At 70.7% G+C, this 57,671-nt stretch carries 48 protein-coding genes and 1 pseudogene (1 of these 49 running past the window's edge); 37 read left to right on the top strand and 12 right to left on the bottom strand.

The features are described from left to right. The 16 genes from HMPREF3159_RS09525 to HMPREF3159_RS09450 all read left to right on the top strand — a co-directional run. A protein-coding gene (locus HMPREF3159_RS09525) for a hemolysin family protein (RefSeq protein ID WP_070500813.1) crosses the window boundary here: on the top strand, positions 1-424 show its 3' end. The gene continues 914 nt to the left of window position 1, outside the view; 424 of the gene's 1,338 nt are visible here — the last part of the coding sequence; the start codon falls outside the window, past its left edge; it ends in the stop codon at positions 422-424. A gap of 173 nt (positions 425-597) precedes the next feature. Next, positions 598-2,349 carry a pyruvate dehydrogenase gene (locus HMPREF3159_RS09520; protein ID WP_070500812.1) on the top strand — a complete coding sequence of 584 codons (1,752 nt, stop codon included), beginning with the start codon at positions 598-600 and terminating at the stop codon, positions 2,347-2,349. A gap of 351 nt (positions 2,350-2,700) precedes the next feature. Beyond that, positions 2,701-2,946, top strand: coding sequence for a hypothetical protein (locus HMPREF3159_RS09515; protein ID WP_070500811.1), 246 nt, complete (start codon positions 2,701-2,703; stop codon positions 2,944-2,946). Positions 2,947-3,813: 867 nt separating this feature from the next. After that, entirely contained in the window at positions 3,814-5,424 is a 1,611-nt protein-coding gene (locus HMPREF3159_RS09510; RefSeq protein ID WP_070500810.1) for a tyrosine-protein kinase domain-containing protein, read from the top strand. Next, positions 5,424-6,401 carry a glycosyltransferase family 2 protein gene (locus tag HMPREF3159_RS09505; RefSeq protein ID WP_070500809.1) on the top strand — a complete coding sequence of 326 codons (978 nt, stop codon included), beginning with the start codon at positions 5,424-5,426 and terminating at the stop codon, positions 6,399-6,401. Before HMPREF3159_RS09510 ends, HMPREF3159_RS09505 begins: the two co-directional genes overlap by 1 nt. Beyond that, positions 6,398-7,426 carry a CgeB family protein gene (locus HMPREF3159_RS09500; protein ID WP_070500808.1) on the top strand — a complete coding sequence of 343 codons (1,029 nt, stop codon included), beginning with the start codon at positions 6,398-6,400 and terminating at the stop codon, positions 7,424-7,426. The genes HMPREF3159_RS09505 and HMPREF3159_RS09500 overlap by 4 nt, the downstream gene beginning before the upstream one ends. Beyond that, positions 7,414-8,502, top strand: coding sequence for a hypothetical protein (locus tag HMPREF3159_RS09495; protein ID WP_070500807.1), 1,089 nt, complete (start codon positions 7,414-7,416; stop codon positions 8,500-8,502). Before HMPREF3159_RS09500 ends, HMPREF3159_RS09495 begins: the two co-directional genes overlap by 13 nt. Then, positions 8,499-9,206: an acylneuraminate cytidylyltransferase family protein gene (locus HMPREF3159_RS09490; protein WP_070500806.1), complete on the top strand. Its 708-nt coding sequence runs from the start codon at positions 8,499-8,501 to the stop codon at positions 9,204-9,206. The genes HMPREF3159_RS09495 and HMPREF3159_RS09490 overlap by 4 nt, the downstream gene beginning before the upstream one ends. Further along, positions 9,191-11,452: an N-acetylneuraminate synthase family protein gene (locus tag HMPREF3159_RS09485; RefSeq protein ID WP_210388862.1), complete on the top strand. Its 2,262-nt coding sequence runs from the start codon at positions 9,191-9,193 to the stop codon at positions 11,450-11,452. The genes HMPREF3159_RS09490 and HMPREF3159_RS09485 overlap by 16 nt, the downstream gene beginning before the upstream one ends. Further along, complete coding sequence (locus HMPREF3159_RS09480; protein ID WP_070500805.1) at positions 11,443-12,546, top strand: glycosyltransferase family 4 protein; 1,104 nt, start codon at positions 11,443-11,445, stop codon at positions 12,544-12,546. Before HMPREF3159_RS09485 ends, HMPREF3159_RS09480 begins: the two co-directional genes overlap by 10 nt. Continuing rightward, complete coding sequence (locus tag HMPREF3159_RS09475; protein WP_070500804.1) at positions 12,543-13,775, top strand: hypothetical protein; 1,233 nt, start codon at positions 12,543-12,545, stop codon at positions 13,773-13,775. Before HMPREF3159_RS09480 ends, HMPREF3159_RS09475 begins: the two co-directional genes overlap by 4 nt. Next, positions 13,772-14,845, top strand: coding sequence for a glycosyltransferase family 4 protein (locus tag HMPREF3159_RS09470; RefSeq protein WP_083305897.1), 1,074 nt, complete (start codon positions 13,772-13,774; stop codon positions 14,843-14,845). The genes HMPREF3159_RS09475 and HMPREF3159_RS09470 overlap by 4 nt, the downstream gene beginning before the upstream one ends. Next, positions 14,838-15,689, top strand: a complete 852-nt coding sequence (locus HMPREF3159_RS09465) for a glycosyltransferase family protein (protein ID WP_070500803.1) — start codon at positions 14,838-14,840, stop codon at positions 15,687-15,689. The genes HMPREF3159_RS09470 and HMPREF3159_RS09465 overlap by 8 nt, the downstream gene beginning before the upstream one ends. A 5-nt stretch (positions 15,690-15,694) precedes the next feature. Beyond that, positions 15,695-16,630 (top strand): glycosyltransferase family 2 protein, encoded by a 936-nt coding sequence (locus HMPREF3159_RS09460; protein WP_070500816.1) that lies wholly within the window; start codon positions 15,695-15,697, stop codon positions 16,628-16,630. Beyond that, on the top strand, positions 16,630-17,769 hold the full coding sequence (locus HMPREF3159_RS09455) for a glycosyltransferase (RefSeq protein WP_070500802.1): 1,140 nt from the start codon (positions 16,630-16,632) through the stop codon (positions 17,767-17,769). The genes HMPREF3159_RS09460 and HMPREF3159_RS09455 overlap by 1 nt, the downstream gene beginning before the upstream one ends. After that, positions 17,766-19,634 carry an ABC transporter ATP-binding protein gene (locus HMPREF3159_RS09450; protein WP_070500801.1) on the top strand — a complete coding sequence of 623 codons (1,869 nt, stop codon included), beginning with the start codon at positions 17,766-17,768 and terminating at the stop codon, positions 19,632-19,634. Before HMPREF3159_RS09455 ends, HMPREF3159_RS09450 begins: the two co-directional genes overlap by 4 nt. Here the strand turns inward: HMPREF3159_RS09450 and HMPREF3159_RS16710 are convergent. The 7 genes from HMPREF3159_RS16710 to HMPREF3159_RS09415 are packed head-to-tail and all read right to left on the bottom strand — an operon-like array spanning position 19,628 to position 25,872. Next, a complete protein-coding gene (locus tag HMPREF3159_RS16710) occupies positions 19,628-20,554 on the bottom strand; it encodes a glycosyltransferase (RefSeq protein WP_083305896.1) in 927 nt (308 codons plus the stop codon). The genes HMPREF3159_RS09450 and HMPREF3159_RS16710 overlap by 7 nt on opposite strands. Next, positions 20,551-21,570 carry a glycosyltransferase family 2 protein gene (locus HMPREF3159_RS09440; protein ID WP_070500799.1) on the bottom strand — a complete coding sequence of 340 codons (1,020 nt, stop codon included), beginning with the start codon at positions 21,568-21,570 and terminating at the stop codon, positions 20,551-20,553. Before HMPREF3159_RS09440 ends, HMPREF3159_RS16710 begins: the two co-directional genes overlap by 4 nt. Next, entirely contained in the window at positions 21,567-22,418 is an 852-nt protein-coding gene (locus HMPREF3159_RS09435; RefSeq protein WP_083305895.1) for an alpha-1,2-fucosyltransferase, read from the bottom strand. The genes HMPREF3159_RS09440 and HMPREF3159_RS09435 overlap by 4 nt, the downstream gene beginning before the upstream one ends. Further along, positions 22,415-23,419, bottom strand: a complete 1,005-nt coding sequence (locus HMPREF3159_RS09430; RefSeq protein WP_070500797.1) for a hypothetical protein — start codon at positions 23,417-23,419, stop codon at positions 22,415-22,417. The genes HMPREF3159_RS09435 and HMPREF3159_RS09430 overlap by 4 nt, the downstream gene beginning before the upstream one ends. After that, positions 23,419-24,372: a glycosyltransferase family 2 protein gene (locus HMPREF3159_RS09425; protein ID WP_070500796.1), complete on the bottom strand. Its 954-nt coding sequence runs from the start codon at positions 24,370-24,372 to the stop codon at positions 23,419-23,421. The genes HMPREF3159_RS09430 and HMPREF3159_RS09425 overlap by 1 nt, the downstream gene beginning before the upstream one ends. Before the next feature lies 1 nt (position 24,373). Further along, complete coding sequence (locus HMPREF3159_RS09420) at positions 24,374-24,898, bottom strand: acyltransferase (RefSeq protein ID WP_070500795.1); 525 nt, start codon at positions 24,896-24,898, stop codon at positions 24,374-24,376. After that, a complete protein-coding gene (locus tag HMPREF3159_RS09415) occupies positions 24,895-25,872 on the bottom strand; it encodes a glycosyltransferase family 2 protein (RefSeq protein WP_168165407.1) in 978 nt (325 codons plus the stop codon). The genes HMPREF3159_RS09420 and HMPREF3159_RS09415 overlap by 4 nt, the downstream gene beginning before the upstream one ends. 511 nt (positions 25,873-26,383) lie before the next feature. Here HMPREF3159_RS09415 and HMPREF3159_RS09410 point away from each other — a divergent pair. The 3 genes from HMPREF3159_RS09410 (at position 26,384) to HMPREF3159_RS09400 (ending at position 29,685) form a co-directional block, all read left to right on the top strand. Further along, on the top strand, positions 26,384-27,358 hold the full coding sequence (locus HMPREF3159_RS09410; RefSeq protein ID WP_141748160.1) for a hypothetical protein: 975 nt from the start codon (positions 26,384-26,386) through the stop codon (positions 27,356-27,358). Positions 27,359-27,586: 228 nt separating this feature from the next. After that, positions 27,587-29,071 carry a sugar transferase gene (locus tag HMPREF3159_RS09405; protein ID WP_083305893.1) on the top strand — a complete coding sequence of 495 codons (1,485 nt, stop codon included), beginning with the start codon at positions 27,587-27,589 and terminating at the stop codon, positions 29,069-29,071. Between the two features lie 2 nt (positions 29,072-29,073). Beyond that, positions 29,074-29,685, top strand: a complete 612-nt coding sequence (locus HMPREF3159_RS09400; protein ID WP_070500792.1) for a VanZ family protein — start codon at positions 29,074-29,076, stop codon at positions 29,683-29,685. Here the strand turns inward: HMPREF3159_RS09400 and HMPREF3159_RS09395 are convergent. Continuing rightward, a complete protein-coding gene (locus HMPREF3159_RS09395; protein WP_246821589.1) occupies positions 29,585-30,418 on the bottom strand; it encodes a nucleotidyltransferase family protein in 834 nt (277 codons plus the stop codon). The genes HMPREF3159_RS09400 and HMPREF3159_RS09395 overlap by 101 nt on opposite strands. A 121-nt stretch (positions 30,419-30,539) precedes the next feature. Here HMPREF3159_RS09395 and manA point away from each other — a divergent pair, with 121 nt between their 5' ends. Genes manA through HMPREF3159_RS09380 form a run of 3 tightly spaced genes read left to right on the top strand, consistent with a single transcriptional unit; the run spans position 30,540 to position 33,180 of the window. Then, positions 30,540-31,754: a mannose-6-phosphate isomerase, class I gene (gene manA, locus HMPREF3159_RS09390; RefSeq protein ID WP_070500790.1), complete on the top strand. Its 1,215-nt coding sequence runs from the start codon at positions 30,540-30,542 to the stop codon at positions 31,752-31,754. Continuing rightward, positions 31,751-32,038 (top strand): PqqD family peptide modification chaperone, encoded by a 288-nt coding sequence (locus tag HMPREF3159_RS09385; RefSeq protein WP_070500789.1) that lies wholly within the window; start codon positions 31,751-31,753, stop codon positions 32,036-32,038. Before manA ends, HMPREF3159_RS09385 begins: the two co-directional genes overlap by 4 nt. Further along, positions 32,035-33,180: a P-loop NTPase family protein gene (locus HMPREF3159_RS09380; RefSeq protein WP_070500788.1), complete on the top strand. Its 1,146-nt coding sequence runs from the start codon at positions 32,035-32,037 to the stop codon at positions 33,178-33,180. Before HMPREF3159_RS09385 ends, HMPREF3159_RS09380 begins: the two co-directional genes overlap by 4 nt. On the opposite strand, the gene HMPREF3159_RS09375 is transcribed toward HMPREF3159_RS09380, so the two are convergent. Then, positions 33,181-33,744 carry an arsenate reductase/protein-tyrosine-phosphatase family protein gene (locus HMPREF3159_RS09375; protein WP_083305892.1) on the bottom strand — a complete coding sequence of 188 codons (564 nt, stop codon included), beginning with the start codon at positions 33,742-33,744 and terminating at the stop codon, positions 33,181-33,183. A gap of 304 nt (positions 33,745-34,048) precedes the next feature. Beyond that, entirely contained in the window at positions 34,049-35,086 is a 1,038-nt protein-coding gene (locus HMPREF3159_RS09370) for a MauE/DoxX family redox-associated membrane protein (RefSeq protein ID WP_070500786.1), read from the bottom strand. Positions 35,087-35,223: 137 nt separating this feature from the next. On the opposite strand from HMPREF3159_RS09370, the gene HMPREF3159_RS09365 reads away from it, so the two are divergent. From HMPREF3159_RS09365 to HMPREF3159_RS18120, 6 genes are all read left to right on the top strand, one after another. After that, positions 35,224-36,654 carry an aldehyde dehydrogenase family protein gene (locus HMPREF3159_RS09365; RefSeq protein ID WP_070500785.1) on the top strand — a complete coding sequence of 477 codons (1,431 nt, stop codon included), beginning with the start codon at positions 35,224-35,226 and terminating at the stop codon, positions 36,652-36,654. A 225-nt stretch (positions 36,655-36,879) separates the two neighbouring features. Continuing rightward, positions 36,880-38,244 (top strand): M48 family metallopeptidase, encoded by a 1,365-nt coding sequence (locus HMPREF3159_RS09360; RefSeq protein ID WP_246821588.1) that lies wholly within the window; start codon positions 36,880-36,882, stop codon positions 38,242-38,244. Positions 38,245-38,350: 106 nt separating this feature from the next. Beyond that, positions 38,351-39,781, top strand: coding sequence for an MFS transporter (locus tag HMPREF3159_RS09355; RefSeq protein WP_070500784.1), 1,431 nt, complete (start codon positions 38,351-38,353; stop codon positions 39,779-39,781). Continuing rightward, positions 39,778-40,068 (top strand): hypothetical protein, encoded by a 291-nt coding sequence (locus HMPREF3159_RS09350; RefSeq protein ID WP_070500783.1) that lies wholly within the window; start codon positions 39,778-39,780, stop codon positions 40,066-40,068. The genes HMPREF3159_RS09355 and HMPREF3159_RS09350 overlap by 4 nt, the downstream gene beginning before the upstream one ends. Positions 40,069-40,515: 447 nt before the next feature. Beyond that, positions 40,516-41,469: a hypothetical protein gene (locus HMPREF3159_RS09345; protein WP_070500782.1), complete on the top strand. Its 954-nt coding sequence runs from the start codon at positions 40,516-40,518 to the stop codon at positions 41,467-41,469. 419 nt (positions 41,470-41,888) lie between these two features. After that, entirely contained in the window at positions 41,889-42,641 is a 753-nt protein-coding gene (locus HMPREF3159_RS18120) for a transglycosylase family protein (protein ID WP_070500781.1), read from the top strand. Between the two features lie 99 nt (positions 42,642-42,740). Here HMPREF3159_RS18120 and HMPREF3159_RS09335 read toward each other — a convergent pair whose 3' ends face one another. After that, a complete protein-coding gene (locus HMPREF3159_RS09335) occupies positions 42,741-44,051 on the bottom strand; it encodes a type III PLP-dependent enzyme domain-containing protein (RefSeq protein WP_070500780.1) in 1,311 nt (436 codons plus the stop codon). 258 nt (positions 44,052-44,309) lie between these two features. Between HMPREF3159_RS09335 and HMPREF3159_RS09330 the strand changes: the two genes are divergently transcribed. From HMPREF3159_RS09330 to HMPREF3159_RS09290, 9 genes and pseudogenes are all read left to right on the top strand, one after another. Further along, positions 44,310-45,353 (top strand): ATP-grasp domain-containing protein, encoded by a 1,044-nt coding sequence (locus HMPREF3159_RS09330; protein WP_070500779.1) that lies wholly within the window; start codon positions 44,310-44,312, stop codon positions 45,351-45,353. Positions 45,354-46,948: 1,595 nt separating this feature from the next. Beyond that, positions 46,949-48,925, top strand: a complete 1,977-nt coding sequence (locus HMPREF3159_RS09325; protein WP_070500778.1) for a polysaccharide biosynthesis protein — start codon at positions 46,949-46,951, stop codon at positions 48,923-48,925. A gap of 3 nt (positions 48,926-48,928) precedes the next feature. Then, entirely contained in the window at positions 48,929-50,092 is a 1,164-nt protein-coding gene (locus tag HMPREF3159_RS09320) for a DegT/DnrJ/EryC1/StrS family aminotransferase (protein WP_070500777.1), read from the top strand. Beyond that, positions 50,089-51,249 carry a sugar transferase gene (locus HMPREF3159_RS17655; protein ID WP_070500776.1) on the top strand — a complete coding sequence of 387 codons (1,161 nt, stop codon included), beginning with the start codon at positions 50,089-50,091 and terminating at the stop codon, positions 51,247-51,249. The genes HMPREF3159_RS09320 and HMPREF3159_RS17655 overlap by 4 nt, the downstream gene beginning before the upstream one ends. Continuing rightward, positions 51,246-52,433 (top strand): GNAT family N-acetyltransferase, encoded by a 1,188-nt coding sequence (locus HMPREF3159_RS09310; protein WP_070500775.1) that lies wholly within the window; start codon positions 51,246-51,248, stop codon positions 52,431-52,433. Before HMPREF3159_RS17655 ends, HMPREF3159_RS09310 begins: the two co-directional genes overlap by 4 nt. A 12-nt stretch (positions 52,434-52,445) precedes the next feature. Beyond that, a pseudogene (locus HMPREF3159_RS18200) lies at positions 52,446-53,429 on the top strand (sugar transferase); the annotation flags it as partial. Between the two features lie 37 nt (positions 53,430-53,466). Continuing rightward, entirely contained in the window at positions 53,467-53,988 is a 522-nt protein-coding gene (locus tag HMPREF3159_RS09300) for a hypothetical protein (protein ID WP_070500773.1), read from the top strand. 270 nt (positions 53,989-54,258) lie between these two features. After that, positions 54,259-55,311 carry a glycosyltransferase gene (locus HMPREF3159_RS09295; protein ID WP_070500772.1) on the top strand — a complete coding sequence of 351 codons (1,053 nt, stop codon included), beginning with the start codon at positions 54,259-54,261 and terminating at the stop codon, positions 55,309-55,311. A gap of 55 nt (positions 55,312-55,366) precedes the next feature. Next, complete coding sequence (locus tag HMPREF3159_RS09290) at positions 55,367-56,644, top strand: EpsG family protein (protein ID WP_070500771.1); 1,278 nt, start codon at positions 55,367-55,369, stop codon at positions 56,642-56,644. A gap of 283 nt (positions 56,645-56,927) precedes the next feature. Here HMPREF3159_RS09290 and HMPREF3159_RS09285 read toward each other — a convergent pair whose 3' ends face one another. After that, a complete protein-coding gene (locus HMPREF3159_RS09285) occupies positions 56,928-57,503 on the bottom strand; it encodes an arsenate reductase/protein-tyrosine-phosphatase family protein (protein ID WP_070500770.1) in 576 nt (191 codons plus the stop codon). Between the last annotated feature and the right edge of the window lie 168 nt (positions 57,504-57,671).

Genomic DNA, 57,671 nt, shown 5'->3' with positions numbered 1-57,671 from the left:
CGACCAGATCGCCGTGGTCGTGGACGAGTACGGCGGCACCGACGGGATCGTCACCCTCGAGGACCTGCTCGAGGAGCTCGTGGGCGAGATCTACGACGAGTTCGATGCGAAGACCTGGCCCGCCCCCGGCGGCCTGGACAGCATCCTCGCGGCCGACGGCACCTTCGAGGGCGGCCTGATCCTGCAGGAGTTCGAGGCCGCGACCGACATCTCCCTGCCGGACACCGGCGGCTACGAGACGGTCGGCGGCTTCCTCATGGCGCAGCTGGGACGCATCCCCGAGGCCGGGGACACGGTCGCGATCGACGGGGGCACCCTCGAGGTCGCCGAGGTCGACGAGCGCCGGGTGAAGACGGTGCGCTTCATCCCGGGGACGCCCGCCGAGGGCGAGGAGCAGGCCGACGAGGAGACTCCCTCCGTCTGAGGGGGCGGGCCCCGCCCCCGCCGCGCCGCGCCTCCGCTGCCGCGCCGCGCCGTTCCCGAGCCGATCGGTCGGGGCTCAGCCCTGCCATCGGGGCGTCTCGCGAGTAGGGTCGAGGACATGCACTCCGTTCCGGGACCGTGCTCCCGGGAACCCACATCTCGGGAGGACCTCTCATGGCTCGCAGCACCTTCGCCCAGCTTCTCGTCACCCAGCTCCGCGACCTCGGCGTGGAGCGCATCTACGGGGTGGTCGGCGACTCGCTGAACCCCGTGGTCGACGCCGTCCGCACCACCGAGGGCATCGAGTGGGTGCACGTGCGCAACGAGGAGGCCGGCGCCTTCGCCGCGGGAGCCGAGGCCCGACTGACCGGGAAGCTCGCCGTGTGCGCCGGCTCCTGCGGCCCCGGCAACACCCATATGATCCAGGGCCTGTACGACGCGCACCGCGACAACGCGCCGGTCCTCGCGATCGCCTCCCACATCCCCTCGGAGAAGATCGGCACCGGCTTCTTCCAGGAGACCCACCCCGAGCGGCTGTTCCAGGAGTGCTCCCACTTCTGCGAGATGGTCAACTCCGGCCCGCACGGCGCGACCATGCTGCACATCGCGATCCAGACCGCGATCGCGAAGAGCGGCGTCTCCGTGCTGGTGCTGCCCGGCGACGTCGCCGACCAGGGGGTCGACGCCCCGCTCACCCGGGATCTCGCCACCGAGCTCGGCGCGGTCCAGCCCGCCGCAGGCCCCGTCGGCCGCCTTGCCGAGCTGATCGACGAGGCGGACACCGTGATGCTGTTCGCCGGCGCCGGGGTGCGCGGCGCCCGCGAGGAGGTGCTCGCGCTCGCCGAACGGGTCAAGGCGCCGATCGGCCACGCCTTCGGCGGCAAGGAGTGGATGCAGTACGACAACCCCTACGACGTGGGCATGAGCGGTCTGCTCGGCTACGGCGCCTGCTACGAGGCGATGCACGAGGCGGATCTCGTGATCCTGCTGGGCACCGACTTCCCCTACAGCGAGTTCCTGCCGCGCGAGAACGGCAAGGGGGCGCCGCGGATCGTGCAGATCGACGCCGACGCGTCCCGGCTGGGCCGCCGCGTGGGCCTCGACCTCGCCGTGCACGGCGACGTCGCGCTCACCCTCCAGGCGGTGCTGCCGCTGCTGACGTCCACCAAGGGGCACCGCTACCTGCACCGTCAGCTGAAGGCACACCACAAGGCGCTCTCCGGTGTGGTCGCCGCGTACACGAAGAACGTCGAGCGGATGACGCCCATCCACCCCGAGTTCGTCGCCGCGACGCTCGACGAGCTCGCCGACGACGACGCGGTGTTCACCGTGGACACTGGCATGTGCAACGTCTGGGGCGCCCGCTACATCACCCCCAACGGGAAGCGACGCGTGTTCGGCTCCTGGCACCACGGCACCATGGCCAACGCCCTCCCCCAGGCGATCGGCGCCTCGAAGGCGTTCCCCGGCCGGCAGGTGATCTCGATGAGCGGCGACGGCGGGCTCGGCATGCTGATGGGCGAGCTGCTGACCGTGAAGCTGCATGAGCTGGACACGAAGATCCTGGTGTTCAACAACTCGAGCCTGGGGATGGTGAAGCTCGAGATGCTGGTCGAGGGCCTGCCCGACCACGGCACCGACCACGAGGCCGTGGACTACGCCGCGATCGCCGAGGGCGTGGGCATCGGCGCGGTGCGCATCACAGAGCCGAAGAAGCTGAAGAAGCAGCTCGCCGCCGCGCTCGCGACCCCCGGCCCGGTGCTCATCGACGTGGTCACCGATCCCGACGCCCTCTCGATGCCCCCGAAGATCACCGCGCAGCAGATCCGCGGCTTCGCGACCGCCTCGACGAAGGTCGTGCTCGGCGGCGGGGTGGGGAGGATGGTCGACATGGCCGCGAGCAACCTGCGGAACATGCCGCGGTGACAGCGGCTCTCCCGCCGCGCTCGGAGCGGAGCGGGCGCCTGCTCCACGCCGGGTCGCCGGCATCGTGCGCCGGTCGAGGGAGGCGGAGGTCCGTCCGCGCGGCAGGTCGTGCCGGATGACACAGCCCTCCCGACTTTCCTTCGGTGGACTGCGGGTTCTCCTCGAGTCTCGCCGCGCCTCCGGGGACGCGGACAGCTGACGCGGGTGCTTCGACAGCACCGCTTCGCGCACCGCTTACTCTTTTCCCGCGCGGTGCACCGGGTGCCGCATGTGCCCTCACCGGAGGAACCCGCGTCATGGACCGGCTGGGACAGCTCCTCTCCATGGAGGCGCTCTGGGAAGAGGTGGTCGATGGGCCGCGGGACCAGGGCCGACGGGGGTCGGCCTCGCCGCGCCCTCGCGCGCGGCGCGGCCTGGACCGCCGCCGAGCGGCCGTCCGCGGTGCCCGCACCGGCCATCGCCCTGAGCTGCTCCGCCCAGGCGCTCACTCTGGTCGAGGGCGACCGCCCAGACACGATCCGCCAGGAGGACACAGTCCCGCAGGAGCCGATGAACTATCGCTGCGCGATCCGCTCGGCGAGGACGTGGGGACGGTGAGCGTCGCCGCGGAGGGCGCTCCGCTGCTCGAGGCCGAGGGGCCGGGCTCGCCCTCGCCCTGCGGTCGCCGGGATGGCGGATCGAGGTCGCCCTCGACCGGCCCGCGCTGCGCCTCGCCCTGCGGATCCACGGCGTCGACCTCGTCCTGCCGGGCGGGACGGGCACTGGTCGCGGCGATGCGGTCACGGTCGCTGTCGACGGCGGGAGCGCCTCGATCATCGGCGAGCCGGTGCCGAACGCAGCCCGTGCCGCCGCCGGGGAAGGTCGAGGGCCGTGGCCGGCCATCCGACTGACCCTCACGGGAGCGGTCACCGCGTTCTCGCTGCAGGACCCGCCCGCTTCTGCCTCGGTCGGCGGCGAGGGCACGCTCCGCATCACCGCCCTGGAGGCCTGCTTCTGAGAGGCCAGAGGGCGCCGCACGATCCGCCCCGCGGATTCCACCGAACGGTGACGACGACGGCGCAGCTGCCGGCCGGGCCTGCCCCTCGGGCCGCCGCTCGGCCCGCCGTCAGCACCAGGGCGGCGAGCATCAGCAGCGCCGTCATGGAGAAATCATCTCGCCGTGAGACCTGGAACACGATAAGCCGCATGTCGGGCATTCCATCCAAAGAGATCAGATCGGACGGATCGGTCATCCGCATCGGCGACGCGAAGACATCCCGAGATGCCGCAGTGCATGCCTGACCCGGCATGAGGTGAACCCGGCCGCTCGGTCGGTGCTGGTTCGGCGACCGGCAGGTGAACATCGGCGCAGTCTCCGGCGAAGCGTCAGTTCGTGACGTGGTCGTGACGACATTCCGGGCGGTTGTGCACCGGTTTCACCTAGTATGACAAGGCCCCTCGAACGGTCTCAGAAGAAGAGTTACGGTGACGATCGAAGACTTCCTCAGGCTGCTGCTGCGCAACCTCCTTCTCCTCGTCGCCGGCCTCGTGCTCGGTGCCGCCACCGGCTACGGCCTCTCCTTCACGCAGAGCACCACCTACTCCGCGAGCGCGCTCGGCTACGTCTCCGCCAGCGCGCAATCCGACGAGAACGGCGACCCGATCCAGCAGGCCAGCGGGAACATGGAGTTCCAGTACTCGAAGGCGCAGTCGTACCTGCCGCTGTTCAACACCCGCGCGGTGGGCCAGCGGATCGTGGACGAGCTGGGCCTCGAGGCGAGCCCCGACGAGGTCGCCGGTTCCCTGCAGACCACCCTGGACCCCAACGCCCCGATCATCACCGTCGAGGCCGTCGCGCCCACCGCGGAGGAGGCCTCCGCGATCGCGAACGCCGCCGTCGAGGCGACCGCCGCCGAGGCCCGCGAGCTCGAGACCGGCGGGAACGAGAACGCCGCCGTCGGCGTGCAGCTGACCAACTACCAGAACGCGGTCGTGCCCGGCGCCCCCGTCTCCCCGGACCGCGAGAAGTTCCTGCTCGCCGGCGCCGCCTTCGGGCTGCTGGTCGCGCTGGGCCTCGCCTGGCTGCGGGACCGCAATGACAGCCGCCTGCGCACCGCCGACGACGTCACCGACGTGGTGGGCCTGCCCACCCTCGGCGCGCTCCCGGACGCGAAGGAGCTCGCCCGCGGCAAGGACGGTGTGCTGCCTGAGCCCACGTCCTTCCCGAGCCGGGAGGCGCTGCGCAAGCTGCGCACGAATCTGCGCTACATCGACGTGGACAACCCGCCCCGCTCGATCGTGGTGACCTCCTCTGCCCCCGGCGAGGGCAAGTCCACCGTCGCCGCGAACCTCGCGCGCGTCATGGCCCGCGCCGGCCAGCCCACGCTGCTGGTGGATGCGGACCTGCGCCGCCCGATGATCGCCCAGCAGTTCTCCGTGGACGGCGAGGTGGGCCTGTCCCAGCTGCTCGCCGCCTCGGTGAGCCTCGAGGACGTCGCCGAGCCGACGACCGTCCCGCTGCTGACCCTGCTCCCGGCCGGGCAGATCCCGCCGAACCCCTCCGAGCTGCTCGGCTCGCGCCGCATGCAGGAGCTGATCGAGGAGCTGTCGCGGCAGTACTTCGTGATCATCGATGCGCCGCCGGTGCTCGCGGTCACCGATGCGCAGCTGCTCACCCGCCACTCCGACGGCGCGATCCTCGTGGCCGTCCCCGGCCAGACCCGCACCGCCGCGATGCAGAAGGCGGTCGAGGCGATCCGCGCCGTGAACGGCACCGTCTACGGCGCAGTGCTCAACCGCGCCTCGACCGGCCGCCTGAACCGACTCGCCTACGGCGACGCCGTCTACGGCTACAGCGCCTACGGCAAGTACGGCTACGGCGCGCTCGGCGGCTACGACGAGTCCGCCGTGGTGCCGGATGCCGAGGAGGTCGACGTCGAGCAGGCCGGCGGTCCCGCCGAGCCCGGCCCTGCCTCCGCGCCCGCCGAGCCCGGCCCGGTCGTCGAGCCCGACGGGCACGAGCCCGAGGGGGACTCCGCGGCCGCCGCGCGCACCTCCCCGCGCGGGCGCCGCGCCGCCTCCACCTGGGGTCGGTGATGAGCCTCCGCGGGCTCGGGGCGATCATCCCCGTCCACGGAGCGCTCGCTCCCGTGCTGCCGCTGCTCGAGTCGCTGTGCGGCGAGGCCGTGCCCGCCGCGCAGCGCCCCGCCCGCGTGGTCCTGGTCGACGACGCGAGCCCCGTCCCCGTCCCCGCCGGTGAGCTGCCGGCCGGGGTGGAGCTGGTGCGCCGGCCCGTCAACGGCGGGTTCGGCGCCGCCGTGAACACCGGACTGGACGCGCTCGCCGCACCGGTCGTCGATGCGGCCGACGCCGCGGGCGGGCCCGCGATCGAGCACGCGCTGGTGCTGAACTCCGACCTGCAGATCCCGCCCGGCTTCTGCGAGGACCTGCTCGCGCACGCCCTGCCCTGGATGCCCGCCGTGGTGGGCTGCCGGAACGTCGGCGAGGACGGCGGCTCCAGCTACGCCGCGCGGTACTTCCCCACGATCTCCCACCAGGTGGTGGAGTGGCTGGTGCCGCTCGCCTCGCAGCGCCACCGCGACGTGCTGCACCGCGCCGTCGGCCACGACCTCGACGCCGAGCGCGGCAGCGGGATGGTGCCGGTGGACTGGGTCTCCGGGGCGGTGCTGCTGCTGCCGCTCGCGGAGGTGCGTGAGGCCGGCGGCGTCGACGAGGGGTACTTCATGTACACCGAGGAGGTGGACCTCCAGCTGCGCCTGCGCCGCGCGGGGATCCCCGCCCTGCTCGATGCGGACCTCGAGGTGCGCCACGTGGGCGGCGGCTCCTCCGGCGGCGAGGCCCGCCGGCGCCGCTGGCTCGTCGGCGCCCGCATGCGCTACGCCCGCAAGCACGGCAACGTGCACCTGCTGCGCGGCGCGATGACGCTGGCCACCGCCGCGAACCTGCTGTGGAACAGCGCTCGCCGCGCCGCCGGACGGGACGTGGCCCCGCTGGCCGTGGCCCGCGAAGAGCTCGACCTGATCCACCGCGCCGGAAGGACCCTCCCGCGATGAGCCCTGCCCCCTCCACCCCGGAGCGGCTCCTGCTGATCTCCCCGGCCTTCCACGGCTACTGGCGCAGCATCGGCGACGCCCTCGCCCGCCGCGGCTACGATGTCCACACCGCCCGCTACGACGCCTACGACACCGTGGGCGACAAGCTGCGGCTGAAGGCGACCGTCGAGCTGCCCGACCGCCTCCACCTGCCCGGCGACCGCCGCACCGCCGAGCGCGCCCGCCTCACCGACCGCGTGATCGCGCGGATGCGGGAGGTGCAGCCGCACCGCGTCGTCGTCATCAAGGGCGACGGGCTGGATCAGCGGTTCTGGGACGCGCTCGGGGACACCCCGCGGATCCTGTGGCTCTACGACGACCTCCACCGCCACGACTACACCGACGAGTTCCTGCGCCAGGTCGGCCCCGTGGTGGACTACGCCCGCTCCGAGACGGACATGCTCCGCGCCCGTGGGGTCGATGCGCACTTCGTGCCCAACGCCTTCGACCCGCACCGCAGCGAGCCCACCAGCCGCCGCACCGACGAGATCGTGTTCATCGGCTCCGGCTACGCCAACCGCAAGGAGCTGCTCACCCACCTCGCCGAGCACGACCTGCCCGTGCACGCCTGGGGCCGGGACTTCTCCCGCCACCCGTTCGACCGCGCCCGCACCTTCTCCTGGTCACGTCCCCCGATCGCCGCCTCCCGCGAGGTGCCGCTCGAGCGCGCCTACCAGATCCACGCCGAGGGCGCGGCGGCCGTCGCGATCCACGGCCTGCAGAACGGGCACGCGATGCGCACCTTCGAGATCCCCGGCATGGGCGGCGTGCAGCTCGTGGACCGCGACGACGTGGACCAGTTCTACGAGGTCGGCACCGAGGTCGCCGTGTGGCACGATCGCGAGGAGCTCCTCGATCTCGCGCGGCGCGCCCTGCAGGACCGGGCCTGGGGGGAGAGGATGCGAGAAGCCGGCAGGCGCCGCACCCTCGCCGAGCACACCTTCGATCATCGCCTCGAGGAGGTCGATTCGCTGTGGCAGGACTGATCCACCCCAGCTCCCTGGAGCGCTGGCAGGAATGGCAGAACACGCGGAACCGAGCCCGCCAGGTCAAGCACGCCGTCACGAGCGCGGTGCGCTCGCGTCGCGGCACCCAGCAGCTGCCCGGCCTGGTCCTCCACTCCCGAGAGGGAGAGGGTGACACCCGCCTGCTGATCGGCCTGGACTCCGCCTCCCCGACCTCCCGCGCGAGCCTGCTGACCTCCCTGCCCTACCTGCGCATCGGCGTGGACGTGCTCAGCCCCGCCGGCCTTGACCTGCCCGAGCTCGCCGGCGACGAGTGGACCCATCAGCGGATCGAACCCGCCACCACCGAGGACGAGCAGCGCCGCCGCCTCGCCGTCGTGCTGGACAGGCGCGGGATCGGCGCCGTGCTCACCCTCGGCCAGCACCTCGCCGCGGGCCGCGCCGCCCACGAGTGGGCGCTCGCCACCGACACCGCCTCCGCCGTGGTCCAGCACGGGGCCCTGACCCCGTACGCCCCGCCGCTGCCGCCCCGCACCACCCTGCTGGCCTGGAGCGACGCCGACGCGGAGTTCTACCGCTCCGGCCGCGACGACGTGGAGGTGCGCACCGTCGGCTCCCAGCTGCTGTGGCAGGCCGGCAAGGAGAGCGAGGGCGAGGTCGACGTGACCGGGCAGAAGCCCGTGTTCCTCGGCCAGATGCACGGCGCCGAGCTGCCGCGCCGCCTCACCGCCGGGATCGCGATGTCCTTCTGCCGCGCCGAGGGCGCGCTGTACCGCCCGCACCCCTCCGAGACGGACGTCCTCTCCCGCGCCGCGCACAAGCTGATGATGCGCCGCGGCGTCGAGTTCCAGGACACCTCGATCCCGCTGCACGAGGTGGGCGCCCCGGTGGTCGGGATCTTCTCCACCGGCGTGCTCGAGGCCGCCGCCCGCGGGATCCCCTCCTGGGTCGCCGGCGAGAAGGTGCCCGCCTGGGTGCGCGAGTTCTGGGACCGCTACGACATGCGCCGCTGGGGCGGGGAGCCCACCCCCGCACTCCCCACCGGGGCCGACGAGCCCTCCCGCCTCATCGCCCAGATCCTCGAGGGCGCCGGATGACGGCACTGGTCGTGATCCCCGCGCGGGGCGGCTCCAAGGGCATCCCGCGCAAGAACCTGCTGAGCGTGGGCGGGCGGCCGCTGATCGCCTGGACGATCGCGCAGGCGCTCGAGGCGCAGGAAGGCGATGACGTGATCGTCGCCGTCTCCACGGAGGACGCCGAGATCGCGGAGGTCGCCGCCGCGCACGGCGCCCGCGTGATCCAGCGCCCCGCCGAGCTCGCGACCGACGACGCCCCCACCGAGCCGACGGTCCTGCACGCCATGGACGTGGTCGAGGCCGAGGGCACGGCGCTGGACGCCGTGGTGCTGCTGCAGGCCACCTCGCCCGTGCGCCGTGCGGACACGATCCGCCGGGCGCTCGCCATGTTCCGCGAGAAGGGCGTCGATGCCCTCGTGGGCGTGGTGCCGGAGTCGCCGTTCTTCTGGCGCCTGCCGGAGGCGCCCGGGCAGAGCGCCCGCGCCGCCTACGACGTGGACGCCCGGCCCCGCCGCCAGGAGCTCACCGCGCAGCAGATGCACTACTTCGAGAACGGCAGCCTCTACGTGACGGCGCCGCACATCTACCGCACCAAGAGCAACCGCATCGGCGGACGCACGGACCTGTTCGTGCTGGACGAGGTGGAGGGCGTGGACATCGACACCCTCACCGACGTCGCCGCCGCCGAGAGCATGCTCGCCCGACTCGGATGGAGGACCTCGTGATCCTGGACCGCACCACCGCCCCCTACACGGTCGACGTCACCGCGACCGTGCTCGAGGCGCTGCGGCGCATCAGCGCGAACAAGTCGCGGGTCGCCTTCGTTCTGGACGAGCACGGCACGGTGCGCGGCACCCTCAGCGACGGCGACATCCGCCGCTGGCTCGTGGAGCACACCGCCCCCGACCTCGCCGCCCCCGCGGTCGACGCCGCGAACCCGCGCTTCGTCTCGGTCCCCGAGGGCACCCCGGTCGCCGACATCGTCCCGCTGTTCCGCGACGGCGTGGACCGCATCCCCGTGCTCGACGAGCGCGGTCGCCTCGTCGCCGTCGCCACCCCCGGCACGCGCACCCTCACCATCGGCCGCCGCACCGTGGGCGAGGACCACCCCGCGCTGATCATCGGCGAGATCGGCAACAACCACCAGGGCGACGTCGAGCTCGCCAAGACCCTCGTGGACCACTGCGTGGCGGCCGACGTGGACGTGGTGAAGTTCCAGCTGCGCGACATGGCGGCGCTGTACCGCTCCGGCGGCGCCGCGAGCGCCGGCGAGGACCTCGGCCCGCAGTACACGATGAACCTGCTGGCCAAGTACTCCCTGTCCGTGGAGGACATGTACCGCGTGTTCGACCACTGCGCCGCGCGCGAGGTCGACGTGATCTGCACGCCCTGGGACCTGCCTTCGGCCGACGCCCTGCATCGCTACGGCGTGCCCGGATTCAAGATCGCCTCCGCGGACCTCACCAACCACGACCTGCTCGCGCATGTCGCCGGCTTCGGCGCGCCGATGATCGTCTCGACCGGGATGAGCACCGAGCAGGAGATCACCGGCGCCGTCGAGGTGCTGCGCGGCCAGGGCGCGCCGTTCGCGCTGCTGCAGACCCAGTCCACCTATCCCGCGCCCTACAAGGACGTGAACCTGCGGTACATGGACCGTCTCGCGGAGCTGGGCGACGGCCTGGTGGGTTACTCCGGGCACGAGCGGGGCTGGCACGTCCCGGTCGCGGCCGTGGCCCGCGGCGCGCACATCATCGAGAAGCACGTCACCGTGGACAAGACCCTCGAGGGCAACGACCACAAGGTCTCCCTGCTGCCCGACGAGCTGGGGCAGATGGTCCGCCAGATCCGCGACGTCGAGGAGGCGCTGGGCACCGACGGCCCGCGCGAGCTCTCCACCGGCGAGCTGATGAACCGCGTGAACCTCGCCAAGTCGCTGGTCGCCGCCCGCGACCTGCGCTCCGGTGACGTGGTCACCGCCGCGGACGTGGACGTCAAGAGCCCCGGCCGCGGCCTGCAGCCCAATCAGCGCGAGGCGCTGCTGGGCACGACTCTGCACCGCGACGTGCACGCCGGGGACTTCTTCTACCCCGGTGACCTCGCCGGTCGGCCCCGGCAGCGCAGCGGCTTTAGCTTCCGCCGCCCCTGGGGACTGCCGGTGCGCTTCCACGACTTCCGCGCCCTGCTGGAGGTCTCCGAGCCGGACTTCCTCGAGTTCCACCAGAGCGCGAAGGACATGGACCTCGACCTCTCCGAGTTCTTCGCCCCGGGGGAGAAGCTCGAGCAGTTCTTCACCGTGCACGCCCCGGACCTGTACCCGGGCGACTTCCTGATCGACCTCGCCTCCCCGGACGAGGCGATCTGGGAGCGGTCGATCCACGAGGTGCAGCGCGTGGTGGACCTGACCCGCGACCTGCGCGAGCACTTCACCTGCGAGCAGGACCCGGTCGTGATCGTGACGATGGGCGGCTTCCTGCCGGACCGCCACCTGCGCCCCGAGGAGCGCTACCCGCTGTACGAGCGGGTGCAGCAGGGCCTGGAGCGGGTGGACGAGGCGGGGGTGCGCCTGACCGCGCAGACCCTCCCGCCCTTCCCGTGGCTGATGGGCGGCCAGCAGCACCACAACCTGTTCATGGAGCCCGAGGACACGGTGTGGTTCTGCGAGACGTACGGTCGCCGCCTCACCTTCGACGTGTCCCACTCGAAGCTCGCCGCGAACTTCTACCAGCGCCCCTTCAGCGAGTACATCGACGCGATGGGCCCGTACACCGAGCACCTGCACATCGTGGACTCCGTGGGCGTGGACGGCGAGGGCGTGCAGGTGGGCGAGGGCGAGGTCGACTTCAAGGACCTCGCCGAGCGCATGGACCGCCTCGCCCCGGACGCGCCGTTCATCCCAGAGATCTGGATGGGGCACGTCAACACCGGAGAGGGCTTCTTCGTGGCCCTGGATCGGCTGCAGGAATGGTTCTGAACGACGGGCTCGTCGGGGAGGGGCTCGCACTCTGGTGCGTCCCCGTCCCCGACCTCGGTGGCGTGGCCCGCCACGTGCTCGACGCCGCCCGTGCCGGGATCCCCGGCTGGCGGGTGGTGGTGCTGTGCCCCGAGGGGCCGCTCGCCGAGGCACTGCGCGCTCAGGGCACGCCCGTGGTGACCGGGCCGGTCTCCCCGGCCGACGGCACCGCCGCCGCGGTGCGCACGATCCGCCGCACCCTGCAGCGCCTGCGCCCCGACCTGCTGCACACCCACCTCGCCTTCGCGGACCTCGCCGGTGTCGCAGCCGTAGCCGGGCTGCGCTCCGGCCGCGGTGAACGGATCCGCCTGGTCTCGACCGAGCACGGGATCTCCGGGGTGCGCGGCTACTACCAGTCCGGCGACCTGCAGGCCTGGGTGAAGGCCGGTGCGCATCGCGCCCGCCTGCTGCGCACCGACCGGGTGATCGCCGTCAGCGACTCCACCGCCGCGCAGGTCGCGGCGCAGTGGGGGAGCGGGCAGAAGCTCACCGTGATCCGCAACGGCGTCGACGCCCCCCAGCCCGCCCCGCAGCCCCGCGCGGGCCTGCGCGTGCTGTCCCTCGCACGCCTCGCCCTGGAGAAGAACATCGACCAGCTGATGCAGGCCTTCGACCTTGTCGCCCGCGAGCACCCCGAGGCCCGACTCACGATCGCCGGCCGCGGCCCGGAGGAGGGCGCCCTGCGCACCCTCGCCGACTCCCTCCACCTCGAGGACCGGATCGACTTCCCCGGCCACGCGGACGCGAGCGAGGCACTTCGCGCCCACGACGTGGTCGTCCAGCTCTCCGCCTGGGAGAACCTCTCCTACACGCTGCTGGACGCCGTGGCCCACGGCCTCGGCGCGGTCACGACCGACGTGGGCGGCAACGGCGAGATCGTGCCCGAGCGGTGCCTGGTCACGGCCGAGGAGGCGCGCTCGCCGGAGTTCGTCGCCGAGAGGATCATCGAGCAGGGGAACGACCTCGCGGAGCGGCCCGGGCCTGCGGAGCCCGGGCTCACCGTCGCGGGGATGACCGCGGCGATCGCGGACGTGTACCGGGAGATCGCAGCATGAGCGCCCGCACCTCTTCGTCCGAGGTGACGATCGATCGCACCGCCACCGCGATCGGCCCCCGTCTGCGCTCTGAGACCGAGGGTGTGCGCGATGCGATCGGGAAGCTGCGCATCCCGGAACTCGTACTGTTCTTCGGTCTGATCTTCGAGGGATCGATGTTCGGCCTGCCGCTGCCGTTCAACCAGGTGGTGATGGTCGGGATCATCCTGCTCGCGATCACCCGTCGGCCGCAGGTCGCGCTGGGCCGACTTCAGCTGGTCGTCCCGCTGCTGGTGATCGGCTTGTTCTACATCGGGCTGATCTCGATGTTCGCGGATCCCTCCGAGTTCGCGTTCGATTGGAAGCGACGGTTGATCAGACTGGCTCTGACGGCGGTGCTGCTCATGGTCCTCGCCTCGGGCCGCATCGACTTCCGTTCCGGTCTGGCAGGTCTCGGCGTGGGGATGCTGTTCAACGCCTTCGCGTTCTACGGCGGGTTCGCGCCGGACAACTACGGGGGGTACCTCTCGGGCTTCTTCGAGGACAAGAACGTGGCGGGCATGGCCTATGCCGTCTTCGGGGTGCTGATGCTCGCTGTGGTGGAGCGTCGCTGGGCGAGGGTGCTGCTGGTCCTCCTCATCGGAGTCCTCGTCTGGGAGACCGGCTCTCGCACGTCGATCGCCGCTCTCGCGGCGGGGGTGGGATGGATCGTCCTGGCGTCGAAGCTGTCGGTCCTCGGACGGTGGCTACTGGGGATCGTGATCGTGATCGGCGTGTCCCAGGTCGCCGAAGATTACTCCCAGATCGGGGTCTTCTCGGATCGAGAGGGATCGGATCTGCTGCGCAGTCGGATCGACGCGGCCTCCGAGGTCAAGGTGCACGACGCCGGCTTCTTCGGCTCGGGACTCGGCGAGGCCTACGTGGTGTTCGACGATGACCCGGGCAAGGTCTGGCTGTTCCACAACTCGTACTCGACGGCACTGGTCGAGGGCGGGTGGCCGTGGCTGCTCATCGTTCTCGGAGTGACCGCGGTGTTCGCCCTGCGCCCGTTCACTCGCGAGCTGAGCCGTCAGCAGATCGTCGCCCAGGCAGCGACCGTGACCACGCTGATCTGCGCCTGGCGTCTCGGCGAGGTGCTGTTCACCCTCCAGTGGGCCCTCGTCATCGCCATCGCGCTGTATGCACATGCGCGTGCACGAGACAGATATGTGGCGGAAGTGAACACTTCACCTGAGGCGGAGACTCGGTGAGCACTCCGAGGATCGCGATCGCCACGAACAATGGCGACATAGGCGGCGGTGAGGTCATGCTGCTCAACATCGCAGCCGCACTGCGCTCGATGCACATCGACGTGACGGTCCTGGCGCCCACGACACCGGGTGAGGTGCTCGAGGAGGCACGGTCTCGTGGCTTCGACGTGGTGTCGCTTAAGGCATCGAATCGCCCCGGCTACGTGGCCGCACTCGCCACCTGGCGAGTGAGGAACCGTGCAGTGCCGCTGTGGTGCAACGGTTTGGTGCCGACGGTCGCGACGACGGGAATGGGCCCGCGCATCGCGCACCTCCACATCTTTCCCACCGGGCTCAACGCTCTGGCGGCGCGGATCGGCCGACTCGGTGCCACGACGGTCCTGGTCCCCTCTCGCTTCATGGCCTCCCGGATCCCCGACACTCGCGTGCTCGAGAACTGGACGGAGGGCATCACCTTCCAGCCCCGCGAACCTCGTCCGGACGGGCCGCTCCGCGTGGGATTCCTCGGCCGGCTCACCAAGGACAAGGGCGTGCACGTGCTCGCTCGTGCGATGGTCGAGGTGATCGCTCGGTCGGAGCGCGAGGTGCGCCTGGTCCTCGCCGGGGAGAACAGGTTCGGGGACTCGGCAGATGATCGGGAGATCCAGGGCGCTCTCGAGCCCCTTGCGGGGAGCGTGGATCATCTGGGCTGGGTGCGCCGGGAAGAGTTCTTCGACCAGGTGGACCTGGCAGTGTTCCCCTCCGTCTGGGAGGAGCCCTTCGGGCTCGTCGCTGCCGAGGCGATGGCGCGAGGGGCGCCGTTCGTGATCTCGGATGCAGGCGCACTTCCAGAAGTGGCGGGTGAGCACTTCCCGTGGGTTGCTCGACGCGGTAACGCTGCAGACCTCACCGACATCATCCGCGAGGCACTCGCTTCTCTGAGCACATCCGGGCGAACTCTCGAGAACAGCCGCGCACGCTGGGAGACGTGCTACTCCCCGCGGGCAGGATCCCGCAGAGTTGCCGAGCTGCTCGGGTCGATGGGAGGACGGTTCGACGTACCGACTGCAGGGGGAGGACGAAATGCGTGATCAGAGAGTCTGCCTGGTCTCAGGAGGCGATGAGGTTCGGCTCCGCTCCTATGTGAACCACCAGATCTACGCCCAGGAGCATGGGCTGGACTACCGCCTGGAGATCGGTCTCGGCGAGGGGGTGACGAACAAGTTCTTCTACAAGACGACGATCCTCCGCAGGATCCTCCCCAGATATGACTGGATCGCATGGATCGATGATGATGCGTTCTTCACCGACTTCACCCGGAACACGATCGGCGAGCTGGTCGATGCTGCCGAGTCCGAGGACAAGTTCCTCGTCATCGCGGAAGGGCCGAAGGAGCCCAACGGGTTCTGGTCACGCATCAACACCGGAGTCATCCTCCTGAAGAACGACAGCCGAGGCGAGCAGCTGCTGGACCGCATGTGGAACGCGGACCTCGGCGTTGTGAGGGCCTGGTGGGATGACACGCGGGATGGCATCTTCACCGGCGGTGATCAGGACCAAATGTGGTGGGTGCTGCAGGAGACCGGCCTTATCTTGGACACGACGGTCGTCGGTCACCGCGAGCTGAATTCGCGGGGCCATTACTATGAAAGCTCTTTGGGCGACGCTGCAGTCATGCACTTCTGTGGGCATCGGGACAAACCTCTCGGCATCGCAAGGTTTGCCGAACGATTCCACGTAGGGCATGAACTCGTACCCGAGGAACTTCTGGACAAGTACAGCGTCACTGTCAGGTCCCCCATGAGTGGGACGGAGCGGTCAGTGAGGGCGTTGCGTCAGGAAGCGATAGGTCGGGCCAAGCCGTATCTGAAACCGCTAGTCGTCCGCTGGCGAGACTACTCACGAGCGAGAGCGGGAAAGGGCGGCGCACGGTGACGCAGATGCGAGAGATCGGCGCAACCGTCATCGTCCCGACGTACCGAGGAGTGGATAGGCTGCCGCGGCTGCTGGACAGCCTGGCAGCCCAGCAGGACGGCACGCCGTCCTTCGAGGTCATCGTCGTCGTGGACGGCGTCGACGACGGCTCGGTGGCGCTGCTCGAGAACGAGTCGAGGCTCGACGTGCGCAGCATCGTCTTCCCGGAGAACCGCGGGCGGGTCGCCGCGCTGAACGCGGGATTCGAGGTGGCCCGCGGGGATGTAATGATCCGCTGCGACGACGATCTTGTGCCGGCCGTCGACTACGTCGCGGCGCACGTGTCTGCGCACCGGGATGGTCCGGGCGGCGTGATCGGTCTTTACCTCAACGAGTATTCAGCCACCTCTTACGCCGAGGTGTACGGCAAGGACGCTGACCAGAGGTTCCGGCGCGATGCCTACAGCTCCGCACCGGCGACGGTGTGGCGCTACTGGGCAGGGAACTGTTCGATTACCCGGGAAGTTTGGGAAGCAATCGGGCCGTACGACCCCGAGTACCGCCTGTACGGATGGGAGGACGTGGACTACGGCTATCGCATCCACGAGGCTGGCTTCGAGGTCCGCCTCGCTCAGGAGCTCGAGACTCCACATCGGGTCGCAGCCGTGACTACCGCTGTTCGGGCCCGACGCGCATCGCACTCGGGCGCTGCTCGCCGACTGTTCGAGCGGAAGCACCCGCAGGCAGGACTCCCGAACGCGGTCCCTGGGTGGAGCCTGTGGAACGCGCTGGTCCGCGGGCTCTCCCGAATCCCGCTGAATCCTGCGCGTCTCGGGAGTGGTGTGGACTTCATGCTGCGGTTCCTCCCGCGCGGTTTGGGACGCAAGCTCGTGGCCCTCAGCGTCGAATCTGCTGCACTCGGCGGCTACCGGAGCCCACACACGGCGAAGGAGAAGTTCTGATGGCACCGAGTATCGCGATCGCTCACGATTACCTGACGCAGCGTGGGGGAGCCGAGCGAGTGGTGCTCTCACTCGCCAAGGCGTTCCCCGAGGCGGAGATCCACACGCTGTTCTACGAGCCCGAGCAGACCTACCCGGAGTTCCGGGAGATGCTGATCCGCACAAGCGGTCTGAACCGCGTCGGCGCGTTCCGGCGGGACCCGCGGATCGCCTTGCCTCTCCTCGCCTCGGCCTCGTCGCGAATGGGTATCGACGCGGACGTCGTGATCGCCTCGTCCTCCGGCTGGGCGCACGCCTTCCCGACAAAGGGGAAGAAGATCGTGTACTGCCACTCGCCCGCTCGCTGGCTCTATCTGCCCGACGACTACCTCGGCGAGGCAGGCCCACTCGATCTGAAGCGGTTGGCGCTCAAGGTGCTCACCCCGTTCCTTACCCGCTGGGATCAGCGCGTTGTGCAGACGGCGGACCAGTACCTTGCGAACTCGTCCGTCGTGCGTGAACGGATCCGCCGTGTCTACGGGATCGACGCCCCTACGCTGTTCCCTCCGTTCAGCCCCACCGTCGCCGAAGGCGGGCAGGAGCCGATCGGTGAGCTCGCAGGATGGGCCGGGGAAGACGGGACCGAAGGAGGCCACTACCTCGTTGTCTCGCGGCTCCAGCCGTACAAGCACGTCGATGCTGTGATCGAGGCGTTCGCCGGGATGCCGGAGCGACGCCTGCTCGTGATCGGTCGAGGGCCTGAGAAGCGGCGCCTGCTGGACATGGCGCCGGAGAACGTGCGCCTGGTCGAGGGGCTCTCCGACGCACAGATGCGGTGGGCGTACGGCCACGCTGCGGCGCTGATCGCCGCGAGCCACGAGGACTTCGGATTGACGCCGCTCGAGGCAGGAGCGCATGGGGTCCCGACGATCGCGCTGCGTGCGGGCGGGTACCTCGATACGGTGCAAGAGTGCATGAACGGGGCGTTCTTCGACACTCCGAAGGCCAGCACGATTCGTCGTGCCATCGAAAATCACTCCCGGGGTGTCACCCCGGACCCCCAGGCAATCCGCGCGAGAGCGGAGCAGTTCTCCGAAGAGCGCTTCCACGCCGAGCTGCGCACGATCATCGATGACCTCAGAAGGAGCACTACCCCGTGACAGTTCAGCTGGGCCCGGAAACACCCGAGCCGCGGGATAAGCGGACGACCGGGACGCTTCGCCTCCTGCTGCGGCTGCTCGACCGACCGACACGGTGGCGGCTCGTGATCGCCGCGGCACTTTCGGGCGCCCTGGCCCTCCTGGAGACCGTCGCGATCGTGACCGTGCTCCCGCTGGTCCAGATCGCCACCGGGGCACCGCTCGATGACGGGGCGACCGGAATGGTGTGGAATCTGCTGGGCCAGCCTGGACGGGGAACGTTCGGCATGGTCCTCGTCGGCGTCGTGGTGGGGCTCTTCATCCTGAAGGACGTCCTGGCGATGGCTTTCGTCTGGTGGCAGTCGGGGTTCGTGATGGACAAACGGGTCGAGATGTCCACCAGGCTCTTCCAGGGGTTTCTTCATGAACCAATGGCGGAGTTCCGTCGCCGCAACATCGGTGAGGCCATCCGCACCATGAACGCGGCGGTCGGGCAGGTGTTCAATACCGTGAGCTCCACGATCACGATCGTCTCGTCCGGGCTCACCGTCACCGCGATCCTGGTCGCCCTGCTGGTGACCACCCCAGTGCAGGCGATGCTCGCCCTGATCTACTTCGGCATCGCTGCTCTTGCCTATCTTCGAGTCGTCCGCCCGAGGATCGCGCAGGTCGGCGACGACATCATGGAGGGCTCGAAGGTCGCAACGATCGCAGGCCTCCAGGGGTTGCAGGGCTTCAAGGAGGTCAAGGTTCGCAGGTCCGCGCACTTCTTCATCGGACGATTCAAGAAAGGTCTCCTGCTGAACGAGCGAGCTGCACGTGAAGGGAACTTCTTCAGCTCGATCACCAAGTATCTCCTCGAGATCCTGTTCATCCTCGGGGTCGGAGTCCTCCTCGCGGTCAGCTTCCTCTCCGGGGCTGAGAACCGGGCCGTGGGATCACTTGCACTTTTCGTCGCGGCCGGGTTCCGGCTCCTACCGAACATCTCCTCTCTGGTAGGCGCTGTGAATGGATTCCGCATTGGGCGGGCGTCCGTCCTCCTGGTCGAAGAAGAGCTTCGCGATGCCACAGAGCGCGCGGGAACGCCTGCATCAGGGGATCGCATCCCGATGACGCTCTCGAAATCGCTTCGGATCGAAGACGTGCGTTACCGCTACCCCGGAGCCGAGCACGAAGTACTGCGGGGCATCGACCTCGACATCCCTGCGGGAAGCTCCGTCGCCGTCGTCGGTTCGTCCGGGGCAGGGAAGACGACTCTCGTGGACCTGGTGCTCGGCCTGCTGAGCCCGACAAGCGGGAGCGTGAGGGTCGACGGCAAAGACATTGCCGAGGGAATCGACAGCTGGCAGCGCATCTGCGGTGTCGTCGCCCAGGACGTCTTCATCGCCGAGGACACCGTGCGGAAGAACATCCTCTTCGATGTGCCGGTCGAGGAAGCCGACGAGCAGCGCCTGCGGCAAGCCGTTAAGATGGCGCAGCTGGAGGACGTCGTCGAGGCGCTCCCCGGTGGCCTGGATGGTGACGTCGGCGACTGGGGGAGTCGACTCTCCGGGGGCCAGCGGCAGAGACTGGGCATCGCGCGCGCCCTCTACCGTTCCCCGCAGCTTCTCGTGCTCGATGAAGCAACTTCTGCTCTCGACAACGAGACCGAGCGCAGGGTCACCGAGACTGTCAACGCGCTGCACGGCGACATGACGGTCATCGTCGTCGCGCACCGGCTCTCGACGGTGAAAAATGTGGACACCGTCGTCTACATGGAAGACGGCTTGATCTCCGGGATGGGAACGTTCGATGAGCTCAGGCAGAACAATGCCGGCTTCGCTCACCTCGTCCAGCTCGGTGACCTCTCTGCGCCGAACAAGGATGATTCCGCTGGGGGTCAGTAGTACTCAGACGAGAGGTCGAACGTAATGCTGGGCAGCGTCTCGATGTGGGTGGCGTGCTTGAGGCACAGAGGGGCGAGGACCTCTGCGAGAAGGGCGTACCAGGGGACCGGATAGTTCTCCTCGATCCCCCGAGGGGTCTTAGCGGGATATTCCTCGAGAAGGTCAGTGAAGTAGTCCAGGCGACGCTCGACCTCTCGAAACCACTCCACCACCAATGGAGTGCCAGGCCTGCATGCGAGCAACGCTTGCTGGAGGATGCGGTCGAAGTGGACACGTTCATCTCTTCCGAGTGGTCCGAAGGGATTGCTCGCCAGATTGTCGGGTCCGATCTCCTGGGCACCGACTGCCCAGAGTGAGTTGTCGGACGTGAGACGCAGGAGCAGGTCCTGCGGCCGTCCGGTGACCGGCTTGAGGTCCATATAGATTCCTCCATGATGTCGTAGGAGGTAGGCGCGCAGGTAGTCGGAACGGTGCACAAGGCTGAGGTGCTCGTACGCCCGGTGCAGCGGATACCCTGACAGCACGTAATCGCCGATCGTGCGCGGTGTCACCAGGTGTACTGGAATCCCGTCGGCTATCTCTCGGAGCTGGGTGAGTGCACGGGTGCGATTCTCCGACATCGGATTGTCACCGGTCCAGGCCACGAAGATCTGTGCAGGCACGTCTGCCGGTGAATGCTCGTGTTTAGCAGCTGAGGGGTGCAGGAGATGGTCCACGCCGAAGGTCGAGGCTCGAGGTACGTAGAGCGTGCCCCCGGGGTCCAGGTAGAGCTTGTGGCGTTCTGCATCGTAGCTGTAGCTCTCCCGCCTGTGCAGGGCGCGTTCGGTAGCGAATGCTATCCGACGTGAGGTCTGCCGCCAGCGTGCGCGATAGTGGCTGAGACGGCCGGCGATGCGGTGACCAAGTGATCGGGAGTTCATGGCCAGTTTCCACTTTCGCCGCGCGGGGGATTGTCTGCTTGCAAGGCCGCTTCACGCGCTGCCTCTACTCCCTGCCACCGAAGTGTCCCGGCGAGAGAAAACGGCACTGTCACCGCGCTGGGCTGCCAGGCGTTCTCGGGGATCTTCTCGCCAGAGAGCATCCGGCGCCAAGCGGTGCGCAGGCCGCTCTCGTCCATCGATCCGAGACGGCGCCAGTGCCAGCCCGCATCCGAGTTCAACTCTGCCGCCGCAAGTACCCGTGAGCCGTGCTCCACCTTGGCCCGGAACTGCTCGAAGCTGCGCCAGGGGAGATGGACGATGCCGAGTCCAGGGACGATGTCCCCGGGGCGCATCACACGATGGTTCCCCATGCCGATCACGGTTCCACGCATCGGGCGGAAGGCGATCTTCGGGTCGTGGTGGGCAAATGGATCCAGTCGCCACGCCCCGTCCTGAGCCGGGTCGGGAAAGGCGTTCACAAGTTCGGCGACGACGATGGGCGCTGCGGTGCCGCGCAGCACGTCGGCGATGGAGCCGTCCTTTCCCATCCAGCGCTCGTCGGCGTCGAAGGGCAGCACCCAGGTGGCGCCCGCTCGCCGTGCGGCGTCGGCAAGGACAGTCATCTTCGCGGACTGCTCGAACGCAGTCCAGGAGTCATCGCCGACGATCACTGGGAGGTCTCGCGCGGCGGAAGCGAGCACATCTCGTGTGGCGTCGGTCGACCCGTTGTCCACACACAGCACGCGATCCACTCCCTGTGAAGCCATCTGCGCGAGCGTGTCCTCCAGGACGTCAGCCTCGTTCCGGACCATGGCGATGCCCCAGATCTCGCCCCGGCCTGCAGTCGGCAGTGGGGGAAGCGTGATCCCCTCCGCGGCACGTCGAAGTGCATCACGACGGCGAACTCTAAAGGCGACGGCGTCAGAGGCTGCAGCCGCGCTCCGGCGAGCGACGAAGAGGCGGTGCTTGACGGCTCGCGCGGTCGCCAGTGGATCGAATGACGGCAGCGCGCTCATCCAGTTGCTCCTCGGAGCGGTGAGTACTCGGTGCGGGGCCAGGAGGGGTCGAACATCGGGGCGATGAGGTTGCCGCCGGGTGCGATCTCGTGGTGGGACGGCGCGATCGCGAGATGTTCGCCGTCGAACGAGGAGGCCAGATGGCTACCCCAGTAGGAGAACGTCGAGTTCGCGAGTATCAGTGTGGTGGCTGAGGACAGGGAGGCGAGGTCGTCGAACGGTGAGGACCTGCCCTCGAGCGTCCGGAAGCCGCCGAGCACAGGCGTGAGCTCCCGACGGCACCAGTCGACGTCGTCGGAGACGACCAGGACGTCGTCGACGGGGCGACCGGCCTGTCGCACGAGCTCGACTGCACCGGCGACGTGGCTGTGGACGTCCAGGCCGAATCGTGCGAAGAACTCGGGCACCTCGTAGTAGTCGCCACGGCGCACGTTTACGACAAGAGTCTCTCGAGTGATCTGAGCTCGGATCCGTGACCGTCGGTCACGGAAGGAGTCGCTGCTGTCCACGAGCGCCAGGCAGAAGTCCCTGTTCTGCGCGCGATCGAAATCGTGGTCGAAGAAGAAGCGGGTCGCGAACCGGCGGCGATCGAGGAGCGAGACGTCCTTCTGGTCGATCGTGAGGTCCCGGAGGAGCGGGAACTCCTCGACCCAGTCGGGCATCGTGGCGGAGCGCAGCACGGCAGCACGCCGTCCGGCGCGCTGTTCAATATGAGCCCACTGCCAGAGGTAGAGGTTGTTGCCTCCTCGGATAGCGTCCGAGGACCCCTGGACGGTGCGTGCTCCGGGACGCTCGCGCACGGTGTTCAGCAGGCTTCGTGCCGTGCTCTCCGCCGCCGACCGGATCATCGGATCGTCCCTCCTGCATCGAGAAGGGCGAGCTCGTTCTGGAACTGCGTGGATGGGGCGAGGTCGAGCGCGAGGGCGATCTCATGGATCCGCCACCGCCAGTCCAGCGTCGCACGCGCACGAGCGTGAGTCTGCGCAGGAATCGATGGGGACCAGCGAACGACGGCCTCACGGATCTGCGCGATTCCGTGGGAGAGGTCTGAGGGATCGATCTCGATCGTGCTCGCAGGACCAAGCGTCCGATCAGCGGCCCTCGGCGCGACTCCCGCGACGATCACGCCCGCGCCGAGCGCATCGGTCCATCGCCCGGTGACGTAGTCCCTGGTCGGATGGGTGTAGTCGGCGGGGCTCGCGAGATTGGAGAAGGCGAGCACGAACTTGGAGCGCAGCAGGGCCGAGCGGACGTTCTGCTGGTTCACCGCAGGATCCGGATCCATGGCGGGCCGTCCCTCGAACGTCAGCCCCACGGCCGCAGCGGCTTCCGCGGTGCGACGGTCATCGTCCCAGGCGGCCGGCTGTCGCCCGATGCGGAGCAGGTCCACGGGACGTTCGGCCGGCAGCTCATCGATCACGAGCGTGTCCGTGCCCCACGGCGCCCAGTGGATCTTGGTCTCCGTCGCGGACGCCCATTCGTCCTGCAGGTCGCGGTCGGTGATGAAGATGTGGTCGAAGTGGCCACGCCCCCGGGCCATACGCGAGATGCGATCGCTCCAGAAAGAGTCGATGACCCAGGCAGCGGTCGTGCGATACCCAGGCAGCCAATGGCGAAGCCGTGCGGCGTAGGCGAGGTGTGCAGGGTTCGAGGCCAGGACGAGGAGCGCTCGGCGGTCCGATCTGTGCCTCGGGAGCTGGCCGAGGAGCTTGCGGGCGATCGAGACCTCGCCCTGATCCTGCAGGGTGACCAGGTTGCCCTCGAGGAGCCGCGCGGTGAGAGCGGCGAGCTGGTCGATCGGCCCCCAGCCGTTCCCGCCCGCTCGGATGTAGAGGATGTCGAGAGTCATCAGGCAGACACCTCCGTCGTCTTCGCGGTGATGGACTGCGGTGCGGGGTCATGGCGCAGGATTCGGAAAGCGAGAATGCCCTGCAGAGCTCCCACGTTGCCGCCGAGGATCTGGGCCGTGCGCAGACGGTCTGCTCGGCTCTGTCGCCGCAGCAGATTCGGGACCTGGCGTGCGATCTGGATGAGCGAGTACTTGAGGCTCGGCCCTGTCATATCGCTCGTGCGATAGCGAGTCCACAGGAGGATCCGTGCGTAGTGCTGGATGCGCTGCTGGCGGAAGAGTGCCCTCGGGGTGCGCTTGAGGCGGTAGTGCACGACAGCTCGGGGGCGCGTGACCACCGCTGTTCCTGTCAGCTGCGCGCGCCACGCGAAGTCCGTCTCCTCTGCTCCGCCGGGATAGGAAGGGTCCATGCCGCCGAGTGCGAGATAGCGGTCGCGCCGGATGGCGAAGTTCCCGCCTGGGGCGGTGGGAAGATAGCCGGCGTACCCCGCTGGGGCCTTGGATTCCGGCGTGGAGGCTGGATCGGGATCCGGAGCGATGCCGTACGCCGCGAGGACATCCGTGTCGTTGAACCGCTCGTGATGCAGGGCGCCGGCGGCGATGACATCAGCTCCGGACAGGAGCGGTGCCGAGAGCTCGCGCACCCAATGCGTATCGACAAGGTCATCCGCATCGCAGAACAGCAGGACCGTTCCGCGTGCGACCTCGGCGCCCCGATTCCGGGCGTGACTGGCGCTCGACGGACCGGCGGCGTCGACCACGCGGAGATCCAGGGTGCCCGCGTGTGCGGCAGCGAAGGCGCCCGTACCGTCTCTGCTGTTGTTGTCGCAGACCAGGACCTCGAATGGGTCGGCACCTTGTTGGACGCGCAGAGCCTCGAGCTGCTCGTCGAGCACACCCGCGGCGTTGTGCGCGGGAATGATGACGCTGAGGCGCGGAGAGGGCACGCTCACGTCAGCCCACCTCCTCGACCTGTTCATCCGGCCCCAGGTCACGTAGCTTCCGAGCGGGAACGCCTGCGTAGACGCTGTCGGGGAGGCAGTCGTTGGTCACCACGGCTCCTGCGCCGATGATGCATCCGGCGCCGATCGTGATGCCCGGGAGGATGATCGCCCCGGCGCCGATCCATGCTCCGTCGCCGACCGTGACCCCGCGGTGGGCGCCATCTGCTGCCCGTCGCGTCGACGTGCCGATCCCGTGATTGCCCGTCACGAACAGTGCTCGGGGGCCCACGGTGACGTTGGTTCCGAGTCTGATCGGGCCGGCATCGAAGTAGGCCTGGTTGTTGATGAAGCTCCCCGATCCGATTTGGATCGCCCCTGGATTGCAGAAAGTGACTCCGTGGCCGAGGGCGACGTCGTCGATACCGGCGAGCCCTAGTCGAGCTAGGAGCCGGGCCCGGTGTCGAATCGGCACCACGGAGGACCCCGCGGCGCGGAAGAGCGCGCGCCTCACGGCCCCTGCGAGCGGCAGCCTCATGCGGACATCGTCCCTTCCGAAGGATTGTTGTGTCGGGCCGATGGTGCGGTGAGTCCGAGCCCCGGCGTGGACGGGGGCGCTGTGCGCGGCCATCCGAAACGGAGCGCGCCGCTCGCGTTCCCGAGTGCATAGGACCATCGCATGGCGATATCGAACGGCGAGGCGGAGCGACGGAACGGCATCAGAGCCGTGGCCGCCAGGCAGCGTGCTATGTCGGCCGGCCACGGCGGGACGGGCGACTGCGAGGACACTCCGTGGACGATCAGCAGTCGCCGTCGGGCCCGCGCGTCGTGGAACCCGCGGCGCATGCGCTGCTTCGCGGACCACTTCCCCCGATACGCGATGCGGGCTGACTCCGCGACTGGGACTCGATGGCCGGCGCGCCGGGAGCGGAAGGCGAGATCGTTGTCGTCGCCGTAGTGGGCGAAGCCCTGATCGAAGCCGCCTAGCTCGAGAACCGTCGACCGTGCCCCTCCGAAGTTTCCCGCCATCAGGACGGGGAACGGGCCGGTCTGCTTGTCCGCTGGTGCGCTCCACTCCGGGGAAGGAACGTCGAACTCTCGGCGGACCGTCTCGAGGCCGTCTGAGAAGGGCGCCTCGGCCAGCAGGATCGACTCACCGGTCCAGATCTCAGTGTGCTGGGACGATAAATATCCATTCCTCACCCAGGTCCGTGAGACGACGTCGTCCGCATCGCAGAACTGCAGTGACTCGGCGCGAGCATGGGAGATCCCCACGTTCCGCGCATAGGAGGAGCCCTGGTGCTCGTGTGCTCGGACGACCTTCAGCTCGAAAGCGGTGGAGTGCAGGAAGTCCGCAACGGCCTCATCGAGTCGTTGCGCAGGGTCGTTGTCCACGAGGATCACCTCGAACGGCGGCGCATCGATCTGATCCGAGAGCGACGCCAGCTGGAGCGCGATGGTCGCGTGCGCCTGGAAGCACGGGATGATCACGCTGACCGATGGACCGGCCACGTCCCCTCCTTGCTCCTCATCCGGGGCCCGCGCTCGGTGCACGGGCGACGAGTCGAACGATAGCGGCAACTCAGCGGCCATGGCCGAAAGTATCGTCGCTCCTTGTTGGCCTCCCAGGTCGCGACCTCGCCTCGAGTCCGGGTTGCTCGCCGGCGGACGGTCGCGGATGTGACGCCACCCACCGATCAGAACCGAGGAAAGTCTTCAGTTGCCCCTCGGGGGAGCCGCCGCGCTTCAGCGGCGACGTCGCGCGGGACCGGCGCGTGGCATCGGCAGTGCGGCGTCAGGACCAGCGCAGTCACAGGGGCTCGAGCGCACCGGCTATCGCGCCCCTATGCCAACTTCGAGTTTCGCCGCGCAGTGTCGAGGCGGCGTTCGAGGAGGCGGTCCTGCACCTGGGCTGGGACCGCTGAACATGGTCCCCGGAAGCCTTGTTGAACGCGCCGACGCAGCGGATCGGTCACGCCGCTCGCACAGTGCTCAGGGGCATCGAGAGGCCGGGGGAAGACACATGACCACGCCACAGCAGGAGGCCAGGCCGACCCGTCGCGCCGTCGTGCGCGGTGCCGCGTGGGCGGCACCCGTCGCACTCGCGACCGTCGCCGCGCCCGCGGTCGCGGCGAGTCAGCCGCCTGCGCAGTACGAGATGGATCTGGGGATCTTCGTCTCCGCCTCGGCGTCGGCGGACACCGTCGGACGCGTCGGGTATTTCGGAGGCAATGAAGGCGGTGTCCAGACCGCGGCCGACACCCCTGAGGAATCGTTCCGCAACGGCACCACGTGGGCGGAGTCCGACCTGAACTGGGTGGACGGGCGAGGGACGACCGCGACCACCTGGAATGCCATGAACGCCGTCAACGGCGAGGGCAGCTTCACCCCGACAGGGAACTTGCAGACCACGGGCGTCTACCCCTCCACCACCGGGTTCTGGTTCTCCCGCCCCACCTCGACCTCGGGGACAGGGCAGACCGCGAACTACCGCGGATCCACGACTCTCGCCTCGGGCGCAGCTCTCACCTCCACGGTCACCGCGATCTACGCGCCCGGCACGAACACATCCGTCGCCGGGCAGATCGCCGTCGGTCCTTCGTACACGACCATCAGTCCGGGTGACGCGGCGAAGCCTTTCACCTACACGGGCAGCATCACCGGGAGCCCGATCTGCGTCTCGCCCCTGTCCGCGAAGGGATCCACCACCTTCTATCCGCCGACCGTCACCACCAACAGCAAGGGGCAGGTCGTGGTCACGATGAGCTACACGTTCACCACGAACCAGGCGGTCACCGCTGGCACCGCGAAGCCGTATTCGCAGATCATCTCGCCGCACACCTTCGGACTGTCCAAGCCCGGCCTGCTGGGCTTCCAGATCGCCGCCGACATCACCGGCACGCTCACGCCGAGCACCACGCGGCAGCCGGTCCAGCTCTCTCGCGCCCTCACGCAGCGGACCTACCTCTCGCTCTCAGGTGCGTGGCCGCCCGGGTGAGCTCAGCGGCTCTGATCACAATTTCTGCACAACTGTGCTCGTCTGTCGCCACCCACCATTAAAGTCGCAAGCAAGCGTCGCTTCGCCCGGTATCTCCCGCGGGCACTCGGGGCGGCTGGGCGTTGGACCGCACGGTACGGCGCAGGGGTGTGAGACGGTGGCCGTGGTCGACGATGAGCCGTGGAGGGGCTGTTGAACGCTGTTCCCGGGGACCTGGGAGTGGGGACCATGACTGAGCTGGATGCCGAGCGGACCGCTGCGGCACGCCGTCGAGCCGCGACGCGGCCCCTGCGCACGCCGGTCGCGCAGCTGCGCCTGCTGACCCTGCCGGCGATGATCGTCGCGGACGTGCTCGCGCTCGCCCTCGCGGTGGGCATCGCGTTCGCCGTCCGCCAGGTCGTCCTGCCTCCGGCCGGCGATCTTCGCGAGAACGTCGCCAGCGCCTCCCTGATCATGGCGCTGGGCTGGTTGGCCGCGATCGTGATGCTCGGCGGGTACGACCGCCGACAGCTCACCTCCGGCCCGCAGCTCTACCGCAACGTCCTCCACGCATCCGGTGCCGCCTTCGGGGCCATCGGAGCGTTCGTCTACCTGCTGGATCTCGAGCTCTCCCGCGCCTTCTTCCTCGCGTTCTTCGTGGCGGGCCCGCCGCTGCTGCTGCTGAACCGGCTGCTGCTGCGGCGCGGCCTCGCCACGGCCCGCCTGCGGGGGGTCTTCCGGCAGTCGGTGATCGCCGTGGGCTCCCTCGGCCACGTCGACGGGATCGCCGCGACCCTGCACCGGGAGCGGTGGCTCGGCTACGACGTGGTGGGAGCCGTGACCCCGGGTGGCATCGCCGACTCCTCCCGGCTCGGCATCCCCGTGCTCGGCGCGGAGCGTGACCTGCTGGCGATCGCGGAGTCTGCCGCCCCGGACATGCTCCTGTTCACCGCCGGGTCCACCTCGAGCGCCGAGGAGTTCCGCCGGACCGCCTGGAAGCTCGAGCACGAGAGGATCGGCGTGATCGTGGTGCCCGCCCTCACCGAGATCTCCGCGGACCGCGTCACGATGCGCCCCGTCGCGGGCCTGCCGCTGGTGCACATGGACCTGCCCCGCGCCCGCCAGGCCCTGCGCTGGACCAAGCGTCTGTTCGACGTGGTCGTCGCCGCGCTCGTCCTCGTCGTGATCGCCCCGCTGCTGACCGTCATCGCGCTGCGCATCCGCGCCCACGACGGAGGGCCGGTGATCTTCCGCCAGCAGCGCGTGGGCCGCGACGGAAAGCACTTCGAGTTACTGAAGTTCCGCACGATGGTCACCGACGCCGAGGCCGTGAAGGCCGAGATGGTCGAGCGCGCCGTCCAGGATCGCGGCAACACGGTCATGTTCAAGATGCAGGACGACCCACGCATCACCGCCCCCGGACACTTCCTGCGCCGCTTCTCCCTCGACGAGCTGCCGCAGCTGTGGAACGTGCTGCGCGGTGACATGAGCCTCGTCGGCCCCCGCCCCGCCCTGCCCGGCGAGGTGGAGCGCTACGACGACGACGCCCGCCGGCGCCTGCACGTGCGCCCCGGCATCACCGGGCTGTGGCAGGTCTCCGGCCGCAGCGACCTCTCCTGGGAGGACACGGTGCGGCTGGACACCTACTACGTCGACAACTGGTCCTTCACCCAGGACCTCCAGATCCTCATCCGCACGGTCAAGGCCGTGCTCGCCTCCTCGGGCGCCTACTGACGATGGCCCGGCCCGCACCGGAGGCGGGGGCCGCGCAGCGCACCGGCCCTGCCCTGCCCCGCCCCCTCCGCCTCCTCGCTGCGCTCGTGCTGCTGCTCTACCCGCTCGCGGCGGGCGCCCTGCTGCTCACCTCGGACGGCTGGGCCGTGAACCGTCTGAACGTGCGGATCTGGTACGCCTTCACCGGTGCCGTCGGCCTGCGTGAGCAGGTCACCCCGGAGATGTTCGCGGCGCTCGCGAACGTGGCGCTGTTCGTGCCGTTCTTCGCGGCGCTCGCCGTGCTGGTGCCCACCTGGTGGTGGGTGGCGGCCGGCGCGGGACTCTCGATCGCGGTCGAGCTCTACCAGGGCGAGATCGGCACGCGGGAGCAGGACCTGGTCGACATCCTCGCCAACACCGCCGGGGCCGCGCTCGGCGTCGGCCTCGGGCTGCTCGTGCGACGGCTCGCCGGGAGTCGCTCACGGAACCGCCGCACGGAGCGCCCGGCCGACGCGTCGGCCCGTCGGCCGGGGCTCAGCGGCGCAGGAAGCGCCCCCAGCGCGCCCACCACTCCCGGCGCACCTCGCGCCGAGACGGGGCATGGCCCAGGCGGAGGCCCAGATGATCGCGATTGACCTGCAGCGCCTCGACCAGCAGCCGCGCCGTCTCCAGCGGTCCCTCGGCGTCCCGCAGCCGTGCCCGCCACACCTCCCGCGGGGCGGCGCCGTCGTGCACCGCCTGCCACACCCGCGCCCCGGGCAGGCCCTCCACGGTCTCCGGGCGACCGGTCGCGAGCGCGAGCGGCACCTCCGCGCCGAGCTCAGCGGCGAGGTCCTCGATCCGCGCCCTCTCCGCCTCGTCCACCTCGGTCCAGGCCACGCGCACGTCGTGACGGGAGCGGCCGCTCGCATCGCGGGCGGCGTGCACCAGCAGCACCAGCCTCTGCGCGGTGAGATCCGGGACCGCGCACGCAGCGCCGCCGAGATCCACGCTCTCCCGGCGCGCCCACAGCTGCTCGAAGCTCGCCGCCGCATCCCGGTCCAGACCCGGGAAGGCGCGGTGCAGATCGGCCGTGCCCCACACGCGGTGGTGGAACGTCGCCGCATGCGCGAACACGCTGCCGTGCTCGAAGGTGGTCACCTGCTCCCACCCGTCGGCCTCGAGCGCGGCCACCAGCGGCGCGACCTGCGCCGGGTCCACCAGCACGTCGCAGTCCGAGGAGCCGGCGCGGCCCTCGGCCAGCAGCGGATGCAGCGCCTCGCCCTTGAGATGCAGGATCCTCACACCCGCACCTCGGGCAATATGGTCGAGGCAGCCATGGGCCATGCGCAGACGCACCGGGACCGGCACCTGCACGAGGGATGTCATGGGGGCAAGTGTAGGAGCCGCCGGCCCCTGGCCGCGGGACCGGCAGCAGCGCCCGCGGGCGGAAGGATGCTCGTCATGAGCGCAGAAGGACGCAGGGACGAGAAGGGGAGGGGGAGCGGACGTGTGGGAGCTCGATAGCCGCATCCAGCACTACGACTGGGGATCGACCACCGCGATCCCCGAGTTCCTGGGCCACCCCGCCGACGGCGCCCCCTGGGCCGAGGCCTGGTACGGGGCGCATCCGCTGGCGCCCTCCACCCTCGCCACCGGGCAGGACGCCGGCGCCGGCCTCGACGCCGCGATCGCCGCGGACCCGCGCCGCATGCTCGGCGACGGCGTGGAGCGCGCCTTCGGCGCCCGACTGCCCTACTTGCTGAAGGTCATCGCGCCGGAGAAGCCGCTGTCCCTGCAGGTCCACCCCGACCGCGAGCACGCCCAGGAGTCCTTCGCCGCGGAGACCGCGGCCGGGCTCCCGCTCGAGTCGCCGCTGCGCAACTACCGCGACGACAACCACAAGCCCGAGATGCTGATCGCGCTGACCCGGTTCACCGCGCTGTGCGGATTCCGCACCCCGCGCCGCGCCGCCGCGCTCCTGGAGGGGCTGGGCACCGACCTCACCGATCGGCTCCACACCCTCCTCACCCGCAGTCCCACCGCCCACGGCATGCGCGCCGCGTTCCGCACCCTGGTCTCCTCCGCGATGCGCCCCGACCCCGAGGCGGTCCAGCAGGTCGTCGAGGCCTGCCGGGCTCGTGCCGACTCCGGCCGCTCGCCCTCCCCGCGCATCGACAAGACCGTCGCGCTGCTGGCCGAGCACCACCCGGGCGATCCCGGCGTGGTCGCCGCGCTGCTGCTGAACCCCGTCACCCTCCGCCCCGGCGAGGCGATGTTCGTGCCCGCCGGGACCCTGCACGCCTACCTGCACGGCGTGGGCCTGGAGATCATGGCCGCCAGCGACAACGTGCTGCGCGCCGGGCTGACCCCCAAGAAGGTCGACGCCGACGAGATGCTGCAGTGCGTGAGCGTGCAGGCCGCCCCGCCGCTGCGCGTCGCGCCGGAGCGGCAGAACGCGACGTCGGTCGCCTACTACGCCCCCGTCGACGACTTCGAGCTGTCGCTGACCACGCTCACCGACCCGCCCGGCACCTTCCGCACCCGCCACCGCGTCCCCGGCGGCGGACCCCGCACCCTCCTCGGCCTCGAGGGGGAGGTGCTGCTCCAGAGCGACCTGGGCCGCCACGTGCTCCCCGCCGGCAAGGCCCTGTTCGTGCCCGCCGCCGCCGGTCAGCTCCACGCCGGCGGCTCCGGCCGCTTCGTCCAGGCGAGCGTCCCGTGACCCGCTACCGGCTGCGCCCCCTGGTCAGCGACTGGGACGGGGAGGACCTGTGGGTCGGGGCGCTGCCCCACGGCCCGATCACTCGCATCCAGGGCGTGGGCGCCCTCGTGCTCGAGCTTCTCGCCGAGACGCCGGACCGCGCCGCGAGCCCCGCCGAGCTCGCCGACCGGCTGCGGCAGGAGGTCGAGGACGTGCCCGAGGATGCCGAGCAGATCATCACCGACTTCCTCGCCGAGCTCGATACGGGCGGGATCCTCGAGACGATCGAGGAGGACGCCGCGTGAACGCCGCGCCCACCACCGTCGCCGCGACCCGGCTCGAGGTCGCCGGCCACCGCGTGCTGCTCACCTTCGGGCCCGGCCTGGAGACCGTGGCCGAGGAGATCGACACCCTGTGGTCCCACCTGCGCGCGGCCGACGACGACGGTGCGACGCCGCAGATCCGCCTCGACTACGCGCTCGCCGGCGGCGACCTCCCCGCCGGGACCGTCCCGCTGTCGGCGCGGCCCGAGGCGAGCTACACCATCTCCGGCCACCTCACCCGCGAGGTGATCCGCCGACTGATCGGCACCCGCCTGCTGCTCCACGCCGGCGCCGTCGCCCACCCCGAGCTCGGCACCCTCGTGCTCGTCGGCGCGTCCGGGGCGGGGAAGTCCACCGCCTCCTCCCTGCTGGGACGGGACGGCGCCTATCTCACCGACGAGCTGACGATCATCACACCCGGCAGCTTCGCGCTCACCCCGTATCCCAAGCCCGTCTCCAAGCACGACCCGGAGCTCGGCGCGAAGCGGGATCTCGCCTTGCCGGGCCTGGGCCTGCGCGCCGCCGATGAGGTGGCCGCCCCGGCTCCGGCGATGGTGCTGCTGCTCGAGCGGATCCAGGACGAGGGCGAGGTGGGGGAGGGGTCCTCGGTGACGCGGGTGCCGCTGTCCGAGGCACTGACCCGGATCGTGCCGCAGACCTCCTCCCTGTGGGAGGTGCCCGGCGGCCTCGCCGCGCTCGCCGCCCTGCTGGACTCCGTGGGCGGCGCTCTGGAGGTGCGCTACCGGGAAGCCGCCGAGCTCGAGGAGCTGCTGCGCCGCCTGCCGCCGCCCGAGCACGTCGAGACGGTCGAGATCGAGCCGTCGCCCAGCGATGCTGCCGCCGGCGAGGACACGGCGCCGGCGCCCGGCACGATCGCCGCCGCTCCGTTCCGCCAGGCGCTCGCCGTCGAGTCCGGGCTGTTCGTGCTCGGCGAGCACGGCGCGATCCACCTGCCGGGCCTCGCGGGACTGGTCTGGGACCTGCTCGCCGACGCGGGCCCCCTCACCGTCGATCAGCTCAAGCAAATGGTGGTCGAGGAGATCGGGGAGCACCCCGAGAGCGCGGCCCTGGTCCGCGGCGCGGTCGCGGATCTCGTGGACCACGGCTGGGCCCGCCAGAGCTGATCAGCGGGCTAGGATGCCCCGGCGCAGCACCGGCACCAGCTGCTCCACCCGCTCGGTCAGCAATGCGGCCGTCCGTGCCGCCTGCGCCGCGTCCTTGCCGTAGGGATCGGGGACGTCGAGGCCCGCGGGAATCGCGCGGCGCGTCCACGCGGAGATGATTTCCTTCAGCGAAGAATCCGGATTCTCCGACGCCATCCGAGCGAGCTCTGGAACATGTCCTATATGTCTGATGCGCCTAGCTGCGGCAGGGAATTCATCCAGGAGGTAGGCGCGCTGCCGGCGCGACATCGTCAGGATCAGATCCGCCCCGAGGTCCGCGGCGGATACCTGACGGGCGCGGAAGCCCTGCGGGTCGACCCCGCGCGCCGAGAGCTCGCCCGCCATCTGCGACTCCATCGCACTGCCCTCGAGTGCGAAAATGCCCCTGCTCACGACGCGGCTGCCAGGCAGTCGATCGCGCAGCAGATGTTCGGCAAAGGGGGAGCGGCAGACGTTGCCGGTGCACACGAACAGGATCGAGAGTGGCGGCGGCTCAGGGCGGTGCGCGGGGGCGGGAGAGGTCATGCGCACAGACTAGACGCCACAGGCGACTTGTCGGAAATGCCCAGATAAAAGTGGAAGCGCGGAAAACTTACTGGGCGGTAAGGTCACGGAAAGGTGTCGGAGGTGAAGAATCGTGACCGCCCTCCTTTCTATTCGCCGAAGGCATGTCAATATCAGGGGCGTGACGGTCCGCCGTCGCACCTGTCCGCCTGAGAGCGCCTCCCTCGGAAGGCGCCAGCTGGTGCGCCCGGAGCGAAGCGTCCCCCGTCGTCCACTCGACGCGACAGGCGAGAACCGCCGGACTGCTCCGCGGGAGCCTCTCCGCTCACTCGGTCGCGTCCGGCTCGCCGCCGACGCCCGCCTCCGCGAGCTGCTCCCGGATCTCCTGCACGAACTCGATCACCGCGCTGCCGCCGTTGACGGGGCCGCCGGCGAGCTGGCCGTCGGCCCCCAGCAGCACTGCACTCGGCGCGCTCGCGCTGCCGAGCGCGGTGCGGGCGGTGAACTGCAGGTCGTGCAGGGCGTGGTCGGTGACGCGGTCCGTCGTCCGCTCGCGCAGCTGGTCCAGCGGGCGGGAGAACACGAACCGCACCTGCAGCGTCTGCTCCAGCTCGCCGATCCACTCCTCGGCGTGGTCCAGCACCCGCTCGCACGGCCCGCAGCCCTCGGTGACGAACACCAGCAGCGCCGCCCGCTGCGCGGTGAGCTGGGTGAGGGTGATCAGGCGGCCGTCGGGTTGCTGCAGCACCGCCGCCGGGATCGGGGAGCGCTCGTAGTCCAGCAGCTCGTCCTCGTCCGCATCGGCCGGGGTAGTGGTGGGAGCGGTCGAGGCGTCGGCATCGGTCTCGGCGACGCTGCCGCCGATCGTGGCGGCCGTCAGCGCGATCGCGATCAGCAGCGCGAGCCCGAGACCGATCAGCCCCATCGGCGCCTGCACCAGGAGAGTGGTCATCGCGCCGCTCCCGGCGGCGGCGACGGCCAGCACGCCGAGGAGGCTCAGGAGCACGTTCCGCACCAGCGTGGTGCGGGAGACGGTGGGGGAGGCGAGGGTGCCGAAGCAGGAGCAGTGCACCTGCTCCTCGAAGGTCAGCGCCCGCGCGATGATCATCAGATAGGTGAGCATCAGAGCCGCCACGAGCCCCGTCAGCAGCACCTGCAGCGGCGGGGCCGGGATCCAGATCGCGAGCGCGAGCACGATCTCCGTCACCGGCAGCACCGAGGCGACCGAGGCGTGCATCGTCGGCAGCGGGAGGCGCAGCGAGCGCATCGCGTCCTGGGTCCCCTCGCGCGCACCGAGCTTCGCGAGCCCGGAGATCAGCAGGGTGATCGACAGCAGGATCGGTGCCGACAGCAGCACAGCCATTCGGGGAGCCTCCTCGCGTCGGCCCGGCCTTCGGGACGGCGTCCCCTCCATTGTCCGGCATCGACCACCGACGGAACGGGGACGGACAGGTCGTTCGCCCACGGCGCATCGCGACCCGTCGGCCCTACCCTGGAGCCATGTCGACTGACGCTCAGCAGGCCTCCACCGCCCTCGACGCCGTCCGACGAGGCGAGATCCTCGCCGACGTCGCCGCGCTGCGGGACTCCTTCGACGCCGGCACCACCCGGCCGCTCGCAGCGCGGATCGCCCAGCTCGACGCCCTCGCCCGCGGCCTCCGCGCCGAACGCCCCCGGCTGCTGAAGGCCCTCGAGCTGGACCTCGGCAAGTCCCGCACCGAATCACTGATCACCGAGCTGGGCGTCGTCACCCAGGAGATCGCGCACCTGCGGAAGAACCTCCGTGCCTGGCTGCGACCGGAGCGCTTCGGCCCAGGGCTGCTGCTCGCGCCCTCCAGCGGGCAGATCCGTCGTGAGCCTCTCGGGACCACGCTGATCATCTCCCCGTGGAACTACCCCGTGAACCTTGCGCTCGCACCGCTGATCGGCGCGATCGCCGGCGGCAACACCGCACTGCTGAAGCCCAGCGAGGTCGCCCCCGCCACCTCCGCCGCGCTCGCGCACCTCGTCCGCGCCCACCTCGACCCGGCCTGGGTGAGAGTCGTCGAAGGCGCCGTCGAGGAGACCACGCTCCTGCTCGAACAGCGCTTCGACCTGATCTTCTACACCGGCAACGGAATCGTCGGCCGGATCGTCGCCCGCGCCGCCGCAGAGCACCTCACCCCCACCGTGCTCGAGCTCGGCGGGAAGTCGCCGGTGTTCGTCGATGCGGGTACCGACCTCGCCACCACCGCCCGCCGCATCGTGTGGGGGAAGTTCACCAATGCCGGGCAGACCTGCGTCGCCCCCGACTACCTCATGGCCGAGCGCTCCACCCTCGACGCCCTCGTGCCCCATCTGAAGGACGCCGTCGCCGCGATGTACGGGCGCGACCCCCGACGCAGCCGCGACTACGGCCGCATGGTGAACCAGAAGCACTTCGACCGCGTGCTTGCCCTGATCGACGACGGCAAGGCTGTGCTCGGTGGCACCTCCGCAGCCGATCGGGCCAATCGCTACCTCCCGCCGACGATCCTCGACGGCGTGGACTGGGACGATCCGGTGATGGAGGAGGAGATCTTCGGCCCCGTGCTCCCGCTGCTCGCCGTGGACGGGCCCGACGAGGCAATCGCCCGCATCAACGGGGGCGAGAAGCCTCTGACCGCCTACGTGTTCAGTCCCCGCCCCGAGATCGAGGAACGGTTCACGGCCGAGACCTCCTCGGGCTCCCTCGCTCTCGGCCACACGCTCGCCCACCTCGGCTCCCAGACCATGCCCTTCGGCGGCGTGGGGGAGTCCGGCATGGGGAAGTACCACGGCCGCGCGAGCCTCGAGGCGTTCACCCACGCCAAGCCTGTCGTGAAGAAGCCGCTGCGCCCCGACACCCTCCGGCTGGTCACCCCGCCGTATCGCGGGGCGAAGCGCGCTCTGCTCGGGCGGCTGTTCCGCTGAGTGCCGCGCGGTGGAGACGCGATCCTCCATGCGCTCGACCCCCGTCGGCCGCGCGGACGGCCCCACTGCGACGAACGTCGCCGTTCCCTCCTCCCTGCGTCCATGATCGGGTCTGACCAGCACGATCGGTGATGCGCAGCGAGGCTCGCGGGTCTACCGTCGGACCATGGCCCACACGGGTCGACCGACCCTTCCCCGTGAGCAGAACCGCTCGAGGAGTACCCCATGACCTATCCGCCCACCGCCGCGCAGGTGTCACCGACGCCTTCGGCCCCGAAGAAGCCGACACTGTTCAACGGCGCCACCACCCACGGCGTCCGCGGCCAGCGCCGGATCCGCCACCCCTGGGAGCTGCCGCTGCTGTGGGTGGGAGTGGCCGCGACGGTGCTCGGCTACCTCTCCTGGGGCGGCGCGATCGGCGGCACGATCTGGCTGTACTCCGAGCAGGGCGAGGACGCGATCTCCAAGGCGTGGGAGTACGCCTCGATGCTCCCGCTGGTGATCCAGCTGGTGTTCCTGCTGCCGTTGCTGCCCCTGATCATCTGGTGGGTGCGCGCGATCATGTACGCCCAGATGCGGGCCACCTCCGTGCGGATGAGCCCCACCCAGTTCCCCGAGGGCTACCGGATGGTGGCCGAGGCCGCCGCCCAGTTCGGGATGCGCAACGTCCCGGACGCCTACGTGACCATGGGCAACGGCGTGATCAACGCCTTCGCCTCCGGTCACGGGTTCCGCCGCTTCGTGGTGGTGCACTCGGACCTGTTCGAGGTCGGCGGTCAGGGCCGTGACCGCGACGCGCTGAAGTTCGTGATCGGACACGAGGTGGGCCACCTCGCCGCCGGCCACGTCTCCTACTTCCGACTGCTGTTCACCAACCTGCTCTCCCTGGTCCCGCTGCTGGGCCCGGCCCTGTCCCGCTCCCAGGAGTACACCGCCGACAATTTCGGCTACAGCTTCGCGCCCGAGGGCTCCGCCGGCGTGATGGGCCTGCTCTCCGGTGGGAAGTACCTGGGCACCGAGGTCAACGTCCACGAGCTCGCCGACCGTGCCGCGACCGACCCGAGCTTCTTCGTGCACTGGGTCAACTGGGGCTCTTCCCACCCGGTCACCACCTGGCGCGCCCACGCCCTGCGCGACCGCTCCAAGCCCGGCGCGCTGTGGATCCGCCCCAAGGGGCACCTCTTCGACTCGCCGCTGCCGGCCGGGCACCGCTGGTCCTCCCTGTACCCGAGCCCCGGCGAGGCGATCGCACTGCTCGACGCCGCCGACGGTGTCCGTCCCGCGGGATACGGCGACCAGTTCGGCCGCTTCACCGGCGTGCCCACCCCGGACCGTCCCGGGGTGCGCACCCTGCAGACCTGCGCGCCGCTGCTCAGCGACCGCACGGCCTACGTCATCCCGCCCGGCCCCTACAACGACGACGCCCGGCGCATCCCGGCCGAGGACGTCGCCGCGAGCCCGTTCGCCGCTCCCGAGCAGCAGTCCGCGACGGGCACCGGCTTCGGGGCGGCAGGCACCGACGAGACCACGGAGCCCCGCACGGACGAGTCCGCCTGCGGGCCGGGCGACGAGGATCCCTCCCACTCCTGACCCGCACGTCCCGCAGCGGCCGGTCCCCTCTCAGGCCCGGCCGTTGCGGTGTCCCTCCGGTCACCCCGCCCTCCACAGAAGTGCACTCACTGCATAAGGTGGCCGGGTGATCCCCCACTACAGCGCGCCGACCCCTGCGGTGCGTCGCAAGCCCCTGCTCGCCGTCCTCCTCGCGCCCCTGTTCATGGCCCTGATCGCCGTGAGCGTCATCAACGTCGCCCTCACCGCGATCGGCGAGGGCCTCGAGGCGGACACCGGCTCGCTGCAGTGGGTGATCTCCGGCTACGCCCTCTCCTTCGCGATCCTGCTGGTCCCCGCCGGGCGCGCAGGGGACGCGACCGGGCGTCGGCGCATGTTCGTGATCGGCGTCGGGATCTTCACGCTCGGCTCGCTGATGTCGGGCCTGGCCCCGAACGTCGAGATGCTGAACCTCGCCCGCATCCTCCAGGGCATCGGCTCGGGCCTGCTGAACCCGCAGACCGTCGCCCTGATCCAGCAGCACTTCCGCGGCCAGGACCGCGCCCGGGCCTTCGCGCTGCTGGCCACCACCGTCGCCGTCGCGACCGCCATCGGCCCCGTGATCGGCGGCCTGCTGATCCAGGTGCTCGGCCCGAACTGGGGCTGGCGCTGGATGTTCCTGATGAACGTCCCCATCGGCATCGGCGCGATCATCGGCACCTTCCGCTTCATCCCCGACGATCGCGCGCGCGGGAAGGGCCGCCCCGACCTCGACCCCGTCGGCACGATCCTGCTGTGCCTGGCGATCCTCGGGATCATGCTGCCCTTCCTCGAGCGTGGCGTGAACGCGCTGGTGTGGCTGTCCTTCCCTGCCGGCCTGCTGGTGCTGGGGCTGTGGTGGACCTGGGAGCGGCGCTACAAGAGCCGCGGCAGCTCGCCCATGGTCGACACCGCGATCTTCGCCAACAAGGCATTCCGCAACGGCATCCTCATCGTCTCGGTGTACTTCCTCGGTGCGACCAGCGTGTGGATCATCGTGCCGCTGTTCCTGCAGATGCACCTCCACCACACCGCCTTCCAGGCATCCCTGCTGGGGCTGCCCTCCTCGATCGCCGCCGCGATCAGCTCCCAGATCGCCGGCCGCTACGTGCTCACCCTGGGCCGGCGCATGGTGATCGCCGGATTCGGCGTCGCGTTCCTGGGCCTGCTGGGAACCACGCTTCTGGCCGGCTTCGTGGAGTCCGGCGCGGTCGCGTTCTGGTGGCTGGCCGCACCGCTGATGCTGATGGGCCTGAGCCAGGGCATGACCATCTCCCCGAACCAGACCCTCACCCTGAACTCCGTGGACCCCCGCTTCGGCGGCGTCGCCGGCGGCATCCTCCAGCTGGGCCAGCGCCTCGGCGCCGCGATCGGCACCGCGATGATCCCCGGCATCATCTTCTCCCTCACCGACGGCGGCACCGCCTGGCTCGAAGCGTTCACGATCGCGCTGGTGATCATCATGGCGCTGACCCTCGCCGCGATGGGCGTCAGCTTCGCCGACCGCGCCCGCGAGAAGGAGGCGCCCGGCGCGCTGTGAGCCCCGGGCGTGCATCGCACCTCGGGCCGACCAGCCGCGCCCGCAGCCCCGGTCGTCGCCGCCGAGAACGCGGCGGCGCCGAAGGGCTCGGCATCATCGCCCTGCGCGCGCTGCCCGGGCCCTACGAGATCGAGACCCCGCGCCGCGATGGGCGCCTGGACCCGGTGCCCGCCCGGATCAACGTGCCGCCGCTGCTGAGCCACTGGACTCCAGTGCCACTTCTGGCCGGCTACGCCATGGGCGCCCAGGATCGCGTGGGCGAGTTCGTGACCGCGCGGAACGCGTGAAACGCAGGGCCGCGCCTCCCGACGGACGGCGCCGGGATACCCTCTCCCGAGGCATGGATGCGAACAGGGGGCGCAGTGGGGCGCAGCAGCCGGTGGGGGAGCGGACGGGATCAGCGCGCGACAGGCCGCGTCATCGTCCGGGGATGGGGCGGGGCCGAGGACGAGGAGGCGCCGCACGGCACCTTCCATGGTTCGACGGCAGGCACGCCCCCGCCAGGAGAAGACCTGCCCGCCGGAGCACGGTCAGCCCGTGGCCGGACGACGGGCGACCGCTCGGCCGGGGCCGCGCTGCGCGGGGGATCGACTGCTTAGGGCTCGTCGGCCGGAATCCCGTCGGCCGGAACCCCGTCGGCCACTGCGGCAGTCGACGGCCGCGCCTCCGCCCCCTCGCCGCACCGCCGTCGCCGCTGGTGGCCGCTCGGCGGGATCGCCGCGCTGCTCGCCCTCGTGCTGGTGCTGCCGCAGGTGCTGGTGGGAGAGCGCTCGCCGGAGACCGAAGCACGCAGCTTCCTCCAGGCGATCCTCGATGGTGACACCGACGCCGTGCGCGAGCACATGGTCGAGCCCGAGGGCGGAGTGCTCGACCTCGCCCTCACCGACCAGGTGGCGCTGGCCGCCGAGGAGCGCGTGGACCGGTTCACGATCGAGGAGACGAGCGTCGACGGTGACACCGCCCAGGTCACGGCCACGCTCAGCCTCGGCCGACGCACCCAGGAGACCACCCTCCACCTCACCCGGCACCGCGAGGGGGTGCTGCGCCGCCCGGTGTGGGAGCTGGAGCCCGTGGAGCTGCCGGTGATGCGGGTCGCCGTGCCCGTCAGCGCCCCCGCGGTGCTGATCAACGGGGTCGAGGTCCCGCTGCCGGACGAGGCCCGGGCCGACCACGCCTTCGGGCTCGTCGAGGTGCACCTGGTTGTGCTGCCCGGCGTGTACCAGCTCAGCGCCCCCGAGGGCGGGGAGGCGGTCACCCCGACCACGGTCCGCTCGACCATCCCGCCCGTGCTCGGTCCCTGGCTGAACTCGCTCATCGAGATCGGCTACGAGCTCACCGAGACCGGCGAGGAGCAGCTCGGCACCTACCTGATCGACACGGCGCTCGCCGAGTGCGCGCGCAGCACCCAGCCGCAGCCCGAGAACTGCCCCATCGGCGCCCCGGAGGAGGTCACCGGCGAGGGCACCTGGCAGATCCTCACCCCGCCGCAGATCCACGTCGCGGGCGGGGCGACGGGCTACTACGACGCCTACGGCTACGGCGGCCTGGCCGAGTTCACCGTGACCGCCGAGGACGGGAGCACCACCGTGCACCGCGTGCCGATCGAGGAAGCAGCGATCGGGATGATGGACCGGGACGGCCGCTTCTACGGCACCTGGTTCGGGAACCAGGAGGCCGTCTACTACTGAGGTGCTCGGCCGCCACGGCTCAGGCCGGGGCGAGTGTCTCCTCGGGCTCGGCCGGCCGGCGTCGACGGGGCGGGGCCCGGCATCGGCCGGCTTGCGGCGGATGAGCAGCGCGATCGCCACGGTGAGAAGGCCCAGCGCCGCCACCACCGCGCCCGCGCGGAGGGAGTGACACGGCTGTATCTTCTCAAGAAATACACCACTGTCATTCCCGAGTGCTCGAGAATATTCTGAACTTGGTAAAGAGATGACCCGAGAAGGGGAATCTTTCGGGTGGGGTCACTTCCCGGGATGGGGAGAGCAGGTCACCGTGGAGGTGTGCTCTCTGCGGGCGCGCAGGTCAGCGGCGTTCTCGTCGGTCAGGCGCTCCGCGACGGCCATCCCTCCCGTCTCACCGACTTCCCCGATCCGAGGAGCTCTCGATGTCCGACTCCCGCACGCCCACCCATCGCGCCCCCGGAAGGGCCGTCGCCTTCCGCGGCGTCCGCCTCGCCCCGAAGGTCGCCGCGGCCACCGGCGGCGCCGTGGTCGTCGCCGGGCTCGGGCTCGTCGGCACCGAGAGCGCCACCGCGGGCGGCACCGTCTGGGACGAGGTCGCCCAGTGCGAGTCCGGCGGCAACTGGTCGATCAACACCGGCAACGGCTACTACGGCGGACTGCAGTTCTCGAGCTCCACCTGGGAAGCCTTCGGCGGCGGCGAGTACGCCTCCACCGCGAACAAGGCCAGCAAGTCCGAGCAGATCGCCGTCGCCCAGCGCACCCTCGGCGCCCAGGGCCCCGGCGCGTGGCCCACCTGCGGCAAGAAGGCCGGCCTCACCCGCACGAACGGCGGCGCCGACGCGAACGCGCAGCCCGGCGGCGGCTCCTCCTCCGGCGCCTCCCGCGACGCGGACCGCACCAGCCCCGCCTCGGGCCAGCTCGTGGTCGACGGCAAGTTCGGTCCCAAGACCACCAGCGCCCTGCAGGCCTGGGTCGGCGTGCCGCAGGACGGCTCCCTGTCCACCTCCGACATCAAGGCGCTGCAGAAGAAAGTCGGCGCGGTCCCCGATGGCAAGATCGGCTCCGAGACCACCGGCAAGCTCCGCGCCGCGATCGGGCTGAACTACAACGGGGTTTGGGACTTCCGCACCAGCTACGCCACCGTCAAGGCGCTCCAGCAGCACCTCAACGGCTGATCCTCGGGGGCGGGCGTGCGCGGCCTGGACGCGCTGTCCGGTGCAGGCTCCACCGGGTCGCGAGCGTCGAGCCGCAGACTGCCGGGCATGCGCCCGGCATCAGCCCTGTGGCGTGCCCGGATCGACCAGCTCGTCGCCCTCGAGCACGCGGTTGCCCTGCAGATAGTCCGTGACGCCCCAGCGGCGCCGCACCTGCGTGTACCGCCCGCCGCGCCGCACGTGCACCGCGGGCAGGAACTCGATGAAGGTGGACTGGTAGCTCATCGTGTACGCGCCGACGGTGGAGAGCACCAGGCGGTCGCCCACGGCGAGGGCCGGTGCATCGCGCAGCCGCGTGATCCGGTCCTCCTCCATGCAGGTGAAGCCCGCGACGATCTGCTCGGGCAGGGTCTCGGCGGAAGAGGTGGACAGGCGCACGTCGTAGTCGCGGCGGCGACGGAACAGCGGGTCAACGTCGGTGCGGCTCCCGTCCGTGATCGCGAAGACGCTCTCGCCCACCCGCTTCACATCCAGCACGCTGGCGTGGAACTCCACCGGCACCGCGATCAGCGAGCCGCCCGGCTCGACGATCAGCAGGGTGCGCTCCGGATCGATCACGCCCTCGACCGCGCCGCGGATCACGCGCACGTAGTCGTCGAAGGTGGGGGAGCCGTCGATGCTGCCGAAGAAGCCGCCGCCGATGTCCAGCCAGTCCAGGTCAAGATCCCGCTCGGAGGCGATCCTCGCGGCGAGCGACGCTGAGGCCTCGTACACCCCCAGCGACTGGGTCGCGGAGTTGCGGTGCATGTGCAGGCCCGCGATGCGCACCCCCGCAGCGGTGAGCTCCTCGATCGCGGCGTCCAGCTCGCCGTTGTCGACGTTGAAGCCGAAGCGGCTGCCCTCGGTGCCCGTGGTCGACTCCCCGGGCCGCAGCGTCTCGAGGTCCCAGTTCACCCGCAGCCCCACCGCGAGCGGGGCGGCAGCGGCGCCGGCCGCCTCTCCGTCGGCGTCGCCGTCGGCAGTCGTGCCCGAGGCCGCGTCGGCCGCGAGCTCTCGCGCGAGCTCCGCCGTCCAAGTGACCTCGCGCTTCGCGTCGAGATTGATGACCGAGCCTGCCCGCAGCGCCTCGCGCAAACGGCTCCTGCTCTTGATCGGGCCGTTGTAGACGATCGTCTCCGGGGAATAGCCCAGCGCGAGCGCGAGCTCATACTCCGCGTCCGAGACCACCTCCGCCCACACGCCCCGCTCCCGCATGTACGAGATCAGCCAGGGCAGGGAGTTGGTCTTGAAGGAGTAGGAAAGGATCGAATGCGGCCAGCTCCCCTCGAGAGCAGCGACGAAGCGGTCCACGAAGCCGTCGAGGACCTCCCCGTCGATGACGAAGGCAGGCGTCTCCGGCGCCAGCTCGCTCTCGGACTCCCACACTGTCATCAGGGCGCTCCTCGACCTTCTCCCTCGGCGTTCACGCGCAGGAGCGCCACGGCGGCAGCTCCGGTGAGTCGGATCTCCCGCCACAGTAGCTGTGAGTCCCCTGGGGCCGACAGCGGTTCCCCCGGGATTCCGTTCTGTGGCGAAATGTCCGATTCCTCGACCTTACAGTGCATGATGGGGCCATGGGGCGCGGAGCAGCCGCGCGACCGGGGGAGAGGGCGACGGACGCCCTGCTCGGAACATGAGGAGGAGCGTGCGATGAGCGCAGCACCCACCGTGGTGATCGGGTCGGCCGGACGGCGGCTGTACCTCGTGGACTGGTTCCGCGAGGCCTTCGCGGACTTCGGTCTCGACGGTCGTGTGGTCGTCACCGAGAACGATCCGACCAGTGCCGCGGCGAGCTACGGGGACATCGGGCGCACGCTCCCGCGCTACGTCGACCCCGCCTACGGGCCCGCGCTGCTCGAGCTCGTCGACGAGCTGCGTCCGGCGGTGTTCCTCTCCGTGAACGACTACGAGCTCATGCACCTGCATGTCGCCACCGACCTCGCCGATCGGATGCGCGAGCGCGGCATCCTCGTGCCCGGCGTCGACCGCGTCTGGCAGCTCGGCTGCGCCGACAAGCTCCGCATGGCCCAGCTGCTCGAGGCCATCGGGGTGCCCACCCCGCGCACCGTCACCGGCGATGACGAGGCCGGCATCGCCGAGATCTCCGCCGCCTCCGAGAGTCTCGTGGTCAAGCACCGCCTCGGCAGCGGCTCCTCCGGGCTCGCGCTGGTCCCGGCCGACGGGGTCCGCGCCGCGATCAACGCAGCGATCGACTCCGCCCCTGCTCCGGCCGACGGCTCCGCCCCCAGCGGCCAGGATGTCGTGGTCCAGCCCTGCCTGCCCGGGCTCGAGCACGGCGTGGACATCGTGGGCGATCTGCGCGAGCCCGGCGGGCTGCGGGCCGTGCTCGCCCGCCGCAAGGTGCGCATGCGCGCCGGCGAGACCGACAAGGCCGCCTCCGTGGATCCCGCGCCCTTCGTCGCCACCGCCGAGAGGATCGCCCGCGCCGCGCAGCTCACCGGACTCATCGACACCGACATGTTCCTCGCCGAGGGCGGCGAGCCCTCCGTCATCGACATCAACCCCCGCTTCGGCGGCGGCTACCCCTTCGTGCACCTCGCCGGGGCCGACGTCCCCCGCTACTACCTCGCCCGCGCGCTCGGCCTCGAGATCGACGAGGACTGGCGGGAGTACGCCCCCGGCGTCATCTCCGCCAAGCACGAGAGCGTGCGCGTGACCGCGACGGAGGGTTGAACCTGTCACCTGCGGTCCTGTTGCGGCTGGACAGGGGCGGAACCTGCGATCGGGGCTTCCTGGCCGGACTCGACGACGCCTATACTTGATCGGGACCACCGCGCCCGTGAGCCTCGGAACTCGCAGCCAGAAAGGCACCAGGCATCGATGACCACACCACACCAGCCCATTTCCCGACGGAGACTGGCCCGCACAGCGGCGTGGGCGGTGCCGGCCGCAGCCGTGGCAGTCTCCGCCCCCGCTGTCGCCGCCTCGCCCTTCCAATGCCCGTCGCGGACGTACACGGCCACGAGCCCCGGCCCCGGGTCGACACGGACCACCGGGACCTGGACGGTCCCCGCCGGGGTGACGCGGATCTGTGTGACCGTGGAGGGCGGCGGGGGCGGAGGCGGCGCCAACGGCAGTACTGGAGGCGCCGGGACCCGTATTACCGGTGACCTGGCGGTGACGCCGGGCACGGTCCTGTCCTGGACGGTCGGCGCAGGAGGTGTGCGACCGACGACCACGGGCGTTGCCGTGCCCCCGAACGCAACCGGCGGTGGAGGATATGGCAAGGGCGGCGACGTGATCTTCAGTGCGGTGTCCGCCGGGGAGGCGACCAACAACAACGTGAGTGGATCAGGGGGTGGGTCCTCGGCCATCGTGATCGGCACGGAGGTGCTGGTCGTGGCAGGGGGCGGCGGTGGCGGTGGGGGCTCGGCGCTGACCTCGTCCGGGTACCCGCAGTTCAGCGGTGCCGTGGCGGTCGGCGGTTCGGCCGGAGCGAATGGCGGAGGATCGGCGACGTCGCACCCGAACGTGCCGAGCACCACGGCCACGACCAACGGGGGACGCGGCGGACCCGGCGGATCCGGCGGGCCCGCCGGCACAGGCGGACCCGCCGGGACCACGTCCGTCGGCCCTTCCCAGACGCAGCTCAGCGCCGTGCGCACGGCGGGTGCAGCCGGTACGGCGGGCGTCACGGGGAACGGTGCGAACGGTGTCCAGACGGCTTCAGCCACCACGTCGCACGTCTCCGCCGGAGGCGGAGGTGGTTACGGAGGCGGCGGGAGCGGAAGCTGCACGACCCTGCGAGTGCGGGACAACGCTTCCACAGGGACCGCATCGATCTCCTTCGGCGGCGCCGGTGGAGCAGGGGGCAGCTATCGTAGCTCCCGGTTGAACAACAGCACTGTCTCCTCGGCCGCCAACGGCGCGGCGGCGGCGGGCACCCGTAGCCCGGGCTCCATCACCATCAACTTCTGAACCGCCGGCACGGCGAACCGCCCGTCGGTCGCAGACTGCTGACGCTCCTTCCCTGAAGCGCCGTCTCCTGTCGCTGGAGACGGCGCTTCGTGCTGTCCGGGCGCTGATCGGACTGCCGGTGCGGCTTGCATGACTACGCAGGCCGCAGCGCTGCCCCCTTGCGCCCGGCTCATGGTCGCCGCTCTCCGGCCGTCGGTCAGCCGGCGGCTACTCGTCGGACATCTGCGGACCCCGCTTCACAAGGACCGGAACCTGACGTATGGTACGAACCGTCACAAGGCGGGCAAATCGGACATCGACGGTGACGTCGCAGGTCCGAGGGGGTTCGCACCATCGGAAGAGGGGGAGTCGTGTCCATCATCTCTCTGCATGCCGTCCTGCGGCCCGCAGCATCCAGCCCGCGACGGATCAGCGAGGATGGGCAGCCCGTCCGCGATGCCGACCTCGACCCCCTCTACGACCGGGACCTCCATCCCGCGCCGGTGCCGTTCATCCTCATCGACGCCCTGATGTGGTTCGTCGGCCTCTGGGCGGCCTCCGCGCTGCGACTCGAGACCCTCGCGCTCTCCTTCGGCCTGTCCCTCGACGGGGCCGGCACGCCGCTGCTCGGACTGCTGGTGCTCACCGCGATCGCCGGCGCCGTCTACACCCTGCTGGGCCGCGCGGTGCGTCTGCACCAGGGCCGTCACCTCGTAGGCAGCTTCGACGAGATGGCGCCGCTGGCCGGCGTCGTCCTCGCCGCCGCCTTCGTGGTCACCGCCACCAACGCGGTGTGGCCGGAGCAGATGCTGCCGATGACCGCGCCGGTCATCGCCGCCCCGATGGTGATCCTCGCCGCCGCGACCGTTCGCTACCTGGTGCGTCTGCTCGCGGCACGCACCCTCCGCGTCATGCGCGAAGCGGAGGCCGAGCCCTCCCGCGCACTGATCGTCGGCGCCGGCGACATCGGCCGTGCGCTCGCCGACTCGATGCTGCGCGACCCCTCCTCCGCGTGGAAGCCCGTCGGGTTCCTCGACGACGACCTGCGCAAGCGCCACCTCCGCCACGCCGGGGTGAGCGTCGCCGGCACCACCGACCAGCTGCGACCCGCCCTCGAGCGCACGGGTGCGGACGTCCTCGTCATCGCCACCACCCACATCTCCGCCGACACCATGGGCACGCTCACCGCCGTGGCCAAGGAGCTGCAGCTCCCGGTGAAGATCATCCCGCCGCTGAACGAGATGATCGACGGGGTCCACCACACCGACCTGCGCGAGATCCAGCCGGCCGACCTCCTCGGCCGCCGCCCGGTCGACACCGACCTGAGCACCATCAACGAGCTCCTGCGCGGGAAGACGGTGCTCGTCACCGGCGCCGGCGGCTCCATCGGCTCGGAGCTGTGCCGACAGATCGCCGCCGCCGAGCCCGCCGAGCTCGTGATGCTGGACCGCGACGAGTCGGCCCTGCATGCACTGCTGCTGACCATGGGCGGCACCGCCGACCTCGGCAACGACAACATGGAGCTCGCCGACATCCGTGACGCCGAGCGCCTCGACGCCGTGTTCGCGCGCCACAAGCCCGACGTGGTCTTCCACGCCGCCGCTCTCAAGCACGTCAACATGCTCGAGAAGTCGCCCGACGAGGCCTTCAAGACCAACGTGCTCGGCACCCACAACGTGCTCGAGGCCGCGCACCGCCACGGCGTGGAGCGCTTCGTGAACATCTCCACCGACAAGGCGGCCGACCCGCACAACGTGCTCGGCTACTCCAAGCGCATCGCCGAGGGGCTCACCGCTCACAAGGGCCGCACCGCCGGTCACGGCACCTGGCTCAGCGTGCGCTTCGGCAACGTGCTCGCCACCCGCGGCTCCGTGATCCACACCTTCATCGCCCAGATCGAGAAGGGCGGACCGGTCACCGTCACCGATCCCGAGGTCACCCGCTTCTTCATGACCGTCTCCGAGGCCGTGCAGCTCGTGCTACAGGCCGCGGTCGTGGGGCAGAGCGGTGGCGCGCTGGTGCTCGACATGGGCCAGCCCGTCCCGATCGTGCAGCTCGCACAGCAGCTGATCGACGCCTCCGGCAAGGACGTGGAGATCGTCTTCACGGGGCTGCGCCCCGGCGAGAAGCTCCACGAGGACCTCTTCGCCCCCGGCGAGGACTCCGTGCAGACCTCCCACCCGCTGATCAGCGGCGTGCCCGTCGTCCCGGTCTCCTCCGACGAGCTGCCCGACCTCCGCTCGCTGCGCAGCGACGCCCAGGTCGTCGACGTCCTGACCACCGTGTGCGAGGCGATGGAGGCCACCCGGCCGGCCGCCGCCCGCGCCCCGATCGCAGTGGGGTTCTGAACCATGGCACGCATCCTCATGTCCGGTCCGGACGTCACCGTGCTCGAGCGCGCGGCCGTCGCCGACGCCTTCGACTCCGGCTGGATCGCCCCGCTCGGCCCGGCCGTCGACGCCTTCGAGACCTCGATGGCGCAGCGGATCGGCAGGCGCCACGCCGTCGCCCTCGCCTCCGGCACCAGCGCCCTCCATCTGGGACTGCTGGCCTGGGGCGTCGGCCCCGGCGACGTGGTCCCCACCTCGACGATGACCTTCGCGGCGACCGCGAACGCGATCAGCTACACCGGCGCGACCCCGTACTTCGTCGACTCCGACCCGGCGACCGGGCAGATGGACCCGGACCTGCTCGCCCAGGTCCTCGAGGAGCTCGCCGAGGAGGGCGTCTCCGTCCCCGCCGTCGTGCCCGTGGACCTCCTGGGCCGCAGCGCGGACCACACCCGCATCGTCGAGATCGCCCACCGCGCCGGCGCGAAGGTGCTGGTGGACTCCGCCGAATCGCTCGGCGCCCACCACGCCGGGCTGCCCGCCGGGAAGCACGGCGACGCCGCGATCTTCTCCTTCAACGGCAACAAGATCATGACCACCTCCGGCGGCGGCATGTACCTCACCGACGACGAGGACGCCGCCTGCCGCGTGCGCCATCTCGCCACCCAGGCCCGGGAACCCGCGGTCCACTACGAGCACCGCGACATCGGGTACAACTACCGCCTCTCGAACCTGCTGGCCGCGATGGGCAACGCCCAGCTGCGCCGGCTGGACGAGATGATCGCCCGTCGCCGCGCCCGCCGCGAGGCCTACGCCCGGATCGTCCAGGACGTGCCCGGCGTGGAGGTCTTCCAGCGCGACGGCGACGAGCACGACAACTGCTGGCTCACCGCGCTCGTCGTCGACCCGGAGCTCGCAGGGTTCGACGCCGCCTCCCTCAGCGCCGCCCTCACCGCGGCCGGGATCGAGAGCCGCCCGCTGTGGAAGCCGATGCACCTCCAGCCCGTCTTCGCCGGGATCCCCGCCGCGGTCAACGGCGCCTCCGAGCGGCTGTTCCGCACCGGCCTGACCCTGCCCAGCGGCTCCGCGCTCACCGAGGCCGAATGCGGGACCATCGACGCGACGCTCCGCGCCGCCCTCGGCCGCCGCGCGGTGGCGACGCCGCTGACGGAGGCTGCGACATGACGCAGTCCGGCGCACCGGGACGAGGTCGTCGGGCCCGCACGATCGTGGGCCCGATCCAGCACCTCGACCCGATCCGTCTCTCCCCGGGCCAGCAGAGCTATCTGCGCCGGCGCCGACGGGCCGACGTGGTCCTCGGCAGCATCGGCCTCGCGATCAGCGCGCTGCCGATGCTCGCGATCTCCGCAGGTGTCATGGTGACCATGGGCCGCCCGGTCCTGTTCACCCAGGAGCGCATGACCCAGGACGGACGCGTGTTCCGCCTGCGGAAGTTCCGCTCCATGCGGGCTGTCGCCCCCGACGGCTCCGACGACGACGCCGCGCGCCTGGTCCCCTTCGGGAGGATGCTGCGGGAGACCAGCCTCGACGAGCTGCCGAGCCTGTGGAACGTGGTGCGCGGCGACATGGCCCTGGTGGGCCCGCGCCCGCTGACCACCGACTACTCCGGCCGCTTCAGCGCCGAGCAGTTCGCCCGCCACACCGTCCCCGCGGGCCTCACCGGCTACGCCCAGGTGCACGGTCGCAACTCCCTGGCCTGGGACGACCGGCTCACCATGGACCAGGAGTACGTGCGCCGGGTCGGCCTCGTGCTGGACCTGAGGATCCTCGTGGACACCGTCACCGCGGTGCTCCACCGCAAGGGCGTGACCGACGAGGACGGCGTGAGCATGGCCGACTTCCCCGGCCCGCAGTCCACCACCGACCTCGAGCTGAGCGGTCCCGCCGCCCGCGGGCCCGACGCCGACGGCACCTTCACCTGCCGGGATCGGGAGGACCGCATCGTCCTCGCCGGCACGGCGACGCTGCTCGAGCCGGGGCTGGTCCAGCTCACGCTCCGCCTCGGCGAGGGCGCGCAGGACGCCGCGGACACGCTCCTGGACGAGGCGCTGCTGCTGCTCGCCAGCCGCCTGCGCGTCGTGCACCGGGCCGAATGGGCCTGCCTCGCCCCCGGCGAGGAGCCCGCCCCCGAGCTCGCCGCCTCCCTCGCCCGCAGCGGATACGCCGCCCCCGACGCCCCCGTCCGCTATCCCACCGGCGACCTCCCCCCGGCGCAGGTGCCCGAGGGGACCCCTGCGCTGATCGCCTTCCTCGGCATCCCCGAGGAAGGGTTCGCCCACCCGCATTCGATGACGACCGACAGCAAGGTGAGCCCCACATGAGCAACCTGACCGGCTTCACGACCAGACCCCGGACCGTCCACGACGCCGAATCCCCGCGGCACGTCGACCCGCACCCCGAGACCACCTTCCTGGTCCTCGACGGCGCCGATCCCACCGACCGCTTCCAATGGGCCCTCGCCTGGGAGCGGGCCGGTCAGCGGGACATCTTCGCCCATCCCGACTACGTCTGGTCCGTCGCCCAGCCGGACGAGCAGCCGATGTGCGCGCTGATGTCCTTCCCCGACGGCACCGAGATCTACTACGCCTTCATCGTCCGCCCCATCACGCACGACGCCGCCGGGAACCCGCTGGACGAGGAGCTCCACGACCTCTACACCCCGCTCGTCTACGGCGGTCCCCTCGCCGCGGACGCCTGCCCGGGGCAGGTCGACGAGTTCTGGGCCGCGATGCACGGATGGGCCCGGGAGCACCGGATCGTCAGCGAGATCATCCGCTTCACCCCTGTGGAGCGTCACCGCCTGCCCTATCCGGGCACGATGCGCGAGCAGGCCCCGCACATCGTCATCGACCTCGACGGGTTCAGCGAGGACGACGCGATCGCCGCGCTCCACAAGAGCGTGCGCCGCCGTTACCGCAAGGGCCTCGCCGAGGGGATGAGCGTGCGCGTGGTCCGCGACGAGTCCGGCATCGAGGACTTCCTGCCGATCCACGACGAGACCATGGAGCGCCGCGACGCCCACGAGAAGTTCCGCGTGAGCGAGGACCACCTGCGCATGATCCACCGGGCCGTGCCCGGGCAGGTCGCCTACGTCTTCGCCGACCAGCACGGCGTGCCGCTCTCCGCGGAGATGATCGTCTTCCGCGACGACTCCAGCTACGCCTACATCGCCGGGACCCGCACCGACGCCCTACAGGGCAACGCAACCACCGTCGCCGCCGTCGGCGCGATCCTCGTCTCCCGCGAGGGCGGCAGCCGCGAGCACAACCTCGCCGGCGGCATCACCAACACCGTCGACGACAGCCTGCTGCGCTTCAAGCGGGGCTTCACCCGCGACGGCGACCGGGCGTACTTCACCGGCGAGCAGATCTTCCTGCCCGAAAGCTACGAGCGACTGTGCGCCCCCGCGCAGGAGCAACGTGAGGACTGCACCTTCTTCCCCTTCTACCGCTCCTCTTCTCGACGCGCCGACGGCCACGCCGTCCCCGGCGAGGGCACCGACTGACGGCACCGCGCCATGGACGCCAAGGGCTCCGCACCTCCGCGGACGACCCGCACCGCAGTGCGGGAGATCGACGAGTGCACCTACCGGGGATATCTGCGCACCTCCCCCCACGCCGGGTTCCAGCAGAGCCCGGAGCGGGGAGGGCGCGCAGCGGTGACCGGCGCCCCGGGCTGGTGGGCCGGTACGACGACGCCGGCGTCGCCTCGACGCTCGAGGCCACGGGCCCGAAGCTGGCCTGCTGCAGTTCAAGGCCGACATGGGCGCGGAGGCCCGCGAGTGCATCGGAGGGTGGGAGCTGGTGCTGGACCCGTTCCTGCGCACCGTGTTCATGCTGCTCCTCCCGCTCCATGCCGGGGCACGACGCCTGGCGGATCAGGCGTCGAGGACCATCAGAGCAAGGACGTGGTAGTGAACCCTTCCCACCCTCCGTTCGCCGGTCCCGTCCAGCGAGTGCGCCCCGTGCGCCTGCGCCGTCGGCAGCTGAACTACCTCCGACTGCGCCGCAGGGCCGACGTGGTCCTCGCGCTCGGCGCACTCGTCGTCGCAGCGATCCCCATGGCGCTGGTCGCCCTCGGCGTGCTGGTCACGATGGGGCGCCCCGTGCTCTTCGCCCAGGAGCGCATGACGCAGGGCGGGAGGATCTTCACCCTGTGGAAGTTCCGCTCGATGCGAGACCCCGGCCCGAGGTCGGCCCGGGACGACGCCGAGCGTATGGTGCCCTTCGGCCGCTTCATCCGTGCCACCAGCCTCGACGAGCTGCCGAGCCTGTGGAACATCGTGCGCGGCGACATGGGGCTGATCGGCCCCCGTCCGCTGCCCACCTACTACCTGGGACGCTTCAGCGCCGAGCAGTTCGCGCGGCACACCGTCCCGGCCGGGCTCACCGGGCATGCGCAGGTCCACGGCCGCAACGAGGTCGAGTGGGACCGGCGGATGTCGATCGATCAGGAGTACGTGCAGCAGATCGGTCCCGTGCTGGACCTGCAGATCCTCCGCGACACCGTGGGGGCTCCGCCGGCGCGGTGTCGACTTCGTGGAGGCGCCGGGGGAGAGCACCGACTTCCCCGGCCCGCAGTCCACCTCGCTGCTCGACCTCGACGGCCCCGCGGACGACGGAGCCTGGCAGTGCCGGGACCGGAAGGACCGGGTGCTGCTGGGAGGGACGGTCCAGGCCCTCGGCGGCGGCATGGTGCTGATCGGGGACCTCGCGCTCGGCGCCGAGCTGCTCGGGGGAGGAGTGCTCCTCGAGGAGGCGCTGCTGCTCCTGGTCAGCCGGGTGCGCTCCCGGGAGCGGACATGCTGGATGGGCATCGCCCCGGAGGTCGAGCTCACCCCGGCGCTGCGCGAGGCGCTCGAGCGCAACGGCTTCGTCCCGCCGGGCCCGGGATCGGTCTTCCCCACCCACGAGAACGCCCCGTTGCTGATGGGCGGTCGACCACCGGTGCTGATCGCCTATGTCGAGCGGCCTCAGCCGGGCTTCCCGCCTCCGCGGCCGCGGCTGTCCATGTGGTCCGAGCCGGGCACTTCCGCGACCCCCGTCCCTGGCCTAGAGTAGGAGTGCCATCAAATGGACAAAACGGGCATCGAGCTGTTCGTCTCGGGGTTCGACGCTCAGCGGCCCTCGTCTGGAAGGAGCCCCGACGTGACGGGACATGCAGAGGCCGGGGCCACTGGGATGACGCCGGATATCGCCGCAGCGTCGACGTCGGTGGAGCGGCCGCGGGAGCATCCCGCGTCGGAGCGCTCGGCGCAGGAGCGGTCGCCTCAGCCGCGGCCGGTCGCCTCGGAGGCGGAGCGGTCGCCCGCCGCTCGACGGCATGCGCCGGTGATCGGCCTGCTCACCTCCGTGGGCGCGACGCTGGATGCCTTCTTCCTCGAGATCGCCGAGCGGTGGCGCGAGCAGGGCGCGGTCGTCGAGCCCGCGGCCGGCTCCCTCGCGGAGACCTTCGATCGCCCCGCGGTGCTGCCCTCGATCACACGCAAGCCGTCCGCACGCAACTGGCGCGCACGGGCCGAACTGCGCGAATGGGCGCGGGACAAGGGCATCGACGTGGTCATCACCAACACCGCGACCGCGTCCATGCTGGTGCGCGCCGCCAGGGTGGGAGTGCCGGTGGTGTACTTTTGCCACGGCCTGCACTGGAACGGGAACCACCTCATGGACCTGCCCTTCCGCGCCGTCGAGCGGGCCCTGGTGCACCGCACCGATGGGATCGTGTGCATCAACTCCGCCGACCAGGACTGGTTCGACCGGCACGCGACCCGCATCCCGCGCCTGCGTCTCCTGGGCGGCGTGGGGCTGGACACCGAGCGCTTCGTGCGCCGTGCCCCGATGCCCTGGCGCGAGGGGGAGGAGCCGCTGCGCCTGGTGTGGTGCGGGGAGTTCTCAGAGCGGAAGAATCCCGCCGCCGCCGTCCGGCTCGCGCACGTGCTGCGCGACCGCGGCGTGGACGTGGTCGTGGACATGCTCGGAGAGGGTGAGCTCTTCGACGCCCGGAGCTCCCGCAGCGACGTCGAGGGGCTCGTGGTCCGTCACGGCGTCGCCGACCCGGTCCCGCACTTCGAGCGTTCCCACGTGCTCGTGCAGACCTCCCGCTGGGAGGGTCTGCCGCGTGTGGGCCTCGAGGCAATCGCGATCGGCCTGCCCGTCGTCGGCTTCGACGTCAAGGGCGTGCGGGACCTGCCCGCCGTGCAGCTCGCTCCCGAGGACGATGTCGAGGCGCTCGCCGACCGCGTGCTCGGCGCCGCCCGCGGTGAGGGCCCCGCCCTGCCGGAGGCGTCCACCCTCTCCTACGTCCATGCCGCGGACACCCTGCTGGAGTTCGCGCGTTCGACGATCAGCGGCGAGTACCCGCACGGGACGAGGTACGCGCTGTGAGCCATCTGCCCGCCGCACGGGGAGCCGCGGGCCTCGGGAACGGGGGAGGGACCCGATGACGCCCTACTTCATCCTGCTCGTGGTCGTGACGGCGCTCGCCGCGCTCAGCTTCCGGGTGGCTCTGAAGCGCCCGCGTGAGGTGCCCACGGCCGGGGCCGCCGACGTCCAGGGCCGGACGGTCGGCCCGCGGGCCGCGGGCACGGGGTCGACGGGCACAAGGACCCTCTCCACGTCCCGCTACCGTCCCGGTTCCGCCGGCGTCGCCCTCGCGACCAGGACGGCGAGCTCGACCAGGTACCGCGCCCGGTCCGCCGGCGCGATCGTCACCGAGGAGGAGACCGCCCGGGCCGCACGGCGATGGACGGTCTTCGACGTCGCGGCCGTGACGGTGCTCATCGCATTCTCCGGACTCCGCTACGACGTGGGCACCGACTACCCGACCTACGAGCTGGTCTTCAACAGCATGAATCCCGACGACTGGGCGAGCGACTTCGCCGAGTCCACGCAGGAGGTCGGGTACACGCTCCTGATGCTCGTGATCAAGGCGTTCACGGAGGACCCGAAGGCGCTGTTCTGGGTCGCGGCGGTCCTGACCGTGCTGCCCGTCTATCTCGGCATCAAGCGGCTGTCCATGGACCCGGGCTTCGCCGTCGCGCTCTTCGTCGCCTTCGAGTACACCTCGTCCTTCAACGCGCTGCGGCAGTACATCGCCGTCGCGCTCCTCTTCCTCGCCTGGACCTACCTGGGCAGGAAGAACGTCGTGTTCTGGGTGCTCGCGATCATCGCCCTCAGCTTCCATATGACGGCGATCCTCGCGATCGTCGTGATGCTGGTGGTGCGCCGCTGGCGTCCCACCCTCCAGACCACGCTGTTCTTCCTCGGAGGCGCACTGGTGGCCGCCGCGGGCGTGCGGGCCGCGCCCTTCCTCGTCTCCTTCCTCGAGGTGCTCAACCCGCGCTACGGGGACTATCTCGACTCGGGGCAGACGGGCATCGGCTCGTACCTGTCGATCATCGCTTACCTGGCGCTGCTGGTTCTGGTCGTGTTCGTCGGCAGCCGCAGGGCGCCGCTGACCCGCCTGGAATCCCAGCTCGCCGTGCTGGTCCTGGCCGGCGTGGCCCTGATGATCGTCGGGACCCAGGCGATCGTGCTGAGCCGGTTGTCCGGCTACTTCGGGATCTTCGCGATCCTGCTCGTGCCCAACCGCATCGCAAAGATGCAGGACCGCACGCTGATCACCCTTCTGGTCCTCCTGGCCGCCGTCGCGTATTACGCCCTGGGCGTCCAGAACTACGGCGAGGTCATCCCGTACCGCACCTACCTCGGGCAGTGACGCGGCCCGGCCCGCTGCCGTCGCTCGCGCTGACCGCTGTCGCACGCGCCGACAGCCGTCGCGCCCGCTGACGGGCCCGCTGGGCCGTCTCGCCGACCGGTGACCGTCGTATCCACCGACGAGTCCTGCGCCCCCGCTCGCAAACTCGAGGGCCCCGGGCTCGCAGACCTCCATGCCTTCGGGGCGATGTGCCGACATGCCGATGTGCCGACAGAATGACGAGGGGGCGTACGCCTCGTCGGCGCACGCCCCCTCGCCCACCGGGCACAGAGCGACGCGGCTCTCAGCTCGGCAAGGGCTCCTCGAGGCTTCGACCGATCGCGCGGGCCGAGTCGTCCACCGCGGTGGCGATCATGCTGAAGCTCTTCACGTATCCCGCCGGCGGGCCGCCGTAGGGATCCGCGATGTCCATGCCCGCCAGGGACGCGTTCGCGAGCCGGCGGAGAGGGGCGCAGGCGCGCACCAGATCGGCGAGCGAGCCGTGGACCTCGTCGTCGCCGAGCAGCTCGGTGATCCGCGTGAACTCGAGCAGGGTGAAGGTGCGCCGCACGGCGCGCGGCGAGAGCGCGGTGACGGAAGCACGCTGCCTCGTGCTCATCGTGAGGATGAGATCAGCGGCCTCGACCGCCTCGAGGGTGAGCTGCGTGCCCCTGCCGCGCAGCTCCTCGCCGGTGGACTCCAGCACCGTGCTGATCGCCTCCGGGACCGGACGGCGCCCCACCACGGCGTGCGTTCCCGCGCTGCTGACGGCGATGCGCCGAGGAGCAAGGCGATGACGCAGCAGCCCCTCGCCCACGGGGGAGCGGCAGATGTTCCCCGTGCAGACGACGAGTATCGAATCGATCGAATCGGTCGTCATGCGGACCTGGCCCCCTGTCGACCTGCGCCGCCGGAGACGGTCAGTGCGGGGCCGCTGGTCGGGACCTCGGCCTCGTAGGCACCCCCGGAGGAGCGTTCGGCGCCGGTCGGTCCGGTGCCGTCGGGGCGCGTGGCCTCGGGACGGCGCACCGCACGGCGCCGCGGCGCG

Origin of the sequence: Brachybacterium sp. HMSC06H03 (genome assembly GCF_001807385.1) — a bacterium.
Lineage (GTDB): Bacteria > Actinomycetota > Actinomycetes > Actinomycetales > Dermabacteraceae > Brachybacterium > Brachybacterium conglomeratum.
Note: the sequence above shows the minus strand (reverse complement) of the source record. Positions and strands in the feature narration are given on the sequence as shown.

What these genes read in the sequence shown, in the direction of transcription:
- HMPREF3159_RS09520 (WP_070500812.1), top strand. Translation starts at nt 598, where the DNA reads ATGGCTCGCAGCACCTTCGCCCAGCTTCTCGTCACCCAGCTCCGCGAC.
- HMPREF3159_RS09515 (WP_070500811.1), top strand. Translation starts at nt 2,701, where the DNA reads ATGGGCCGCGGGACCAGGGCCGACGGGGGTCGGCCTCGCCGCGCCCTC.
- HMPREF3159_RS09505 (WP_070500809.1), top strand. Translation starts at nt 5,424, where the DNA reads ATGAGCCTCCGCGGGCTCGGGGCGATCATCCCCGTCCACGGAGCGCTC.
- HMPREF3159_RS09500 (WP_070500808.1), top strand. Translation starts at nt 6,398, where the DNA reads ATGAGCCCTGCCCCCTCCACCCCGGAGCGGCTCCTGCTGATCTCCCCG.
- HMPREF3159_RS09490 (WP_070500806.1), top strand. Translation starts at nt 8,499, where the DNA reads ATGACGGCACTGGTCGTGATCCCCGCGCGGGGCGGCTCCAAGGGCATC.
- HMPREF3159_RS09485 (WP_210388862.1), top strand. Translation starts at nt 9,191, where the DNA reads ATGGAGGACCTCGTGATCCTGGACCGCACCACCGCCCCCTACACGGTC.
- HMPREF3159_RS09480 (WP_070500805.1), top strand. Translation starts at nt 11,443, where the DNA reads ATGGTTCTGAACGACGGGCTCGTCGGGGAGGGGCTCGCACTCTGGTGC.
- HMPREF3159_RS09475 (WP_070500804.1), top strand. Translation starts at nt 12,543, where the DNA reads ATGAGCGCCCGCACCTCTTCGTCCGAGGTGACGATCGATCGCACCGCC.
- HMPREF3159_RS09465 (WP_070500803.1), top strand. Translation starts at nt 14,838, where the DNA reads ATGCGTGATCAGAGAGTCTGCCTGGTCTCAGGAGGCGATGAGGTTCGG.
- HMPREF3159_RS09460 (WP_070500816.1), top strand. Translation starts at nt 15,695, where the DNA reads ATGCGAGAGATCGGCGCAACCGTCATCGTCCCGACGTACCGAGGAGTG.
- HMPREF3159_RS09455 (WP_070500802.1), top strand. Translation starts at nt 16,630, where the DNA reads ATGGCACCGAGTATCGCGATCGCTCACGATTACCTGACGCAGCGTGGG.
- HMPREF3159_RS16710 (WP_083305896.1), bottom strand. Translation starts at nt 20,554, where the DNA reads ATGAACTCCCGATCACTTGGTCACCGCATCGCCGGCCGTCTCAGCCAC.
- HMPREF3159_RS09440 (WP_070500799.1), bottom strand. Translation starts at nt 21,570, where the DNA reads ATGAGCGCGCTGCCGTCATTCGATCCACTGGCGACCGCGCGAGCCGTC.
- HMPREF3159_RS09435 (WP_083305895.1), bottom strand. Translation starts at nt 22,418, where the DNA reads ATGATCCGGTCGGCGGCGGAGAGCACGGCACGAAGCCTGCTGAACACC.
- HMPREF3159_RS09430 (WP_070500797.1), bottom strand. Translation starts at nt 23,419, where the DNA reads ATGACTCTCGACATCCTCTACATCCGAGCGGGCGGGAACGGCTGGGGG.
- HMPREF3159_RS09420 (WP_070500795.1), bottom strand. Translation starts at nt 24,898, where the DNA reads ATGAGGCTGCCGCTCGCAGGGGCCGTGAGGCGCGCGCTCTTCCGCGCC.
- HMPREF3159_RS09410 (WP_141748160.1), top strand. Translation starts at nt 26,384, where the DNA reads ATGACCACGCCACAGCAGGAGGCCAGGCCGACCCGTCGCGCCGTCGTG.
- HMPREF3159_RS09405 (WP_083305893.1), top strand. Translation starts at nt 27,587, where the DNA reads ATGACTGAGCTGGATGCCGAGCGGACCGCTGCGGCACGCCGTCGAGCC.
- HMPREF3159_RS09400 (WP_070500792.1), top strand. Translation starts at nt 29,074, where the DNA reads ATGGCCCGGCCCGCACCGGAGGCGGGGGCCGCGCAGCGCACCGGCCCT.
- HMPREF3159_RS09395 (WP_246821589.1), bottom strand. Translation starts at nt 30,418, where the DNA reads ATGACATCCCTCGTGCAGGTGCCGGTCCCGGTGCGTCTGCGCATGGCC.
- HMPREF3159_RS09375 (WP_083305892.1), bottom strand. Translation starts at nt 33,744, where the DNA reads ATGACCTCTCCCGCCCCCGCGCACCGCCCTGAGCCGCCGCCACTCTCG.
- HMPREF3159_RS09370 (WP_070500786.1), bottom strand. Translation starts at nt 35,086, where the DNA reads ATGGCTGTGCTGCTGTCGGCACCGATCCTGCTGTCGATCACCCTGCTG.
- HMPREF3159_RS09365 (WP_070500785.1), top strand. Translation starts at nt 35,224, where the DNA reads ATGTCGACTGACGCTCAGCAGGCCTCCACCGCCCTCGACGCCGTCCGA.
- HMPREF3159_RS09360 (WP_246821588.1), top strand. Translation starts at nt 36,880, where the DNA reads ATGACCTATCCGCCCACCGCCGCGCAGGTGTCACCGACGCCTTCGGCC.
- HMPREF3159_RS18120 (WP_070500781.1), top strand. Translation starts at nt 41,889, where the DNA reads ATGTCCGACTCCCGCACGCCCACCCATCGCGCCCCCGGAAGGGCCGTC.
- HMPREF3159_RS09335 (WP_070500780.1), bottom strand. Translation starts at nt 44,051, where the DNA reads ATGACAGTGTGGGAGTCCGAGAGCGAGCTGGCGCCGGAGACGCCTGCC.
- HMPREF3159_RS09330 (WP_070500779.1), top strand. Translation starts at nt 44,310, where the DNA reads ATGAGCGCAGCACCCACCGTGGTGATCGGGTCGGCCGGACGGCGGCTG.
- HMPREF3159_RS09320 (WP_070500777.1), top strand. Translation starts at nt 48,929, where the DNA reads ATGGCACGCATCCTCATGTCCGGTCCGGACGTCACCGTGCTCGAGCGC.
- HMPREF3159_RS17655 (WP_070500776.1), top strand. Translation starts at nt 50,089, where the DNA reads ATGACGCAGTCCGGCGCACCGGGACGAGGTCGTCGGGCCCGCACGATC.
- HMPREF3159_RS09310 (WP_070500775.1), top strand. Translation starts at nt 51,246, where the DNA reads ATGAGCAACCTGACCGGCTTCACGACCAGACCCCGGACCGTCCACGAC.
- HMPREF3159_RS09290 (WP_070500771.1), top strand. Translation starts at nt 55,367, where the DNA reads ATGACGCCCTACTTCATCCTGCTCGTGGTCGTGACGGCGCTCGCCGCG.
- HMPREF3159_RS09285 (WP_070500770.1), bottom strand. Translation starts at nt 57,503, where the DNA reads ATGACGACCGATTCGATCGATTCGATACTCGTCGTCTGCACGGGGAAC.